The following is a 52,305-nucleotide window of genomic DNA, read 5'->3' as shown; positions in this document are numbered from 1 at the left end:
ACCCACCCACCCTTCTTGACCCTCCGGGTCCGGGCCCGGCTCCGCCGGGATGGATAGTTGCCGGGAAGCGTCCACCCACCCACGGGGTGAATGGCTCCCGATGGACTCCCACCCATTTCAACCCTTCGTTCGCTGACCCAGCTCCACCGGAAGAGCTGGCTGCCGTCCCCGCATATGAAGGATTGGTTGCCGGGGAACTCCCAACCACCCCTGCGGCCTTCTGTCGGACCCGGCTCCCGCCGGGGACGGTAGCCTGCCGCGCCGGTACACGTGAAGTTTGACTGCCGTGGTGCTCCCGTCCACCCTTCTATGGCCTTCCTTCTATGGCCTTCGACCGGAACCGGCTCCGCCGGCTTGGACGACTTCCTCACGTGGCCATCCAGGTCGGGCACCCGGGTCGGGAGTGGCCGCAACTGGCGGGTGTCCGGGGCGGTGCGGTCGGTCACATGACCCCGGCGATACCGAACACTCCACTGAGACGGTCTTCGGTGGGGTCGTTTAACCCACACCTCCACGAGAGAGGTAGCCATGTCAAAAACTGTTGGTGATTGTCGGAAGCGCACGCCCCACCCGGGTGGCAGAACGCGTGGTCCTAGGTCGCTTCGGGCGACCGAGCACAGGACGGATTCGAGGTCGAGTTCGATGCTGGACTTTAAGAGCACCGAGTTGGGGATGGAGTGAGTGAGCTCGCCTATCTCTGAATCGAGTTGACGAGCAGGACCCGCACCACGAGCGGGGACGGCAGCCAACTCTCCCGGTGGAGCTGGATCTGCGAACGAAGAGTCGAAATGGGTGTACACACTCGCACCCGCCAGAATTCACTCTCTTTCAATTACCACTCGATGCCTTTTTGGCCTTTTTGGCCGGTGTCCATGGGGTGTTTTAGTTTGATCATTTCGGTTACCAGGTCGGCTTGGGAGAGGAGGGCGGGGTGGGCGTTTCGGCCGGTTATTACTATGTGTTGGGTGCCGGGGCGGGTGGAGAGGGTGGTCAGGACGTCATCTATGGGGATCCAACCCCAGTTAATGGGGTAGGTGAATTCGTCCAGGATCAGGAGGCGGTAGGTTTGGGAAAGTAGGTCTCGTTTTATTTGGGACCAGCCTTCGAGGGCGTCGGCAGCGTGGTCGGATTCTGAGGTGGATTTTTTGATCCAAGACCAGCCTTCGCCCATTTTGTGCCAGGTGACTGGGGGGCCGAGTTCGCCGAGGGTCTGGAGGGCGCGTTCTTCGCCTATTCGCCATTTGGCGGATTTGACGAACTGGAAGACGCCGATGGGCCAGCCCTGGTTCCAGGCGCGGAGGGCTAGGCCGAAGGCGGCGGTTGATTTTCCTTTGCCGGGGCCGGTGTGGACGATAAGCAGGGGGCGGTTGCGGCGCTGGCGGGTGGTCAGGCCGTCGTCCGGGGTGTGCTCGGGTTTGCCCTGGGGCATGGTTCCTCTTTCCGGCCGGGACGGGGGTCAGTTCAAGCGGCCCTTCGGCTCGCGTCAGGCGGCGCTTCGGCTCGCGCGGACTACGTGGGCCAGGCCGACGTGGGCCAGTTCGTCCAGGTGGACAAGTGCGGCGTTCAGGTGGGCGGCCAGCGCGCCGGCCAGGCCCAGGCGGATGGGGCCGGTTTCGCAGTCGACGAGGACGGTGGCGGTTCCGGCCAGGCGGGCGGCGGCGAGGGGGATCTCGCCAAGGGTGCCGGAGGTGGCACGGCCGTCGGTTACGAGCACGAGGAGGGGCCGCCGGGCCAGGTCGCGGAGCTGTTCCACCCGGAGCACGTCCGCTGCCTTGAGCAGTCCTGCCGCGAGGGGGGTGCGGCCTCCTGTGCGCAGGTCCCGCATGCGAGCAGCCCCTGCCTCGACAGAGGAGGTCGGTGGAAGCACCAGCTCAGCCGTCTCCCCGCGGAACGTGATCAGTCCGACCTTGTCGCGCCGTTGGTAGGCGTCGAGCAGAAGACTGAGCACAGCCGCCTTCACGGCCCCCATTCGACGCCGAGCCGCCATCGATCCACTGGCATCCACGGCGAACAGCACCAGATTCCCTTCCCGCCCTTCACGCACGGCTTCGCGAAGGTCGGACCGCTCGATACGGATCCCACCCCTTCCGACCGCAGAACCAGCCCCTCCGACCCCGGAACCAACTCCTCCCACCAAAGAATCAGCGCCTTCAACTTCGGAACCGACCCCTCTCGCAAAGGAACCAGTCCCTCCGACCCCGGAACCGACCCCACCCACCAAGGAACCAGCCCCTTCAACTTCAGAACCGACCCCGCCCACCAAGGAACCGGCGCCTCCGACCCCTCTCGCAAAGGAACCAGCCCCTCCGACCCCGAAATCGGCCCCTCCCGTCGCGGAACCAGCTCCTTCGGCCGCAGGATCGGCCCCTCCGGCCGAGAACGCTTCACGTTGCCGCTGATGGGGTGCGGCGGCCCAGAGGGTTGCCATCAAGTGGATGGCGGTGACCCGTCCGCCGGAAGGCAACCGCGCCCCGACGGTACGACCGTGCGGGGTACGTGCCCGTGACCGGCGTCCAGGTGCTCCAGACCCGATTCCCGGCAGGGTGAAAAGCCGCGCCCGATAGGGCGGATCACTGGCGGGCGTCGTCTGCCCAGACGACGGCAGAGGCGCCTCCCCGTCCTGCCCGGACGGTGGCAGAGTCACGTATCCGTCCCGTCCGGACGGCGGCAGAGTCACGTTTCCGTCCCGCCCGGGCGCAGGGGGGAGCGCTTCCCCGTCCGGCTCGTGCGTGGAACCACCCCGATTGGGGTCGGCTCCGAAGCTGGGATCGTGCTCTGGAGAGCGGTCCAGTAGATCGACATCTGTCGACGCCCCACGGTGACCAGAAGGATCACCAACCCCGTCATCCGAGGCTTGACCAAGCGGTCCGGAATCACTCCCCGCCTCGTCAACAGGATCCGGGGAACCACCGGAACCTTCGGCGGAGAAGTCCGGCGGATGGCCGCCGCCGGGATCGGGAGGATCGTCGTCGGGGTCGTAGTCGCCGAAGCCGCTGAGCAGTTCGTCGAGTTTGGCCTCGTCCAGACCGGGAGCGTCGAACGGGTCGCGGCGGCGGCGATGTGGCAGGGCCAGGCGTGCCGCTTGGCGGACGTCGGTGGAGGTGACCCGGGAGCGGCCGTGCCAGGCCGCGTGGGCCAGCGCCGCGTGGGCGGTGACCAGGTCGGCGCGCATGCCGTCCACCTCGAAGCCGGCGCAGACGGTGGCGATCTGTTTGACGGCGGAGTCGGAGAGCACGACCCCGGGGAGCAGCGCCCGCGCCGAGGCGATGCGGTGGGCCAGGTCGGACTCGGCCGCCGACCAGCGGGCGGCGAAGCCGGCGGGATCCAGCTCGTAGGCCAGCCGCCGCCGGATCACCTCGGCCCGCTCGGCGGGGTCCCGGGAGGCGCGGGCCTCCACGGTCAGCCCGAACCGGTCCAGCAACTGGGGCCGCAGCTCCCCCTCCTCCGGGTTCATGGTCCCGGCGAGCAGGAAACGCGCGGCGTGCCGGACCGAGACGCCTTCGCGCTCGACGTAGCAGGTGCCCAGGGCGGCGGCGTCCAGGAGCAGGTCGACCAGGTGGTCGTGGAGCAGGTTGACCTCGTCCACGTACAGCACGCCGCGGTGGGCGGCGGCGAGCAGGCCGGGTTCGAAGGCCCTCACTCCCTCGGTGAGGGCGCGTTCCAGGTCGAGCGAGCCCGCCAGCCGGTCCTCGGAGGCGCCGACGGGTAGTTCGACCAGCCGGGCCGGCCGTACCGAACCGGAACCGGGGTGCGGCGCGTCGGGGCAGGCGGGGTCGGGGGCCGAGGGGTCGCAGGAGAAGCGGCAGCCGTCGGCCACCTCGACGGGCGGGAGCAGCGCGGCCAGCGCGCGGACGATCGTGGACTTGGCCGTGCCCTTCTCACCCCGCACCAGCACCCCGCCCACCCGGGGCGAGACCGCGTTGAGCACCAGCGCCAGCTTGAGATCGGCCAGCCCGACGACCGCGCTGAACGGATACGTCACCATGATCCTTTCAATGGAAGCCGGAGGTTCCACCGCCCGCCGAGACCGGTCAGTTCGGCCCGGCCGAGCGGTGGCACGTCCACCCGCCGGTACGCCCCCGCGGGGGCGCCCAGCGCGACGACCACGGCCGCCCGGACCAGGCCGGGATGGGTGACCGCCAGCCACCGCCCGGGCGTCAGCGTGGCCAGCCACTCCCCCACCCGGAGGAGCACCGCGCTGACCGGCTCACCGCCGTGGGGCGCCGAATCCGGATCCTCCAGCCATTGCCGGACGCCCTCCGGTTCCGCCGCCACCACCTCGGCCAGCGGGAGCCCCCGCCACCGCCCGTGATCGCAGTCACGCAGCCTCTCCTCGACCGTGGCGGCCTCCACCCCCAGCAAGCGAGCCGTCTCCCGGCACCGTTCCTCCGGTCCACGAACACCCTGCCATCCCGCACCGACAATTCCCGGAAGATCATCCTGCGGGAATCGCACCAGGTCATCGCCGGGAGACGGGAAGGCAGTCGCCTTGAGGGCATAAGTCGGGGCATGGGCGACCAGGGTCACCCGGGCGGCACGCACCGATCAGACCGGGATCGGCTGCGCGGCCCGGGCCGCCGCCCGGTAGGAGAGGTAGGCGAACAGGGCACCCAGCGCCCCCCAGAGCACCACCTGGGTGCCCAGCGAGGCCAGGCGGAAGTTCCACAGCAGGCTGGCGGGGAAGCCTTCGGCCACCTCGTCCACCGCCGGGAGCACCGCCCAGGAGACCGCCACCGGCACCAGGAACGCCAGCCCGCCGGCCAGCCAGGAGCGAGGACCGGCCCCGCCGGCCAACCGGTGGGCGACCGCCCCTGCGGCCACCGCGAGCAGCCCGATCGCCACGGCGACCAGGTAGAGCGTGGTGCGCTGCCCGATCGTGGCCGGATCCCCCACCGCAGGCGGGTTGGCCGGATATTTCACGAAAGGCACCAGCACTACCGCCGCGAACCCCGCCCCCGCGAGGGCGACGGCCAGCGCGGGGTCGGAGCGTGGGCCGGTCCGGCCCCGGGCGAAGGCGTAGGCGAGGGCGAACAGGCCGCCGAGGGCCAGGCCGTACAGGGCGGTGGCCAGGAACAGGCCGCCCTGCTGGCCGGCCCGGCTGACCAGTTCCTCGGCGTGGTGGCCGTCACCTGCGACGGCTTCTTCGAGCGCGATGGCGCTGTCGACGTACGGCTCACCGACCAGGAAGGCGAAGATTCCGGCGGCGAACCCGGCGAGCAGTCCGGCGAGCAGACCCCGGACCAGAAGGACGCGGACCATGGCGTCAGTGGCAGGGCACGCCGAGCAGGTGGCGCCCGTCGTGCATGAGTTCGTGCAGGTAGTTCCCCGCCTGGGAGATCGCCCCCTGGTCGAAGGTGACCAGGTAGGCCACCAGCAGGAGCACCGGCACGGCCAGCGTCCACCAGGCCAGGCGGCGAAGGGGAATGGGTTGCGTGTGCGGGGTCGTGATCTGGCTCACGCCACGGACCTCCTCTGGGATTTCGCGTCCCTGTAGTCGGTGCTGTGGCGGGTGGTGACCTGGCTCCCCTTGCTCGGGCAAGGGTTACAGTGGCGCGACCGCACCGGAGTTACACCGGATTTCCCTCACGCCGCCACAATTCACCGGGAACGTATCCCGAACGGACAAAACCGTCAAGCATGTGCCATGTCACGGCAAAGCTGATACCTTCGGCGTCGCCGTGCATCGCCGCGAACTGAGGAGGTGAGACCGATCAACGCTGTGACAGGTCGGGGCTCCCTCCCCCGCATGGTCTAGGGAGCGCCCGCAGAAGGCATCCCGAAAGGTGTGAAACGCTTTGCGGTTCACCTCCCAGACGTCGTCGGACGGCGTCACCGAACAACTGTTCACCCTCGGCGAGATCCCCGGTGTGCTGTGGACGCCGGAAGACGCCATCGGAACTCGTCCCCTGATCCTGAGGAGATCCCCGAGTTCGAGACCGGCAGCTCGGTGCGGTTCTTCACGCGGCACCTTGGTTAGGGCCGCTGCCGCGTAGTTCGCGACGCGCCGGCCGGGCCTACTCTCCCTGCCGGCGCGTGCCGGTCGTCACCCTTCGCCGGTGAGGGCCGCCACGAGGTCCGCCGCCGTGCGGCAGCGGTCCAGCAGGTCGCCCACGTGGGCCTTGGTGCCCCGCAGCGGCTCCAGGGTCGGCACCCGCTGGAGCGATTCGCGCCCGGGGATGTCGAAGATCACCGAGTCCCAGGAGGCCGCCGCCACCGACTCGCTGTACTGCCTCAGGCAGCGGCCCCGGAAGTAGGCCCGGGTGTCGGTGGGCGGGGTCTCGATGGCCCGCTCCACCTCCTCCTCGGTCACCAGGCGCTGCATGCGGCCACGGGCCACCAGGCGGTTGTACAGGCCCCGGTCGGGGCGGATGTCGGCGTACTGGAGGTCCACCAGCTGGAGCCGGGGGTGCGACCAGGGCAGCTTGTCGCGGGTCCGGTAGCCCTCCAGGAGCTCCAGCTTGGCCACCCAGTCCAGCTCCCGGGAGAGCTGCATCGGGTCCTCCGCCAGCCGGGTCAGCACCGACTCCCAGCGGTTCAGCACGTCCTTGGTCATGTCGTCCAGGCCGGCGCCGTACCGGTCCTCGACGTACTTGCGGGCCTGCTCCAGGTACTCCATCTGGAGCTGCACGGCGGTCATCTTCCGGCCGTTGCGCAGCGGGATCTCGTACTTGCAGGAGGGGTCGTGGGAGACGGCGCGCAGCGCGGCGACCGGGGACTCCACCGACAGGTCCGCGGTGAGAAAGCCGTCCTCGATCATCGCCAGCACCAGCGCGGTCGAGCCCAGCTTCAGGTACGTGGAGATCTCCGACATGTTCGCGTCGCCGATGATCACGTGCAGCCGGCGGTACTTCTCGGGGTCGGCGTGCGGCTCGTCCCGGGTGTTGATGATCGGGCGCTTCAGCGTGGTCTCCAGGCCCACCTCGACCTCGAAGAAGTCGGCACGCTGGCTGATCTGGAAGCCGTCGCCGCGGGAGTCCTGCCCGATGCCCACCTTGCCGGCCCCGCACACCACCTGCCGGGAGACGAAGAACGGGGTCAGGTGCCGGACGATGTCGGCGAACGGGGTGGCCCGCCGCATCAGGTAGTTCTCGTGGCAGCCGTAGGAGGCGCCCTTGCTGTCGGTGTTGTTCTTGTAGAGCTGGATGGGCGCGTTGCCGGGCATGCCGGAGGCGCGGAGCGCCGCGTCGTGCATGACCCGCTCGCCCGCCTTGTCCCAGATCACCGCCGCGCGCGGATTGGTGCACTCGGGGGTCGAGTACTCCGGATGGGCGTGGTCGACGTACAACCGTGCCCCGTTGGTGAGGATCACGTTGGCCAGGCCAAGGTCCTCGTCGGTGAGCTGGCTGGAGTCGGCCGCCTCCCGGGCCAGGTCGAAACCCCGGGCGTCGCGGAGCGGGTTCTCCTCCTCGAAGTCCCACCGGGCCCGCCGGGCGCGCGCGGCCGAGGCCGCCAGGTACGCGTTGACGACCTGCGAGGAGGTCACCATCGCGTTCGCTCCCGGCTGACCGGGCACGGCGATGCCGTACTCGGTCTCGATGCCCATCACCCGCCGTACCGTCATGCGCACCCCATGGCCGTCGTTCCGCCGTTTATATCCCGAGCCTAGCCCCTCTTCTCTACCCGGTTACCCGACAGTTACGGCACAGAGGCCGACTATTCGCCGCGCGCGGGCCGCCGGCCACCGAGAATCCGGCGCAGCAATCGCTGGCCCGGCCGGTCGACGAGCTTGAAAACAAGATACGCCAGCAGGATAGACGCACCCATGGTCAGGGCCGTTAAAAGCCACGGGTTGAATGTCTCCCGCAAACCGGGAATCAGCACCGCGGAGACGTTCTGGTGGAGCAGGTAGAGGGGGTAGGTGAGGGCGCCGACCGTGGTGAGCGGGGCCCACCTGATCCACCGCAGCCAGCCGAGCGCGACCGCTGCCATCAGCAGGAAGATGACCGTGATGGCGATGACGACGCCCGTGGGCGGGGCCGGGAAGCGCTTGATGCCGACCAGGTCCACCCGGCCCTGCACGCGCTCCAGCGCGGCGTAGACCGAGAAGGCATAGCCGACCAGTACGAAGCCCCAGCGGGTCACCGAGGGGCCGAACCGGTAGATCAGGTAGAAGGCCATGCCCGCGACGAAGTACGGCGCCTGCCGCGGCATGACGATCTCGGTGAGCAGATCGTTCTCCAGGTACTCCGCGACCACCACGAGCACCAGCCAGGCCCACATGAAGGCCATGGCCCTGCGCAGCGTGATACCGGCGAGCACCACGATGGCGATGAGGAAGTAGAACTTCAGCTCCACCCAGAGCGACCAGAACACCCCGCCCGCGTGCAGGACGCCGAACGCCTCCTGGAACATCGTGAGGTTCAGCAGGTAGTCGCCGAAGGTGAGGTTGAATTTGAAGCCCTGTACGTCGGTGTAGGTGTACAGCACGTACAAAGCGATGACGGTGAACCAATAGGCCGGGTAGAGGCGGGCTATTCTGGACGCCGCGAACTGGCCAATACTTCTGCCCCACGCGCTCATCAGGATGACGAAGCCACTGATCAGGAAGAAGAGTTCGACGCCCAGGATGCCGAGCGTGGTGACCCGGTTGACCTCGGCGAAGATCTCGGTCGGGAAGTCGCCCCAGATCGACTTGCTGGCGGCCATGTAGTGGAACGCCATGACCGCGAACGCGGCGACGAACCGTAAAAGGTCAAGCTCTATCAGCCGGGGCTGGCCGCCCGCCGCGGGCCGCTCCTGGGCCGGAGCCGGTACGGGGCGCGGGGGCGCCGGCGGAGGGGTGGGCCGTCGGCGGCGGCGCCGGGCCGGCGTGGTGGCGGTCACCAGAGATCACCTTGAGGGCACACGCCTGCTTCGACGCTCGCTGAGTTCACTGGGTTCCCGTGACATCTCCCCAACCACACTCGACCCATGATGTCCCACTAAATCCCCCCAAGCCACCGATACCGAAACTTGGGCGGTAAACGCCGAAACGGCGCGCACCCCGGGGGGGTACGCGCCGCTTCGAGAGTCGCTCTACAGGTACTGACCCGTGTTGGCCACGGTGTCGATCGAGCGGCCCGCCTCGGTGCCCTGCTTGCCCTGCACCAGAGTGCGGATGTAGACGATGCGCTCGCCCTTCTTGCCGGAGATGCGAGCCCAGTCGTCGGGGTTGGTGGTGTTGGGGAGATCCTCGTTCTCGCGGAACTCGTCCACGCAGGCGGCCATCAGGTGCTGGATGCGCAGGCCCTTCTGGCCCGTCTCCAGGAACTGCTTGATGGCCATCTTCTTGCCCCGGTCCACGATGTTCTGGATCATGGCGCCGGAGTTGAAGTCCTTGAAGTACAGGACTTCCTTGTCGCCGTTGGCGTAGGTCACCTCGAGGAAGCGGTTCTCCTCGATCTCGGTGTACATCCGCTCGACGACCCGCTGGATCATCTCCGCGATGGTGCCTTCCCGGCTGCCACCGTGCTCGGCCAGGTCGTCGCCGTGCAGCGGCAGGTCGGAGATGAGGTACTTGGAGAAGATGTCCTTGGCCGCCTCGGCGTCCGGACGCTCGATCTTGATCTTGACGTCCAGCCGGCCCGGCCGCAGGATCGCCGGGTCGATCATGTCCTCCCGGTTGGAGGCGCCGATGACGATGACGTTCTCCAGGCCCTCGACACCGTCGATCTCCGACAGCAGCTGGGGCACGATGGTGTTCTCGACGTCGGAGGAGACACCCGAGCCACGGGTCCGGAAGATCGAGTCCATCTCGTCGAAGAACACGATCACCGGGGTGCCCTCGGAGGCCTTCTCCCTGGCCCGCTGGAAGACCAGGCGGATGTGCCGCTCGGTCTCGCCGACGTACTTGTTCAGCAGCTCCGGGCCCTTGATGTTGAGGAAGAAGCTCTTGCCGGACTGGCCGGTCTTCTCCGCGACCTGCTTGGCCAGGGAGTTGGCGACCGCCTTGGCGATGAGCGTCTTGCCGCAGCCGGGCGGGCCGTACAGCAGCACGCCCTTGGGGGGCCTGAGCTTGTGCTCGCGGAACAGGTCGGCGTGCAGGTAGGGCAGCTCGATGGCGTCCCTGATCTGCTCGATCTGGCCGCGGAGGCCGCCGATCTCGTCGTAGGAGATGTCCGGCACCTCCTCCAGGACCAGTTCCTCGACCTCGGACTTGGGGATGCGCTCGTACACGTACCCCGAGCGGGGTTCGAGCAGGAGCGAGTCGCCGGACCTGATCGGCTGCTCGAGCAGCGACTCGGCCAGCTTGACCACGCGCTCCTCGTCGGCGTGCGAGATGACCAGGGCGCGCTGCCCGTCCTCAAGGAGCTCCTTGAGCATGACGATCTCGCCCACGTCCTCGAAGCCGAGGGCCTCGACCACGTTGAGCGCCTCGTTGAGCATGACTTCCTGGCCACGCCGGAGCGAGGCGATGTCCACCGCCGGGCTGACGTTCACCCGGAGCTTGCGGCCGCCGGTGAACACCTCGATCGTGCCGTCCTCGCGTGCCTCCAGGAACACGCCGAAGCCGGACGGTGGCTGGGCCAGCCGGTCGACCTCCTCCTTGAGGGCGACGATCTGGTCCCTGGCTTCCTTGAGGGTGGCGACCAACCGTTCGTTCTGACTGGTGAGGGCGACCACCTGAGCCTGTACGTCGTGGAGACGCTCTTCGAGGACCCTTGCCTGCCGGGGGGATTCGGCGAGCTTCCGACGCAGCGCGGTGATCTCCTCCTGAAGGAAGGAGACCTGAGTTGTGAGGTCCGTGACCTCCCGTTCGCGCTGCGCGGCCCGAGCCTCTGCGTCATCGCGAGCTGCCACGCCCGTCACCTCCTTCCATTCGAGGAAAGACTACTCAAGTCACTACCAATCTGACGGCCGCAAAAAACGTGGCCGACCGGTGTTCGTCTAGTTACGTGCTGTGCTTGGCGATAAGTACCTTTTGCCCGTTTATTCGGTTGAGCACATGGAACACGGTGTTTGTTCCCCGTGTCACGGCTCTTTGCCGGTTCGCCGCTAAATCGTCACTAGCCTTCGGTTCCCTCCCCGTACGCACCCTTGGCCGGGCGCCTGCGACGCGGTGGTGGCGTGACGCCGTCCGCCATGCGGCGGGCGGTGACGAGGAACCCGGTGTGGCCGACCATCCGATGGTCCGGCCGGACCGCGAGCCCCTCGACATGCCAGTCGCGAACCAAGGTCTCCCACGCGTGGGGCTCGGTGAAACTCCCGTGCTCCCTGAGTGTCTCCACGGTTCTGGACAACTGGGTCGTTGTGGCGACATAACAGCAGATAACGCCGCCGGGGGTGAGGGCTCTGGCGGCGGCGTCCACGCACTCCCAGGGGGCCAGCATGTCCAGGATGACGCGGTCCACGTCGGTCTCGTCCAGGGACTCGACGAAGTCGCCGACCACCAGGCGCCACTGCTTCAGCTCGCCACCGAAGAACTTCTCCACGTTCTTGGTGGCGATCTCGGCGAAGTCGGAGCGACGCTCGTAGGAGGTGAGGGAGCCCTCCGTGCCGATCGCGCGGAGCAGGAAGCAGGTGAGGGCGCCCGAGCCGACGCCGGCCTCGACGACCTTCGCGCCGGGGAAGATGTCGGCCATCGCGACGATCTGGCCGCAGTCCTTGGGGTAGATCACGGCGGCGCCGCGGGGCATGGAGAGGGTGTAATCCTGGAGCAGGTGGCGGAAGGCCAGGAACTGGATGCCGCCCGAGGAGCGGACCACGGAGCCCTCAGGCTGGCCGATCAGGTCGCTGTGCGGGATCCATCCCTTGTGCGTGTGGAAGACCCCGTCCTCCTTCAGCGTCAGCGTGTGGCGCTTGTTCTTGGGGTCGGTGAGCTGTACCTGATCCCCGGCCTGGAACGGGCCGTGCCTGCGAAAACCCATGGGCGCAAGGCTATCGGCGTTCCGGAGGTGCGGGTCCCGTGCGACCTGCGGGCCGTTCGACGCGTGTGCGCTCGGTGAATCGGGCGAAACGGTCTTGACACGGGCTAAATAGGCTCGCTCCGGGGGGCCTTCGCCTGGTAGCAAGGGGGCATGCTCCCCCGTGTGACGATTGCCGCCGGTCCGGTCGAGTTGCGTCCGCCGCAGGAGGCGGACGTGGAGGCGTTGGCTCGTGCCTGCGCTGATCCGGAGATTGCCCGCTTCATTCCGTTGATTCCCGATCATTACACCCGGGAAGACGCGGTGACCTGGGTACATGTGTTTGCCGAGGAGTCCTGGCGGGCGGGCGGTGCCGACTTCGTGATGGCCGATCCCGCGACCGGGGAGGTTCAGGGGGTGGTCGGGGTCAAGCCCGCTGACCGGTTCGGGAACGCCGAGGTCGGGTATTGGGTCGCGCCCTGGGCGCGGGGCAAGGGGGTGGCCACGGCCGCCGTCCGGGCCATCAGTGAGTGGCGTTTCCAGCAGGGGGCGCCGCGGATCGATCTGCTGACCGATGTGGAGAATCTGGGGTCTCAGCGGGTCGCGATGGGGGCCGGGTACACGCGTGAGGGCATTCGGCGGGGTGCCGGCATGCGGCGGGACGGGTCACGATCCGATCTGGTCGCCTTCGCCCGGCTGGCGACCGACTCCGGGGACGCCAAACGTGCCTTCCTGCCGGATTTTCCGCACGGGGAGCTGACCGATGGCGTGGTACGGCTGACGCGGCTCGCTCCCGATGATGCCGCCGACTACCACCGGGTGATGGAGGTGCCGGATGTGATGGCCTCCCGGGTTCCTCCTGGCCCGCCGGACTTCGCGGACAGCCTCCGGCGTTGCCGTACGGCCGGGATGCGGTGGCTGTCCGGTGAACAGGCCGAAATCGCGATCAGGGACGCGGCCACCGGGGCCTACGCCGGGGACATCCAACTCTCCAACATCATCCCCCCACTGGCCCAAGCCATGGTCGGCTACAGCCTGCACCCCGACTTCCGCGGGCGCGGCTTCGTCACCCGCTCCGTGAACCTCCTGGTCTCCTGGGCCTTCGAACACACCTCCATCCTCCGCGTGGTGGCCGGCACCAACCCCACCAACACTCCTTCCCACGAAGTACTCAAACGCGCAGGCTTCACCATGGAATGCCTCGTCAAAAACCTCCTCCCCGGCCCCAACGGCACCCGCATCGACAACATCCAGTGGTCCCGCTCCCGCTGAGCGCATCAGGGACGGTTCAACCGCACGGTGATGGACAAGCCGCCTTCCGGGCGTGCGCTGGTGGTGAGGGTGGCGTGGTGAGCTTGCGTGACGGCATTGACGATGGCGAGGCCTAGGCCGTAGCCGTCGCGGCTGCCGTGACGATCGGGCCCCAGTTTCTGGAAGGCTTGGAAGAGACGCTGAATCTGGTCGTCGGGGATGACCGGCCCGCTGTTGGTGACCGTAAGGGCCACCTGTGTGCCGGAGGTCCGCGTGGTGACCTCTACGTGCCCGTCTTCGTGGTTGTGGCGGATGGCGTTGTCGATGAGGTTGGCGACGAGGCTTTCGATCAGTCTCTGGTCTCCGGTCGTCACCGCTGGCGTCAGGTGTTCGGTTAGGTCGATGCGTCTGTCTGCTGCCTGGTCCCGGCGGGAGGCGAGCACTCCTTCGACGACGTGGGCGAGGTCGAGGGTGTCCCAGCGGGTGACGCCGCGCTCGCTGGTGGCCAGCGCGAGCAGTGCCCGGACGAGCCGCTCCTGGTGTTCGCCGAGAGCGAGGGCCTCCTGGCAGGCCGAGCGCAGGGTGTCGGTGTCGGCATCCCGGTCGGCGAGAGCGACTTCAAGAAGGGTGCGCAGGCCGGCGAGCGGGGTGCGCAACTCGTGGGAGGCGTTGGCGACGAAGTGGCGCTGGGCGTCGAAGGACGCCTGCAGGCGGGCGAACAGGTCGTCGAGCGTGTGGCCGAGCTCGGTCAGCTCGTCCGTGGGCTCGCCGAGATCAAGGCGCCGGTGGAGGTCACCGGCGGAGATGATCTGGGCGGTGGCGGTGATGGCGCGCAGCGGGCGCAGGAACCGGCCGGCGACGAACCAGCCCAGAGCCAGGGCGACGGGAATCAGCAGGACCAGGGCGACGGCGGATCCGGCGAGGAGTTGGGGCAGGCCGATCCCGGGCCCGGTTTCAGTGATCACGCTCGATGAGGAGTGGCCATTGGGGGTGGCCGCCTGGATGCTGGCGAGCGGGACGGCGACGAAGACGACCACGAAGACACCGGCGGCGTAGATGCCCGCCGCGTAGGCGAGCGCGAGCCGCGTCTGCAGGGACCTTCTGGCGAGCTTCTGGGGGGTCATGCCGGTCCGATGCGGTAGCCGCCTTCGCGGATGGTCTCGATCACGGGCGGATCGCCGAGCTTGGCCCGCAACCGGTGCATGGTGTGCTTGACAGCGCTGCTGAAGGGGTCGGCGGCCTCGTCCCAGACGCGTTCGAGCAGTTCCTCGGCGGAGATGACCAGGCCGGGTACGGCGAGCAGGCATTCGAGCAGGGCGAATTCCCTGGGGCTCAGCTCAAGGCGCCGGCCGGCCCGGACCGCGATACGGCGGGCCGGATCGAGGGTGATGTCCCCGCATGCCAGGGTGGGCGGTAGCGGCGGGGTGGCGCGCCGGGCCAGGGCACGGACGCGGGCGACCAGTTCGGCGAACGCGAACGGCTTGGGCAGGTAGTCGTCGGCACCGAGGCTGAGCCCGTCGACGCGGTCCTCGATCGTGCCGGAGGCGGTGAGCATCATTACGCGGGTCGCACAGCGGCCGTGGGCCAGTCGCCGGCAGATCTCGTCCCCGTGGACGCCGGGCAGGTCGCGGTCGAGGATCACCACGTCGTAGCGGGTGGCGGCCAGGCGGTCGAGGGCGGCGGTTCCATCCAGGACGACGTCGACGGCCATGCCCTCGCGGCGCAGCCCGGTTCCGAGGGAGCGGGCGAGGACCTCGAAGTCCTCGACGACGAGGACCCTCACCGCCACTCACCGCCGGTCGTCGTGCGGACGGGGCGGCCGAACCGGCCGCCGGGTCGAGGTGCCATGCCTTTCACGATGCCAGATCCCCGGTTCCAGCCAGGTCGCAGCCGCTGCGACCCGGCTGGAACCGGGTGCCGCGTACAACCGTCGGCATGAGTTCATTCACGCCGCACCGATCCAGCCGACGGGCCGGGCGGGACCGTTTCCCTCACTTGCTCCGCGCGGAGTGGGCCAAGTTCCGCTCCGCGCGGGGCTGGGTGCTCGCCATGGCGGCCTCCGTGCTGGTCACCGTCTCGCTCGGACTGCTGGTCGCCGGGGGCGCCCGCAGCACCTGCGTGACCTGGCAGGGCGAGGGTCCCTGCCCCGCGCCTTTGGTGGGTCCGGATGGCACGGCGGTGAGGGACAAGTACTACTTCGTGCACCAGCCGCTCAAGAGGAACGGCAGCATCGCCGCCCGCGTGTCGGACATGACCGGGCAGATGCGGCTGCCGGACGCCGTGCCCGGGGTGCGCAACGTCAAGGAGGGGGTGGTGCCCTGGGCGAAGGCCGGGCTCCTGGTCAGGCAGAGCCTCACGCAGGGCACGCCTTACGCCGCCGTCATGATCACCGGCAGCCACGGCGTGCGGATGCAGCACAACTTCACCCACGACGTGGCCGGCGGTCCGGTGCAGGGGCCCCGGTGGCTGCGGCTGACCAGGTCGGGCGACACTGTCACCGGCTACGAGTCAGGCGACGGCAAGACGTGGAGGGAGGTCAGCACGGTCGAGTTGACCGAGCTGCCGGAGACCGTCGAGATCGGGCTGTTCGCCACCTCGCCAGGCGTCCTGTGGGAGATGGCGAAAGCCTTCGCCCAGACCACCGCCACCTTCGACCAGATCACGCTGCAGGGCGCGAACGGTTCGTGGCAGCGGGACGACGTCGGCGTCTCCTTGGGGCCCGACGGCAAGACCCTGCATCACCCGGGCGGGGTCGTCGAGTCCGGCGACAAGCTCCTGGTGACCGGGGTCGGGGACATCGGGCCCGCCACGGTGGAGGGCGGTCTGCGCGCTGACCTCATGCTGATCGGCGGGGGTGTCGGGCTGATCCTGGTGCTCGTGGCGGCGGTCACGTTCTACACGGCGGAACACCGGCGGGGGCTGATCGGGACCCCTCTGCCGGCCGAGCCGCGTCCAGCGCGGCTGCTGGCGGCCAAGGCCGTGGTGGTCGGCGCGGTCGCGTTCGTGGCGGGGCTGGGGACCTCGGGGGTCGTGGTCCCTGTCGGCCTGGCGATGTTGCGTGCCAACCAGAACCTGATTCAGCCGATCACTTTGGGTACCGAGCTGCGGGTGATCGTCGGCTACGCGGCGCTGACCGCGGCCGCCGCCGTGCTGGCTTTGGGCCTGGCCGCGCTGGTCAAGCGGGCGATCGTCGCCATCGGGCTGGCCATCGCGCTGGTCGTCGTGCCCTACCTGCTGGCGATCGCGGGCCTGGCGCCATGGCTGCTGATGATCACCCCTGCCGCCGGGTTCGCGATCACGCAGAGCGTCCCCACATTCGCGCATGTGGACGTGGATCCGTCGCTGATCGGGGGCTATTACCCGCTTCCGCCATGGGCTGGTTTGACCGTGACCTGCGGATATGCCGCCCTCGCCCTTGGGGTGGCGACAGCCGTACACCGCAGGAAGGTGTTCCGCTCGCCTAGAGGTGCGGAAACCTGACCGAATGTTCGCGGTTGTCTGTTCATCTGGCTTTTGTGTCAGAGGTGACACTTGGCTGTCGTGACTGGTCATAATCGTGGTGAGCGAGTCGCCGAGTTCGGGGTTGCCGAGCGCTTCCTGGGGGGCGTGACCGGCGCGGCCCGAACCGGTGAGATCGACCGCCGTGCCCACGGCGGCCCCGGTGGCTGTGGTCTGGACTTGTTCCACCAGATTCGTGTGCTGATCTGCCGGAATGGATTCATCGGGCTGCGAGTACGTCCACGTGGCGGATGCCCACGGTGACATCGTCACCCGGGGATAGTAGACGGGCGTCCGGCTGAAACGTCCACCGAGATCGGGGAACAGTGCCGAAGATCGTGAATCACGAGGAGCGCCGCCAGGAAGTCGTCGCGGCCGCGCGCCGGATCATCCTGCGGGACGGCATCGAGGCGGCCACCACCCGGGCCATCGCCAAGGAGGCCGGCTACTCCAACGGGGTACTGACGCACTACTTCAGCGACAAGGACGACATCCTGCTGTCCGCCCTCCGGGCATCCCACCGGCGCATCACCGCCCGGCTGGTCGCCAAGCTGGACGGCAGGACCGGCCTGGACGCCCTCCGCGAGGCCCTCCTGGACAACCTGCCGCTGGACGACGAACGGATCCAGGAGACCGGCCTGGAGATCGGCTTCTGGGCGCGCAGCCTCTCCTGCCCCGCGCTCCTCCAGGTCCAGCGCGAGGAGGCGTCCGGCCTCCGCCGCCTGGTCCGCACCCTGCTCCAGACCGCCTACGAGGCCGGGGAGATCCGCACCAGGGAGAACCTCGACGACGTGACCGAGCGCCTGCTCGCCCTGGTGGACGGCCTCAGCGTCCACCGACTGCTCTACCCGGACGACGGCGACCGCATAGAACGCGTGATGCACTCCGAGATCGACCGCCTCGCCGGCGGATAGCCCCACAAGGCGCTTCAAGTCGGACAACCGGCTCGATAACCCCGCCGGGACAGCCTGGGCGCCGCGGACGACGTGCAGCGGCGACCAGGTTGGACATCCGCCCCTGACCGTCAGCCGTCGCAGGACCCCAAGCCGAACCCGGAGTCCTGCCAGCCCTGTGCGGTGTCGTAGCCGTCGTCAGGCGTCGCGGTGGCCGTCGTAGCGCATCGTCCGGGACACGCCGATACGTACGGTGGTGCCCGGCACGATGGGGACCGCCTCGTTCGGTGGGATGTCGTAGAAGTTGGGGTCGCCAGGGGGCTGGATCTGGGTGCCGTTCACCGAACCGAGGTCGACGAGCGTCACGTCCCACCCGTCCAGGGCCACCCGCAGGTGACGACGGGACACCGAACCGTCCGGGCTGGTGACCCTGGCCGGACGGGCCTGACCGGCCTGGACCTCGTTGGCCCGCTCCGGATCCCGCCCGAGCACGTAGTCCGAGTCCAGCCGCAGCGCCATCCCATCGTCCAGCAGCAGGACCCCGAGCGCGGGACGGGTCCCCTTGTACGGCACCAGCGTGCTCTGCACCAACGGCACCCCGCACACCGCGCAGTACGGCACTCGCGGATCGTTGAAGTGGTCGTTCTTACAGTCCACCCCGTGCACCATGGGCCCCGACTCGCGATCGGGGGTGGCGTCCAGCTGGGTGCTGTCGCTCACGTCCCCGGTCTGGGTGACCGACTGCGCGCCGACCTGGAGCGGGTCCGGCCCGACCACCGGCATCGGCTCCACCGGAGTGGGCGCCGGCCCGAGGGGCGGCGGAGGCTGCGGCGTGGGCATCGGCAACGGCCCCGAGGGATGGCCCAGCGGCCCCGACGGCGGGTTGGAGGGCGGACCGGAGGGCGATCCAGGGGGCGGACCGGTAAGCGGGCCAGGGGGCGGTCCTACGGGCGGCCCCGGGGGCATCGGCGGCGGGCCGGGCGGCATCGGGGGCGGCCCCGGCGGCATGGGCGGCGGCATCGGCGGGCCACCCGCCGGCGGCCCGTACGGCGGCACCGCGGGCTCACGCGGCGCGATCGGCTCCGGCGACGGCAGGATCGACTGCGCGGGACCCTGCTGCGGGGACGCGTACGGGTGCCCGGGCATCATCGGCACCGGACGGTGCACGGTGTGCGACTGCGCGGTGAAGTCGATCTCCACCCCGGCCCCGGCCACCACACCGCCGTCCAGCCGCGCGTACGGGCTGGACGGGCCGGAGCCGGGCAGGCGCAGCTCGACCTTGGCCACGGGGCCGTTCACCAGACGGTCAGTCCAGGTCAGCGCGTCCCGCCCGGACAGGTGCAAATCACCGTCCGGGCCGCCGAACACGTGGGCCGTGGCCTCGCCACAGACCAGCACCGCCACCCCGCCCCCGGCCGGCCCTGCGACCGCGCACGGCAGCAGGTCGCCGTTCATGGACCGGGCCAGCACCTGGGCCGCGCGGCGGGCCAGCACCCGGCCGTCGCCGCCGGTGGCCGCGGTCTCCCGCAGCGCGTCGAGCAACTCCTCGACCACTTCACCGGCCGGGCCGCACACCAGCAGCAACCCGTTGAAGTGAGCGACGACGCCCTCACCCGGAAGCGGACGGACAACCCCCGCGACCTGATCCGTCACAGACCTCTCCCTCCCCGCGCACGCCACCCGCCCGGCGGCGCCGATATCACGTCGCGTCGACCAGTCCTCGTTGCGATCCTCGACCGCCCCGGAGGGCAACCGCCACCCGCTACTCGAAATGTGGCAAACAAGAACACTCCTGATCAGCTGACCAGAACATTAGTGGCGGAACGCCAGTTAGACGAGTGGGACAAATGGGCCTGACAGGTGATCGTGCCCACCCACGCCGTGCACCGCTTCATACGCCGGTGAAGACCTTGTTGACGTCGGCGGTGGCCAGCACGCCGTAGATCTCGCCGCCCCGCTCGACCAGCAGGTACTCCCCCGCCGGATGGCCGCGCATGGCGTCGATGAGGGACTCGCCCTCCAGGTCGGCGCCGAGCACCAGGGCCGGCTCCAGACTGCGGGCCAGCGTGCCCACGGCGACCCAGGGCCGCCGCTGCTCGGGGGTGGCGTTGACCGCCGCCTCGTTCACGATCGCGGTCGGGCGGCCCTCGTGGTCGACCACCACGATGGCCCCCGCGCCGCTCTCCCCGGCCCGGCGCAGCGCCTCGGCCAGCGGCACCTCCGAGGTCACCGGCAGCGCCCGGCGGGCCAGCGTGCGGGCCCGCACCTGGGGCAGCCGGGAGCGCACCTTGGCCACCCGGAGCGACTGGGTGGCGCCGATCCAGATGAAGGAGGCCAGCACCATCGACCAGAGCACCGCGGTGAAGTTCGGCTCCTGACCGGCCATCAGCGGCAGCAGGTTGTAGAGCACCAGGCCCACGGCCAGCACCCTGCCCACCCAGGCGGCGGCCACCGTGCCGGAGTGCGAGCTCCGGGTGGCCTTCCAGATGCCCGCCCTGAGCATCCGCCCGCCGTCCAGCGGCAGGCCGGGGAGCAGGTTGAAGATGCCCACGATGAGGTTGGAGAACCACAGCATCAGCACCAGCACGCCGGGCACCGTGCCGCCTTCGATGTACTGGTCGGCCACGAAGAAGATCCCGGCCAGGCCGAGGGAGACGGCCGGCCCGGCGAAGGAGATGAGGAACTCCTTGCCCGGGCTGTCGGGCTCCTTCTCGATCTCCGATACGCCGCCCAGCAGGTAGAGCGTGATGCGTTTCACCGGCAGCCCGTACGCCTTGGCGACCACGCAGTGGGCCAGCTCGTGCAGGAGCACCGACACGTAGAGCAGCACGGCGAACAACAGGGCGATGCCATACTGCACGGGGTCGGAGAAGTGTGGAAGCAGGTCGCCGATCTGCGGTTTGAAGCTGATCGTGATGAACGCGGCCACGATGAGCCACGTCGGCGAGACATACACCGGGATGCCGAAGGGCCGCCCCATCCGCAGCCCCGGAGATGGTGTGCTCATAGTGGTGGTGTTCCCCTTCCTTGGCGTCGATCCTACGCCGCGCCGGAACGGATGCGGCGCCGCGCGGGCGGCGGGACCGGTGCGCGGGGCGGGTTCCGCGGGTTCTGTCAGCCCGGTGGCCTACAGTCTGGGCATGACCCTGACCGAGGAGCGCGCGATCATCGGGGCGCTTTCCCCCTCTCGCGCCGGTGATTTCATGACCTGCCCGTTGCTCTACCGGTTCAGGGTGATCGACCAGCTGCCCGAGCGTCCCTCGGCGGCGGCTGTGCGGGGCACCCTGGTGCACGCCGTGCTGGAGCGCCTCTACGACCTGCCCGCCGCGGCGCGCACCGTGCCGGCCGCGCAGGAGCTGCTGGCCCCCCAGTGGCAGCGGTTACTGGAGGAGGAGCCGGAGTACGGGGGGCTGTTCGCCGACGACACCGAGCGGGACGGCTGGCTGGCGCAGGCGAGCGAGATGCTCGGGCGCTACTTCCAGCTGGAGGATCCGCGGCTGCTCGAACCGGCCGAGCGGGAGCTCTACGTGGAGGCGGTGCTGGACAGCGGGCTGATGCTGCGCGGCTACGTCGACCGGCTGGACGTGGCGCCGACCGGCGAGGTGCGGGTGGTCGACTACAAGACCGGCAGCGCGCCGGGGCCGGACTTCGAGGCCAAGGCGCTGTTCCAGATGAAGTTCTACGCGCTGGTGCTGTGGCGGCAGCGGGGCACCGTGCCGCGCATGCTGCAGCTGATGTACCTGGGCAACGGCGAGGTGCTCCGCTACCTGCCCGACGAGGCCGACCTGCGGGCCACCGAGCGCAAGGTCCAGGCCCTCTGGGAGGCCATCGACCGCGCCACCCGCACCCGGGAGTGGCGCCACCGCCCCTCCCGTCTCTGCGCCTGGTGCGACCACCAGTCCCTCTGCCCGGAGTTCGGCGGCACCCCGCCCCCGGTCCCCGACCACCGGCCCCGCCCGTCCCGCCGTCTCCCCCGCCGCGCCGCCACCGATGAGTTGTAAGGCTTGGCCGCCGATCCGGAGGCGCGGCCAATGTCACAGCTCATTCCAGGGGATGAGGTAGCGGGCTGGGGGCGCGTCCTAGATTTAGTGGGTGCGCAGATTCCGGGCCTCCCCGCTGACCGGGGACTCAGTTCTGGCCGGGGTGCTGACGCTCGGGTCGGTCGCGTTCATTCTGGGTGTCACCGACGACACGCTGGCGGGCTGGCGCGGCTTCCCGGCGTTGGACATGCGCGATCCGAACCCCGGCAGCCTGCTGCTGGCCGTGTCGATCACCCTGTCGGTGGCCTTCCGGCGGCGGTGGCCGTTCCTGCTCCTGGTGCTCACCCTGGTGCCGGAGCTGGTGCTGGACGTGTTCCACTTCAACCCGGGGCTGTCCGGGGTGGCCGACATGATCCTGCTGTACACGGTGGCCGCCTACCGGGGGCTGGCGCTGAGCGTGGTGGCGGCGCTGTTCTCGGCGGCCGCCTACCTGGCGACCGTGGCGCTGAGCTGGGACCGGTACACCTGGGCCGACCACGCGGTGGTGGCGGCGCTGATCGCGCTGTGCTGGGTGATCGGGCGCAGCGTGCGGCTGCGCCGGGCGTACCTGTCGGAGCTGGTGGACCGGGCGGACCGGCTGGAGCGGGCCAGGGAGGCCGACACCAGGGCGGCCCGGGCCGAGGAGCGGTCGCGGATCGCCCGGGAGCTGCACGACGTGGTGGCCCACCACGTCAGCGTGATGACCGTGCAGGCCGCCGCGGCCAGGAAGATGCTGGACAAGGACCTGAAGGTGGCCGAGGACGCGCTGACCGCCATCGAGCAGATGGGCAGGACCGCGATGTCCGAGATGCGGAACATCGTGGGCGTGCTGCGTACCGACGGCCCGGCCGAGCGCGCCCCGCAGCCGGGCATGCACGACCTGCCCTCGCTGGTGGAGCAGATGCGGGAGGCCGGGCTGCGCACCCAGCTCTGGCTGGAGGGCGAGCAGCAGCAGCTGCCGCCCGGCGTGGACCTGGCCGCCTACCGGCTGGTCCAGGAGGCCCTGACCAACAGCCTCCGGCACGCCGGACCGGCCGCCAGGGCCTGGGTCACGGTGCGGCAGGAGCCGGGCGAGCTGACCGTTCATGTGGAGGACGACGGCCGGGAAGGCGAGCCGAAGACTCCCGGCAGCACGGGCAATCCCGGCAAGGGTCATGGCCTGCTGGGCATCAGGGAGCGAGTTGCCCTTTATGGTGGAGTCCTGCGGATCGGCCCCCGTACCGGGGGTGGGTTCGAGGTCCGCGCCAAGTTCCCCCTCAAGGACAGGTTCCCCCTCAAGGACTGACAATGACGATCAGGGTGCTGCTGGTGGACGACCAGCCGCTGCTGCGCACGGGGTTCCGGTTCATCCTGGAGGCCGAGCGGGATGTGACCGTGGTCGGCGAGGCCGGGGACGGCTCCACCGCGATGGACCAGGCCCGCGCGCTACTGCCCGACGTGGTGCTGATGGACATCCGCATGCCCGGCATGGACGGCATCGAGGCCACCCGGCGCATCGTCAGGGACGCCGCGCCGGGCGCGCACGTGCCCCGGGTGCTGGTGCTGACCACCTTCGACCTGGACGAGTACATCGTGGAGGCGCTCCGCGCGGGCGCCAGCGGCTTCCTGCTGAAGGACGTGCCGCCGGACGAGCTGCTCCAGGCGATCCGGGTGGTGGCCGCCGGAGACGCGATCGTGGCGCCCAGCGTGACCCGGCGCCTGCTGGACCGGTTCGCCACCCGGCTGCCGACCACCCAGCAGCAGAGCACGCCCGCCCGGCTGGACCGGCTGACCGAGCGGGAGCTGGAGGTGCTCCGCCTGATCGCCCGTGGCCTGTCCAACGCGGAGATCGCCCGGGAGCTGGTGGTGAGCGAGACGACGGTGAAGACCCACGTGGGCAACGTGCTGACCAAGCTGGCCCTGCGCGACCGGGTCCAGGCCGTGGTCCTGGCGTACGAGACGGGTCTGATCACCCCGGGCGCGCTCTCCTGACCGCGGCCCCCCGACGGACCCCGGCCCCCCGCTGAACGTGGTCGCGGCCCCGACCGTGGTGGGATCGGGGCCGCGAGTCCAGCCGGGAGGCGTGTGAAGGATCAGACGGTGGCCTCCACGGCGGGGGCCGGGGCGTTCTCGGGGAAGTGGCAGGCGACCTGGTGGCCGCCGGCGTGGGTGGTGAGCACCGGTTCGACCGTCTTGCAGATCTCCTGGGCCTTCCAGCAGCGGGTGTGGAAGCGGCAGGCCGGGGGCGGGTTGAGCGGCGAGGGCACGTCGCCCTGGAGCCGGATGCGCTCCCGCCCGGAACGCCCCTTGGGGTCGGGGATCGGCACGGCCGACAGCAGGGCGTTGGTGTACGGGTGCATGGGCGACTCGTACAGCGACTTGCGGTCGGCGAGTTCGACGATCTTGCCGAGGTACATGACCGCGACCCGGTCGGAGATGTGCCGCACCACCGACAGGTCGTGCGCGATCACCACGTAGGTGAGGTCGAGCTCGCTCTGCAGGTCCTCCAGCAGGTTCACCACCTGGGCCTGGATGGACACGTCCAGCGCCGACACCGGCTCGTCCGCGATGATCAGCTTCGGTTTGAGGGCCAGCGTGCGGGCGATGCCGATGCGCTGCCGCTGCCCGCCGGAGAACTCGTGCGGGTACCGGTTGTAGTGCTCGGGGTTGAGCCCGACCAGCGCGAGGATGTCCTGGACGGCCTTCTTCACGCCCTGCTCGGTCCGCACCCCCTGGATCCGGAACGGCGCCCCGACGATCGCCCCGACGGTGTGCCGGGGGTTGAGCGAGCTGTACGGGTCCTGGAAGATCATCTGCACGTCCCGCCGGAGCGGCCGTATCTTCCCCTGGGACATGTGGGTGATGTCGTGCCCCTGGAAGACGATCTTCCCGCCGGTGGGCTCGACCAGCCGGGTGATCAGCCGCCCGGTGGTGGTCTTGCCGCACCCGGACTCGCCGACCAGACCGAGCGTCTCACCCGGGTACACCTCGAAGCTGATCCCGTCCACGGCCTTGACCGCGGCGACCTGGCGCTGGAGCATGCCCTTCTTGACCGGGAAGTGCTTCTCCAGCCCTTGGACGGACAGCAGAGACTCGGTCATGCGGACTCCAGGTTCGGCTTGATCTCGGTCGCCCAGACTTCCCGCCGCTGCTCCCTGGACAGGTGGCAGCGGACCAGGTGGCCGCCTTCCGTCTCCGCCAGCTCGGGCACCGCGGTGGTGGACAACCCCCCGGTACGGCCCGCGTACGCGCAGCGCGGATGGAAGGCGCAGCCGGGCGGGACGTTGATCAGCGAGGGCGGGGAGCCCTTGATCGGCAGCAGCCGCTCGGTGGGTTCCCGGTCCAGGCGCGGCATGGAGCCCAGCAGACCCCAGGTGTAGGGGTGCTCGGGGCGTTCGAAGATGTCCTCGGCGGCGCCGTACTCGATGGCCTTGCCGGCGTACATCACCAGGATGTCGTCGGAGAGCTCGGCGACCACGCCCAGGTCGTGGGTGATGATGATGAGCGCGGCGTTGAAGTCGCGCTGCAGGTCCCGCATCAGGTCGAGGATCTGGGCCTGCACGGTGACGTCCAGCGCGGTGGTGGGCTCGTCGGCGATGAGCAGCTCGGGGTCGCAGGAGAGCGCCATGGCGATCATCGCGCGCTGCCGCATGCCGCCGGAGAACTCGTGCGGGTAGCTGTCCACCCGCCGGTCCGGCTGCGGGATGCCGACCCGGCCGAGCATCTCGATGGCGTGCTTGCGGGCCACCTTCTTGGTGACCTTGTGATGGATCCGGTACGCCTCGATGATCTGGGCGCCCACCGTGTAGTACGGATGCATGGACGACAGCGGATCCTGGAAGATCATCGCCATCTTCTTGCCGCGCAGCCGCCGCACGTGCTCCGCGGAGGCGCCGACCAGCTCCTCCCCGTCCAGCCAGATCTCGCCGGAGACGCGGGCCCGGCCGCCCTTGTGCAGGCCGAGGATGCCGAGCGAGGTGACGCTCTTGCCGGAGCCGGACTCGCCCACGATGCCCAGCGTTTTGCCCCGCTCCAGCTGGAAGGAGAGCCCGTCGACGGACCTGACCAGGCCGTCGTCGGTGGGGAAGTGGATCTTCAGGTCCTTGACGTCAAGGAAGTGCTCGGTCACGTCAGCCTCACCCTCGGGTCGACCACGGCGTACAGCAGGTCCACCACCAGGTTGGCCAGCACGATGAAGAAGGCGGCCAACATGACGAATCCCATGATCTTCGGCAGGTCCTGGGCGGCGATCGCCGCGGTGGCGTACTTGCCGAGGCCCTGCAGGGAGAAGACGTTCTCGGTGAGCAGGGCGCCGCCGATCAGGATGCTGAAGTCCAGGCCGAAGATGGTGACGATCGGGGTGAGCGCGGCCCGCAGGCCGTGCTTGACGATCACCGTGGACTCCTTCAGGCCCTTGGCGCGGGCGGTGCGGATGTAGTCCTCGCCCATCGTCTCCAGCATGCCGGCCCGGGTGAGCCGGGCGTAGGCGGCGGCGTTCAGGAAGGCCAGGGTGATCCAGGGCAGGAGCAGGCTGTAGGCCCACTCGACCGGGTTCTCGGTGAACGGCACGTACGCGCCGCCGGGTGCGGTGATGCCCAGGCCGTAGCTGAAGACCACCAGGGCGACGATGCCGGTGAAGAAGATCGGCAGGGAGACGCCCGTCAACGCGACGATCATCGCGGCCCGGTCGAAGAAGGAGCCGCGTCTCAGCGCCGAGAGCACGCCGACCGAGACCCCGGCCAGCACCCAGATGACCGCGGCGCCGACGGCGAGCGAGAGGGTGACCGGGAACCGGTCCACCAGGTCGGGCCAGACGGGTTTCTTCGTGACGAAGGAGTAGCCGAAGCAGGGGGCGGGGCACTGCTCGACGCCCGTGCCGTAGTCGTACTCGGAGCCGACGAAGATGCCCTTCACCCAACGGCCGTACTGGACCACGACCGGGTCGGTGAGGCCGAGCTTCTTGGCCACCTGCGTGACGGTCTCCGCCGTGGCGGCGCGGCCGACGTAGCGGTTGGCCATGTCCTCGGAGGACACTCCGGCGAGCCGGGGCACCACGAAGAAGATCGAGAAGGTGGCCATGCTGACCACGGCCAGCATGAGCAAGGCGCCGATCAGGCGCCGCAAGATGTATGAGACCACTGTCCCCCCTCGGCCGCCGGGGGCCGGCCCGGACCCTGGGTTGTGGGCCGGGCCGGTCCCCGCGGTACCGCCTGCGGTTGTTGACTACTCGACGCCGAGCGCCAGGTAGTCGTACATGTCGAAGGCGCCGGTGATGAACTGGTTGGTCACGCCCTTGCCGCGGAGCAGCAGGCCCTTGGCGTACACGGCGGGCAGCACGTAGGCGCCCTCCATGACCTTCTTGTCGGCCTCGCCCCAGATGGCGTTGCGCTTGGCGGTGTCCAGCTCGGCGAAGGCCTGGTCGACCAGACCGTCGACGGCGGGGTCCTTGACGCTGAGGTTGTAGTTACCGGCCTCGCGGATCACGCGGCTGTCGATGATCTGGGAGAGGAAGCCGAAACCGTCGTTCCAGTCCGCGCCCCAGCCGTTGGTGGCCAGGCCGATGCCGTTGGCCTTGGTGTAGGCCGGCTTGCCGGCGTAGGCGGTGAAGTACTCCGAGGTCGGGAAGCCCTTCAGGGTCAGCTTGATGCCGATCTTGCCCAGCGACTGCTGGAGCGACTCGGCGGCCGCCTGCTCCTTGGGGCGGTCGGAGCGGTAGGTCATCGTGGTCTCGAAGCCGTTGGGCTGGCCGCAGGCGGTCAGCGCCTCCTTGGCCTTGGCCTCGTCCGGCGCGCCGGTCGGGTACAGGTCCAGCTTCTGCCAGCCGCCGATGCCCGGGGGCAACAGGCTGGTGGCGACGTCACCGGCCAACTGGCCGCCGTAGGCGTTCTGCAGGCTGACCCGGTCGGCCCCGTACAGGATGGCCTTGCGGCACTCGACGTTGTCCAGCGGGGGGTTGTCGTTCAGGATCGAGACGTACCAGGTGCGGGCCATGATCGGGTTGTCGGCGCGGGCCTTCAGCTCGGGGTCGGCCTGGATGCTGCCGATGGCGGCCGGCTGCACACCGCTGCCCGCCACGTCGATGTGCAGGTCGCCGGAGATGATCCGGTTGTCCAGGTCGTTGGCCTCGACGCCGAGCGAGATCTCGTAGCGGTCCGGGAGGGCCTTGCGGATCGGGTCGGTGGCCGGGTCCCACTGGTCGTTGCGGACCAGGGTGTACTGCTTGCCCTGCTCGACCGTCTCGAACTTGTACGGCCCGGAGGCGAGCACGTGGTCGCGGTACTTGATGCCGGTGTCCTTGGCCTGCGGGATCGGCACGGTGCCGGGCAGCGCGGCGAAGTTGTCGAAGCCGGCGTAGGCCCGCTTGAGGTGGAAGACGACGGTCTGGTCGTCCGGCGTCTCGATGGCCTGGTCGGTGTTGACGTCCGGGGTCTTGTAGACCGACACGAAGTCCTTCGGCATGTCCAGCCAGTCACCGAGGTAGGTCGGGCCGTTGACGAAGGTGGTCTTGTCCATCTGGCGGAGCACGGCGTACTTGACGTCCTGGGCCTTGATCGGGGTGCCGTCCTCGTACTTCAGGCCCGGGCGCAGCTTGTAGGTCCAGGTCTTGTTGCCGTCGCTGGCCACGCCCAGGCTCTCGGCCAGGTCGGGCACCAGCTCGAGGCCCTTCTTGCCGGGGGCCGGGTTGTAGGTCACCAGCGGCCGGGCGTAGATGCGCAGCAGGTTCCACGACATGCCGTAGTAGGTGTCACCGGGGTCCACGGAGTCCCAGTCCTCGGTGACGGCCATCTTGAGAGTGCCGCCCTTCTTGTCGGACGGGTTCGTCACGTTCTCCAGACCGGCGTTGAAACCCGTGGCGCCGGCCGCGGCGCTGGCCGGCGCGGACTCGGAGGGCGCCGACTCGGAGCCGCCACCGCCGCAGGCCGACAGGGCCAGCGCGAGGGCGGCCCCGGAGGCCGCGACGCTCAGTGCTTTCTTATTCATTTACGTAGACCCCTTGTTGGTAGGAGCGGGGGAACCGGGTGAAGGTCATCGGCTCGACTTCGGGTCGAGGGCGTCGCGCAGGCCGTCACCGAACAGGTTGAAGGCGAGCACGGTGATGAAGATCGCCATGCCGGGGAAGAACATGAAGTGCGGGACGGTGTAGTACTTGACCGCCGCCGACAGCATGCCGCCCCAGGTGGCGGTGGGGGGCTGGATGCCCACGCCGAGGAAGGAGAGCGCGGCCTCGAACAGCACGTTGGTGGGGATGAGCAGCGTCGCGTAGATCAGGATCGGCGCGATCAGGTTGGGCAGGATCTCCTTGAACAGGATGTACGGCGCCCGCGCGCCCAGGCTCCTGGCGGCGTCCACGAACTCGCGCTCACGCAGGGAGAGCGTCTGGCCGCGGATGATGCGGGCGATGTAGCCCCAGCTGAAGAAGCCGATCACGAAGATCAGCAGCAGGATGCGGAGGGTGTCGCCCTTGATCGCGAGTTGCGTCTCGAACTGGCCGAGCACGCCCACCAGGGCCAGCGAGAAGATCAGGATGGGGAAGGCCAGGAAGATGTCCATCAGGCGGCTGATGATCGCGTCGGCCCAGCCGCCGAAGTAACCGGCGATCACGCCCATCACCGTGCCGATGGTCACGGAGATCAGGGTGGCGAAGAAGGCGATCAGGAGCGAGATGCGGGCGCCGTACACGACCCGGCTGAACAGGTCACGGCCGTTGAGGGGCTCGACGCCGAAGAGGAACTCCGCGCTGATGCCGCTGCCGCCCTTGGGCGTCATCGTCATGGTGTCGATGAGTTCCTCGTGGAACTCGTTCGGGGGGTGACCGAACCAGCCGACGATGAGGGGGGCGAAGATCGCGACCACGATGAGGAAGATGATGACCCCGGCGCCGCCAAGTGCAATTTTGTCGCGTTTGAGGCGCATCCATGCGATTTGACCGAGTGACCGGCCCTGAATCGCCTTTGCGCCTCCCGCCCCGGTTAGGACGGCCTCCGGCGTCGCCTGTTGCTCCTGGCCGGAGACGTCAAGCGGTGCGGTCATGCGTTGGGCCCCCTGGGTTCCAGACGACGTTGTCCTGATGGGCTGCGCCCGTGGACGTCGCTCCCATGTCGTGCGGTTCCCGCGTTGTGCGCGGGTCCCGGAGGCAGAATCTATGGCCTGAACTGGGTAAACAAGACCCGGTAGGCGCTATGTGGCCCAACTGTGATTCACGCGAAATGGATTTGTATCGATCTTGTCAAGAATGTCAGGACGGCGTTCCGGTTCCGTCTCAGAACTGTGACATTGCACTGACGGAGTGGCTTACCTCCCATCATCCGAGATTTCATGAGCCGGACTCAGTTGATGCCGTGCTTCTTCAAGATGTCCTCAATATCTGAAAACTCATCAGATGAGGCTTTTGTCGGAGTAGGCGTGGCCGCCCGGGGCTGCTCGGTCCGGGGCTGCTGCGCGAGCTGTTGCGCGCCGCGCGCCGGCAGCGGCTTGGTCTCCCCGTCGCTCGGCGCCGTCCCCCCGGACGTGCGCGCCGCCCTGGCCCGCGACAGCGTGCGGCCCCGCAGGCCACCGCTGACGAAGAAGAGCAGCACCGAGATCCCAGCCAGCGCGATCCCGGCCCACACCTGGACCGAGAAGACCAGCCCGGTGGCGAACCCCACCAGCGCCGTGCCGACGTTCCAGAGGGTCTTCAACACCCCCGTCAGGTACGCGGCGAGCGGGAGCAGCGCCCACGCGGTGGCCCGCAGCCCGGCCGAGGCGCCGCGGCGGCGGAAGGCAAGATAGGCGAAGGCCACCCCGGCGGCGGTCAGACCGGCGCAGAGCGGCAGCCAGGCAATCTGGTCGAAAGTCATCTAGATCCCCTTCCCTTCCCCATCCTGTCACGTGCCTCCGAGATCCGCGCTCCTCCTGGAGGAGGGCTCTCCCCCTGGCAGCCCCTTAGGGGTAACCCTGCCCCTCTTGGGGGATCGCACGGATCCGCATCGCGCGCCGGATTCCTACCTTCGGACACAACGACAGTTTCGGAGGTGGATCATGTGGCCTTTCACGGGCCGTACGGGGGAACTGGACCAGGTCCGGGCCGCGGTGCAACACGGGGGCGGGATTCTGATCTTCGGTGCCGGCGGGTCCGGCCGCACCCGGCTGCTCGCCGAGGCGCTGGCGGCGTTCTCCGTTTCCGGGATCTCGGGCGCGCACGGGAGCGGCGCCCGGGTGCTCCAGGTGCGCGGCGCCGGACCCGACGTGCCGTTCGGCGCCTTCGCCCACCTGCTGGGCAGCCCCGAGTGCCCGGTCAACCCGGTCGGCTGGGCGGCCAGGGCGCTCGGCCCCGCCCCCGAGGTGCTCGCGGTGGACGACGCGCACCTGCTCGACCCGCGCTCGGCGGCCCTGGTCCACCACCTGGTCGCGCACGGCGGGGCCCGGCTCGCGGCCACCTTACGCATCGGTGCCCCGGTGCCCGCGCCGCTGCTGGCGCTCTGGCGGGAGGGCGTGCTGGCCCGGCAGGACCTGGCCCCGCTCAACCCGCGCGAGACCGGCCTGCTGCTGGCCGCCGCGCTGGGCGGCCCGGTGGAGGTGAGCACCGCGCGGCGCATGCACCACGCCAGCGGCGGCAACATCCTGCTTCTCACCGAGCTGGTGCCCGGGGCCGCCCTGACCCGCGCGGACGGCCAGTGGCGCTGGTCCGGCGACCTGACGATCACCGCACGGCTGCGCGGCCTGGTGGAGGCCGAGCTGGCCGAGCTGGACCCGGCCGAGACCGAGGCGGCGGCGCTGGTCGCGCTGGGCGAGCCGGTCGACCTGGACGTGCTGCTCGAACTGGCCGACTCCGGCGCGGTCACCCGCCTGGAGCAGCGCGGCCTGATCACCGTGGTCCGCGACTCCACTCCCCCGCGGGTACGGCTGGCCAACCCCGTGCACGCCCGCATCATCCGGGAACGCGCCACCCCGCGCGGCGGCCGGGAGAGGCTGGCCCGGCTGGTCCCCCCGACTTCCCCGGAGCACCGGGCCGACCGGTGGAGCGCCGAGCTGAGCGCCCGGGAGATCGAGGTGGCCCGGCTGGCCTCCTGGAACCTGACCAACCGGGAGATCGCCGACTGGCTGGTGCTCTCCCCGCGTACGGTCGCCAACCACCTGTGCCGGGTCTACACCAAGCTTGGCGTGCACAACCGCACGGACCTGGCCCCATTACTGGCCGAGCCGGCACAGGTGTGACTCAGAACAGCGCCCGCAGCCGGGGCAGGTCCACCTCCAGCAGCGAGCGCACCACCACCCGTCCGGGCGCCTCCGGGACCGGCACCACGCTGGGCACCGCGACCACCCGGCACCCGGCCGCCGTGGCCGCCCGCACCCCGTTCAGCGAGTCCTCCAGCACCACGCACGCCGCGGGCCGCACCCCCAGCAGCCCGGCGGCGGTCAGGTACGGCTCCGGGTCGGGCTTGCACTGGGTGACGTCGTCGGCGGTCACCACCACGTCGAACCGCTCCCGGCCGATCACCTCGAGCACCGCGTCGGCGATCACCCGGAGCGAGGAGGTGACCAGCCCGCGCGGGACCCCGGCGTCGGCCACCTCGGAGAGCAGCTCCAGCGCGCCGGGCATCACCACGATCTCCTCGCCGAGCCGCCGGATCATCCCGTCGGTCAGCCAGCCGGACACCTCGGCGTGCGGCACGTCGGCCCCGGTGAGGGCCAGCATGTAGTCGACGGTCCGCTCGAAGGAGCCGCCCACCAGCTGGTCGCCGTGCTCGGGGCTCCACACCCCGCCAAGGCGCTCCATCACCTCGGTCTCGACCTCGTACCAGACCTTCTCGGTGTCGACTAAAAGGCCGTCCATGTCAAACAGAACCGCGTCCACGTGCTGGGCTCTTTCCCGTCAGACGTTGAAGTACTTGGCTTCTGGGTGGTGGGCGACCAGGGCCGAGGTGGCCTGTTCGGGGTGGAGCTGGAACTCCTCCGACAGCTCGACGCCGATCCGGCCCGGGTCCAGCAGCTCGAACAGCTGGACCTGGTCCTCCAGGTTCGGGCAGGCCGGGTAGCCGAAGGAGTACCGGCAGCCGTTGATGTTGACCTTCAGCATGTCCTGCAGCGACTCGTCGCCGCCGATGCCCAGCTCGGCGCGGACCCGGGCGTGCCAGTACTCGGCCAGCGCCTCGGTCAGCTGCACCGAAAGGCCGTGCAGCTCCAGGTAGTCGCGGTAGGCGTTCTTGGCGAAGAGCTCGCCGGTGGCCTCGCTGATCTTGCGGCCCATGGTCACGACCTGCAGGGCCACCACGTCCACCTCGCCGGACTCCCGGGGGCGGAAGAAGTCCGACAGGCACAGGTGCCGGTCGCGGCGCTGGCGCGGGAAGGTGAACCGGGTGCGCTCGTTGCCCGCCTCGTCCAGGATGATCAGCGAGTCGCCTTCGCTGACGCACGGGAAGTACCCGTACACCACGGCGGCCTCCAGCAGGCCCTCGGTCTGCGCGCGCTCCAGCCACATGCGCAGCCGGGGGCGGCCCTCGGTGGCCACCAGCTCCTCGTAGGAGGGGCCGTCGCCGCCACGCGCGGCCTTCAGGCCCCACTGGCCCATGAAGGTGGCCCGCTCGTCCAGGAACGCCGCGTACTCGTGCAGCGCGATGCCCTTGACCACGCGGTCGCCGAAGAACGGCGCGACCGGAACCGGGTTGTTCGTGACCACGTCGGAACGGGCCGGGAGCTCGGCCACCGGGGTGCGCTCCAGCACGGCGCCGGTCTTGACCCGGCGCTCCCGCAGCGCGGGCAGCTCGGCGCCCGCCTCGCCGCGCTTGACCTTCATGAAGGCGTCCATCAGGCGCAGGCCCTCGAAGGCGTCGCGCGCGTAGCGCACCTCGCCCTCGAACAGCTCGGCCAGGTCCTGCTCCACGTACGCCCGGGTCAGGGCGGCGCCGCCGAGCAGCACCGGGTAGCGGTCGGCGATCTTCCTGGAGTTCATCTCCTCCAGGTTCTCCTTCATGACCACCGTGGACTTGACCAGCAGGCCGGACATGCCGATCACGTCGGCCCGCTTGTCCTCGGCGGCCTCCAGGATGGCCGAGACCGGCTGCTTGATGCCGAGGTTGATCACCTCGTAGCCGTTGTTGGACAGGATGATGTCGACCAGGTTCTTGCCGATGTCGTGCACGTCGCCCTTGACGGTGGCCAGCACGATCCGGCCCTTCCCCGCCCCCTCCACCTTCTCCATGTACGGCTCCAGGTAGGCCACCGCGAGCTTCATGACCTCGGCGGACTGGAGCACGAAGGGCAGCTGCATCTGGCCGGAGCCGAACAGCTCGCCCACCGTCTTCATGCCGTCGAGCAGCACGTCGTTGATGATCTCCAGGGCGGGCCGCTGGGTGAGCGCCTCGTCCAGGTCGGCCTCCAGGCCCTTGCGCTCGCCGTCCACGATGCGGCGCTTGAGCCGCTCCCAGAGCGGCAGGGCCAGCAGTTCGGCGGACTTGCCCGCCTTCAGGGCGGCGGCGTCCACGCCCTCGAACAGCTCCATGAAGCGCTGGAGCGGGTCGTAGCCGTCCCGGCGGCGGTCGTAGACCATGTCCAGGGCCACCTGGCGCTGCTCGTCGGGGATGCGGGCCATCGGCAGGATCTTGGAGGCGTGCGCGATGGCCGAGTCCAGGCCCGCGTTGACGCACTCGTTGAGGAAGACCGAGTTGAGCACCACCCGAGCGGCCGGGTTGAGGCCGAAGGAGATGTTGGACAGGCCCAGCGTGGTCTGCACCGTCGGGTAGCGGCGCTTCAGCTCGCGGATGGCCTCGATGGTCTCCACGCCGTCCCTGCGGGTCTCCTCCTGGCCGGTGGCGATGGGGAAGGTGAGGCAGTCGACGACGATGTCCTCCACCCGCATGCCCCAGTTGCCGGTCAGGTCCTCGATGGTCTCGGAGGCGATGCGCACCTTGTCGACGGCGGTGCGGGCCTGCCCGGCCTCCTCGATGCACATGACCACCACGGCGGCGCCGTGCTCGCGCACCGACGTCATGATCTTGTGGAACCGGGAGCCGGGGCCCCGGCCGTCCTCGTAGTTGACCGAGTTGACCACGGCCCGGCCGCCGATCATCTCCAGACCGGCCTCCAGCACGGCCGGCTCGGTGGAGTCGATCATGATGGGCAGGGTGGAGGCGGTGGCGAACCGGAACGCCAGCTCCTTCATGTCGGCCACGCCGTCCCGGCCCACGTAGTCCACGCACAGGTCGAGCATGTGCGCGCCGTCCCTGGCCTGGGCGCGGGCGATGTCCACGCACTCCTCCCAGTTCTGGGCCAGCATGGCCTCCCGGAACGCCTTGGAGCCGTTGGCGTTGGTGCGCTCGCCGATGGCCAGGTAGGAGGTGTCCTGCCGGAACGGCACGTGCTGGTAGAGCGAGGCGGCCCCGGCCTCGGGGCGGGGGCGGCGCTCGGCGCGGGCCCGGCCGCCCATGCGCTCGACCACGGCGCGCAGGTGCTCAGGGGTGGTGCCGCAGCAGCCGCCGACCAGGGCCAGCCCGTACTCCCTGGCGAAGGTGTCGTGCGCGTCGGCCAGCTCGGCGGCGCTCAGCGGGTAGTACGCGCCGTCGGAGGTGAGCTGGGGCAGGCCGGCGTTGGGCATGCAGGAGATCGGCAGCCGGGAGTGCTTGGCCAGGTAGCGCAGGTGCTCGCTCATCTCGGCGGGCCCGGTGGCGCAGTTGAGGCCGATCAGGTCCACCCCGAGCGGCGCGATGGCGGTGAGCGCGGCGCCGATCTCGGAGCCGAGCAGCATGGCGCCGTTGGTCTCGATGGTGACCTGGGCGATGATCGGGATGTCCAGTCCCGCGGCGGAGACGGCCCGCTTGGCGCCGATCACCGCGGCCTTGACCTGGAGCAGGTCCTGGCAGGTCTCGATGATCAGCGCGTCCGCGCCGCCGGCGATCAGGCCGGCCGCGTTGTCCCGGTAGGCGTCGCGGAGCGAGGCGTACGGCAGGTGGCCGAGGGTGGGCAGTTTGGTGCCCGGGCCCATCGAGCCGAGCACGAAGCGGGGGTGCTCCTCGGTGGACCAGCGGTCGGCCTGCTCGCGGGCCAGGCGGGCCCCGGCCTCGGAGTACTCGTAGACCCGGTCGGAGATCTCGTACTCGCCGAGGGCGCTCAGGTTGGCGCCGAAGGTGTTGGTCTCCACGCAGTCCACGCCCGCCTCGAAGTAGGCGTCGTGCACCGCGCGCACGATGTCGGGCCGGCTGACGTTGAGGACCTCGTTGCAGCCCTCGTGGCCCTGGAAGTCGTCAAGGGTGGGGTCCTGGGCTTGCAGCATCGTTCCCATCGCTCCGTCGGCGACGAGGACACGCTCGGACAGGGCGGCACGGAAAGACGGTCTGCTGGTCATGGACCAAGCTTAACTGGGCGACCGCCGCGCCCCACCGATCACCGGAATCTCCGCAATACCGGCGGGAAACCCTACCCGCTACCCACTCAGTCCCGCGCGAAGATAACGCTCCGGCCTTCACTCCGAATAGTCTTAGCCGTACGACTACGTGAGGAGGCGGCTTGATCGAGCTCGAAGGGCTCCCTGAGCTCGTCGATCCGGTGCTCATCGCCGCGTTCGAAGGGTGGAACGACGCGGGCGAGGCGTCCAGCGGAGTGCTCGCCCACCTGGAGACGGAGTGGAAGGCCACCCCGCTGGTCGAGCTCGACCCGGAGGACTACTACGACTTCCAGGTCACCCGGCCCATCGTCGAGCTGGGCGATGGCCTGTCCCGGTCCATCACCTGGCCGACCACCCGGCTGCTGGTGGCCCGGCCGCCGGGCGCCAAACGGGACGTGGTGCTGCTGCGCGGCATCGAGCCCAACATGCGCTGGCGGAGCTTCTGCGCCGAGATCGTGGGGCTCTGCCACGAGCTGGGGGTGGAGCTGGCGCTGCTGCTCGGCGCCCTGCTCAACGACTCTCCGCACACCCGTCCGGTGCCGATCGTGGGCGCGGTCAGCGACCCGGGCCTGGCCAAGGTGCTCAACCTGGAGCTGACCAAGTACGAGGGGCCCACCGGCATCGTCGGGGTGCTTCAGCACACGCTGGGCCACGCCGGGGTGCAGGCGGTCTCGCTCTGGGCGTCCATCCCGCACTACGTGGCCCAGCCGCCGAACCCGAAGGCCACCCTGGCGCTGCTCCGCCGGGTGGAGGACATGCTGGACATCCCCATGCCGTACGGGGACCTGGCCGAGGAGTCGCGGGCCTGGGAGACGGGGGTGGACGAGCTCGCCTCGCAGGACTCCGAGGTGGCCGAGTACGTGCGGGAGCTGGAGGAGCGCAAGGACGCCGCGGAGCTGCCGGAGGCGAGCGGGGACGCCATCGCCGCCGAATTCGAGCGGTACCTGCGCCGCCGCGACCGGGGCACCGACGGTTAATCCTCCGTAGATCACCCGCAACACAAGGTTAATCGCATTGAAACCGAAACCCCTGGTTTCTCGCATTTAACCTGGGTCTAAGGTAATAATTGGCGGTTACCACCGGTCTGTCTAATCACTGCCGCACCGCAGCGATTCGGACACCAGGAGAGAAACGAGTCCATAAACTCGCGACCGGTGAGTATCGCAACCACCTGACACCTGTGACTGCGCACCCGAGGGCGACCATGGTTACTGCCCAGCCCGACCCGCACTGGAGAGCACAGGAGACGCGGCAGCGCGTGCTGAAGATGGCCGTCCTGATGAAGAGCTCCGCCGACGGCGGGGCCGCCTCCTCGCAGCTGCGCGGCACCACCCCGGCCCAGTCGGTGGAGACCTTCCTGGCCCTGCTCCAGGACCGGCTGCCGATGTGGCTGCGGGTCCTGCACGACCTCATGCACCTGGCGGGCAAGGGCGACGTCAACGGCAACCTGCTGCCCGTCGCCAAGGCCGGCATCGAGTACTACGCCGAGGTGCAGACGGTCGCGATGCCCGCGTTCGTCTCCCCGTCACTGACCGTGCGGTTCCGGCAGGCGCTGCGGGACAGCGAGCTGGGCCCGGCGGCCGAGATCGAGCCGCTGGCCGCCTACCTGGCCGCCGAGCAGGCGCTCGGCCGGATAGCCCCGGAGGTGAACGCCGAGGCCAGCGCCCGGCTGCTGCTGGCCGGGTGCTTCCGGCACGCCTACTTCGAGGCGTTCACCGGGGACGACTCCGAGCCGTCCAGGGACGAGAGCGCCGAGAACATCATCCGGGAGCTCCGGCTCACCCGGTCCTGAACCCGCGTCCGGGCGAGTGCCTCGTCGTAGCGGTGCCAGACCAGCGCGGCCAGGTCGTCGTCCACGCCCAGCGGGGCCGAGACGAGGTCGGCTCCGCTCTCGGTCAGCCGGGTGTGGAAGAAGCCGGGGGCCAGCAGGTAGGAGGCCACCGCCACCCGAGTGATCCGGGGCCGGGCCAGCGCCTCGGCCACGCTGGGGCTGCCCGCCGAGGCGAAGGCGGCGGTGACCGGGCGCGCGAGCCGTACCGAGAGCAGGCGGGCGGCCGCCCGGACGTCGGCCAGCGCGGCCGGGTCGGAGGAGCCGGCCGCGCCGAGCACCACCGCGTCGCCGGGGCACAGCCCGGCGGCGGCCAGCCGCCGGGCCAGGACGCCGGTGAGCAGCGGGTGCGGGCCCAGCGGGCCGGCCACGACCGCGTCGGGGCGGACCTTGGAGATGACGGCGGGCAGGTCGATGTGCGCGTGGTAGCCGCCCGCGAGCAGCATCGGCACCACCACCACCGGGCCCCGGACCTCGGCCAGCACCTCGGCCAGCGGCGGCGCGCTGAGCTCCAGGAAGCCCAGCCGGACGGGGTGGCCCGGCCTGGTCCGGCGGACCCGGGCCGCCAGGCCGGACAGGACCGACTCCCAGTCGCCGCTGCGGGCCCCGTGCCCGGCCATGACCAGGGTGGGGGTCACGGCTGTTCGTCCCGCTCGCAGGCCAGCCGGTAGCCGCGCTTGACCACGGTCTCCACGATGCCGCTCGGCCCGAGGGCGCGGCGGAGCCGGGTGATCGCCATCTCCACCGCGTGCTCGGCCGAGTCGCGGGACGGGCCGCCGGGCAGCACCATGCGCAGGTCGGACCTGGCCACCACGTGGCCGGGCCGCTCGGCCAGCCGCTTGAGCACCGCCATCGGGGCCGGGGGCAGCGGCTTGAGCTCGCCGTCCACCGCCACCGCGTGGCCCCTGATCTCCAGCTGGTGGCCGCCCGCCACCAGCCGGGTCACGCTGTGCTCCGGCAGGTGCCTGGCGAGCGCGCGGGCCAGCGCGCCGAGCCGGGACCGCTCCGGCTGGAGCACCGGAACCCCCCGGGACACCAGCGGCTGCGCGGTGACCGGGCCCACGCAGGCCGCCACCACCGGCCCGCCGAAGGCGCCGAGCAGCGCGTCCTCAAGGCCGTCGGCGCGGGCCGCGTTGAGCATGGCCAGCACGGCGGGGGCGCTGGTGAAGGCCACCGCGTCCACCGCGCCGGAGACGGCCTGGCTGACCAGCCGGCGCAGCGGGGAGGTGTCCCGGTAGGGCAGCCAGCGGTAGACCGGCACCTCGGTGACGTGCGCCCCGGCCGCCCGCAGCGCGTCCACGAAGCCGGTGAGCGGCTCCCCGTGCAGCTGGACGGCGATGCGGCGGCCGCGCAGGTCCTGGGCGAGCAGGTACTGCTTGACCTCCTCGCAGGACTCGGTGGCCGGGGTCCAGTGGTCGGTGAGCCCGGCCGCGCGGACCGCGCCGCGCGCCTTGGGCCCCCGGGTCAGCAGCCGGGCCCCGGCCAGGTGGGCGGACAGGTCCACCGACAGGCCCCAGCCCTCGGCGGCGGCCATCCAGCCCCGGAAGCCGACGCCGGTGGTGACCACCACATCGTCGATGGGCCCGGCCAGGCACTCCCGGGTGGAGGCGAGCAGGTCGGCGTCCTCGGCCAGCGGGACCAGCCGGATGGCGGGGGCGCGGACCACCCTGGCCCCGCGCCGCTCCAGCAGGGCGGCGAACTCCTCCCGGCGGCGGGTGGCGGTGACCCCGATGGTGAACCCGGCCAGCGCGTCGGGTGCCGTCTCGGGGGTGGTCTCCGGGATGCTCTCGGACGCCTCGATCGGCGCCTCCAGCAGGGCGGTCACGCGATCACCCCGGCCGGTCGCACGTGCCCACGGATGTCAGTCACGGAACGCTCACCTCCACAGTCCCGCTGGTGATGCGAATTGGAAATGTCGGGATAACGGTTGTTGGATCGTCCAGGCACGCCCCGGTGACCAGGGAGAAGACCTGTTTGTGCATGGGGGAGGCCACGGTGGGCTCCCCGTTCCTGGTGCCGACGATGCCCCGGGAGAGCACGTAGGCGCCGCTGTAGGGGTCCCTGTTGCCAGTGGCGTACAGGTTGCCGTCGAAGGTACGGAAGACGGCGACCTGGTGCGTTCCGACCAGCGCGCAGGCCCCGCGTTCCGGAAGCAGATCGGTGTAGGCGCAGACGGGAGTCCAGCTCATGCCGGCACCTGCGTTTCAAGCGCGGGCTTGATCTGCTCGCGTTCGGTGGCGAACCTGATCGAGGGGTCGGGCACGTCGGGGGCGTTGACGAAGCTGACGAACCTGCGCAGCTTCTCCTCGTCCGCCAGGGTGGCCGCCCACTCGTCGGCGTACCCGGTCACGTGCCGGGCCAGCTGGGCGTCCAGGTCGGCGCAGATGCCCAGCACGTCGTCCACGATCACCCGGCGCAGGTGGTCCAGGCCGCCGTCCAGGCTCTCCAGCCAGGCGGAGGTGCGCTGGAGGCGGTCGGCGGTGCGGATGTAGAACATCAGGAAGCGGTCGATGGTGCGGATCAGGGTCTCGGTGTCCACGCCCGCCACCAGCAGGTCGGCGTGGCGGGGCTGGAAGCCGCCGTTGCCGCCGACGTACAGGTTCCAGCCGGAGTCGGTGGCGATCACGCCGAAGTCCTTGGAGCGGGCCTCGGCGCACTCCCTGGCGCAGCCGGAGACGGCCGACTTGAGCTTGTGCGGGGAGCGCAGGCCCCGGTAGCGCAGTTCCAGCTCGATGGCCAGGCCCACCGAGTCCTGCACGCCGTACCGGCACCAGGTGGCGCCGACGCAGGACTTCACGGTGCGCAGAGCCTTGCCGTACGCGTGCCCGGACTCGAAGCCGGCCTCCACCAGGCGGCGCCAGATCCGGGGCAGCTGCTCCACCCGGGCGCCGAACAGGTCGATGCGCTGGCCGCCGGTGATCTTGGTGTAGAGGCCGAAGTCGCGGGCCACCTCGCCGATCACGATCAGCTTCTCCGGGGTGATCTCCCCGCCGGGGATGCGCGGGACGACCGAGTAGGTGCCGTTCTTCTGGAGATTGGCCAGGAAGTGGTCGTTGGTGTCCTGGAGGGCGGCCTGCTCGCCGTCCAGGACGTGGCCCTGGTGCAGGGAGGCCAGGATGGAGGCGACGGCGGGCTTGCAGATGTCGCAGCCGCGGCCGGTGCCGTGCTCCTCGATCAGCTGGGTGAAGGTGGTGATGCCGCGGACCTGGACGATCTGGTAGAGCTCCGCCCTGCTGTGCGCGAAGTGCTCGCAGAGCGCCTTGCTCACCTCTACGCCGGATTTCACGAGGATCTGCTTGAGCAGCGGGACGCAGCTGCCGCAGCTGGTCCCCGCCCGGGTGCAGGACTTGATCCCGGCCACGTCGGTCAGGCCGTGCTCGCCGATGGCCGTACGGACCGCGCCCACGCCGATGTTGTTGCAGGAGCAGACCTGCGCGTCGTCCGGTAAATCCAGGGACGCTCCCCCGCCGGTGAACAGCAGGTCGGCGGGCAGAGCGGGCAGTGGCTTGCCGACGAAGGGCCGGAGGGTGTCGTACGGGGCGGCGTCGCCGACGCAGATGCCGCCGAGCAGGGTTGCGGCGTCGTCGCTGACGAAGAGTTTCTGGTAGACGCCGCCGACCGGGTCCAGGTAGGTGACGTCCAGCGCCCCGGACATGGCGCCGAACTGGGCGACGTCCACGCCGAGCAGCTTGAGCTTGGTGGACAGGTCGGCGCCGGTGAAGGCGGCCGTGCCGCCCAGGATGCGGTCGGCGGCGGTCTCGGCCATCGTGAAGCAGGGGCCGACCAGGCCGTACACCATGCCGCCGACCAGGGCGCACTCGCCGATGGCGTAGATGGCGGGGTCGCTGGTGCGCAGGCCCTCGTCCACGAGCACGCCGCCGCGCTCGCCGACGGCCAGGCCGCAGGCGCGGGCCAGCTCGTCGCGGGGGCGGATGCCGGCCGAGAAGACGACCAGCTGGGCGGGGATGGTCTCGCCGTCCGGTTTGACCAGGCCGGTGACCCGGCCGGGGCCGGTGATCTCCTTGACCCCCGCGCCGGTGTGCACGGTGAGGCCGAGGCGTTCCACCTGGGCGCGCAGGACGGCGCCGCCGCCCTCGTCGACCTGACGGGGCATCAGCCAGGGACTCATCTCGACCACGTGGGTCGCCAGGCCGAGGCCGCGCAGCGCGTCGGCGGCCTCCAGGCCGAGCAGCCCGCCGCCGACGACCACCCCGGCGGTCGCGGTGGCGGCGGCCGTCCGGATGGCGTCCAGGTCCTCGATGGTCCGGTAGACGAAGCAGCCGTCCAGGTCCCGTCCCGGCACCGGGGGGACGAAGGGGGCCGAGCCGGTGGCCAGCACCAGCACGTCGTAGGGCACGGTCTCCCCCGTCGCGGTGGTGACCGTACGGGCGGCCCGGTCGATGCCCGTCACCCGGGACCCCAGGCGGAGGTCCACGCCATCGGGCACCGGATAAGTCAGATCTTCGACTGATTTTTCCTGCAAATACGAGGTAAGTGCGACCCGATCGTAGGCCGGGCGGGGCTCCTCCCCCAGCACCGTGACCGCGCCGGGGAAACCTCTGGCCAGCAGACTCTCCACCAGCCGGTACGCCGAAGGCCCGTGACCCACCACGACAACGCGAGCCGGTATCACAGGCTGCGCAGGGGAAAGTGAGACGGGCATGGGTCCGATAGTCCTTTCAGGCGGTTTCACCACTGGGTCCCTCCTGTTACCGCTGTGCTACAAGGCGCTAACCGCGCTCACACCGGCACTCCCCGCACTGTGCGTCTGGGAGCCTGTGAGGCGTATGACCGGAAAGAAGCGGGCGCCGGTCGGCGCCCGCCGAGGTGCGTCGAGGCTCAGACCCGGGCTGCCGCGAGGCTGGGCACCGCGCCCATCCCCGCCTTCCGCAGGTAGCAGAACCAGGTCAGCACGAAGCAGATCGCGTAGAAGATCGCGAAGGCGGCGATGGCCGCGCCCGCCCCGCCGGTGGCCCCGATCGAGGTGCCGAAGCCGCGGTTGATGAAGAAGCCGCCGAAGGCGCCGATAGCCGAGATGAAGCCGATGGCCGCCGCCGCGTCCCGCCTGCCGATCCGCACCGCCGCGTCGTGGGCGTCCGTACCGGCCTCCAGTCCCGCCACGGCCTTGGCCCGGAAGATCGCCGGAATCATCCGGTACGTCGAGCCGTTGCCCACGCCCGCCGTACCGATCAGCAGCATGTACGCGGCGAAGAACAGCACGAAACTGTGCTGCGCCAGCCCCAGGTAGACCAGCAGCACCGAGCCCGCCATCGCGGCGAAGTTCCAGAGCGTCACCGTGGCCCCGCCCAGCCGGTCGGAGAGCCAGCCGCCCACCGGCCGGATCAGCGAGCCCACCAGCGGCCCGAGGAAGGCCAGCGTGACCAGCCCGGCGTGCTCGGGGAACTGGGACTTGATCAGCAGCGGGAAGGCGGTGGAGTAGCCGATGAACGACCCGAAGGTGCCGATGTAGAGCACCGACATCACCCAGGTCTGCGCCTTGCCCGCCGCCCTGGCCATCTCCCTGGGCTCGGCCCTGGCGCTGCTCAGGTTGTCCATGAAGAACCACGCGCCGAGCGCGCTGGCCAGGATGAACGGCACCCAGAAGAGCCCGGCGGCGGCCAGCCCGAAGGCCCCGATCACCAGCGGCATCACCAACTGCACCGAGGAGACCCCGATGTTCCCGCCGGCCGCGTTCAGCCCGAGCGCCGAGCCCTGCTTGGACTGCGGGTAGAAGTAGGTGATGTTGGCCATGCTGGAGGCGAAGTTGCCGCCGCCGAGCCCGGCGGTCGCCGCGATCACCAGGAACATCCAGTACGGCGTCGCCGGATCGCTCACCGCCACCGCCAGCAGCGCCGCGGGCACGAGCAGCAGCAGCGCGCTCACCACGGTGAAGTTCCGCCCGCCGAACCGCGCGGGCCCGAACGTGTACGGAATGCGCAGCGCCGACCCGACCAGGTTGGGCAGCGCCACGATCCAGAACAGCTGGTCGGTGGAGAACTTGTAGGCGCCCAGCTGGACCGAGACGATGCTCCACACGGTCCACAGGGTGAAGCCGAGGTGCTCGGCGAAAATGGAGAAGACCAGGTTCCGCCGGGCGACGCGCCGCCCCGTGCGGTCCCAGAACTCGGGATCGTCCGGGTGCCAGTCACCGATCCAGCCGCGCGTTCCGGCCGGGTGCGGGGTCACCGTGGTGGTGGCCATCGCATGTCCTCCTGCTTTCCAATCGGGGGGTGTCACCAGGAAAAGTAAGAGGCCGCCGTTATCGCACCTTGACGTTAAGTCACGGTGCAGAGTTACATGTAACGCACCACGGAAACACGCAACTCATACGTCGCACTCATGCAACATTTAATTAACCGGGATTAGCCGAGCGCCCGGCTGGGAATTCCTGCTCTCGTGTCGCCGTCGCCGCGGGGAGCGTGCATGACAGTCCGGCAGATCCGCCCGTTCGCCGATCCGGTGCTCCGCCAGGTGGCCGAGCCGGTCACCGTCTTCGACCGCGAGCTCCGTGACGTGGTGAAGGCCCTCACCCTGGCCATGCGGTCCGGGGCGGGCCGGGCCGGGCTCGCCGCCCCCCAGCTGGGCCTGCCGGTCCGGGTGCTCGCCTACGACTACGAGGGCAAGGCCGGACACCTGGTCAACCCGCGCCTGGAGCTCTCCGACCGGCGCATCGTGGCCGACGAGGCGTGCCTGTCGGCCCCCGGCCTGTGGTGGCCGCTGGAGCGTTCCTTCTCGGTGGTGGCCAGGGGCAGGGACATGTACGGCAAGCCGGTCACCATGCGCGCCCTCGGCGTGCTGGCCCGGGTGCTCCAGCATGAGGTGGACCACCTGGACGGCATCCTGTTCAGCGACCACCTGGCCCCCGAGGATCGCGAGCGTTTCCTGGCCCTCGTCTGATTATCGGGAAATGCCGGTTACTCAGAGTAACGTCTGGGGATATCCAGTTGCGCCCCCCGAGGATCCGCACTGACTCGGGAGATCGCACATGTCGCTGGCCGCGGCGGCCACACGCCGGACGTTCCTCACCCTGGGCGGTGGGCTGACCGGGGCGGTGCTGCTCGGGTCGTCCGCCACCGCGCTGGGCATGCCATCCATACCCAAGATCCACATGCGGCACGAGTGGGAGGCCCACCCGCCCCGGATCAGAGCCACCATCCTGGACGAGTTCCCGGACCGGCTGGTGGTCCACCACACCGCCTCCCCCAACCAGGAGGACACCAGCGTGGAGGCGGCCTACGCGCTGTCCCGCGCCATCCAGCGTCACCACATGCTCAGCAACGGCTGGGACGACATCGGCGAGCAGTTCACCATCAGCCGGGGCGGCCACGTCATGGAGGGCCGCAACCGCACCTGGCACGCCGTACGGTACGGCAGGCACGTGGTCGGCGCGCACGCCGCCAACCACAACCGGCACGCCCTGGGCATCGAGACCGAGGGCACCTACATGACCGAGCTGCCCCCGTCCGACCAGCTGGAGGCGCTGGTGTGCATGCTCGCCTGGCTCTGCTGGAACTACTACCTGCAGCCGCACGACGCGATCATCGGGCACCGGGACCTGAACGCCACCTCCTGTCCGGGCGACCGGTTCTACGCGTTCCTGCCGGAGCTGCGGGACCTGGTCTACCAGCGCATTCGCAAGGAGGAACGCCGGGTCTACCGGCGGGGCACCCCGAGCACCCAGCAGGTCTCGGTGCAGGGCGGCTTCCCGGGGCCGCGGCACGTGTTCGACCACGGCCCCGAGCACGGTCCGATGGACCTCGTCCGTTAGAGGGCCACGCCCAGCAGCGCGTCCACGGTGTCCTTCACCAGCGCGGGCGCCTGCGCGTCCGTGCCCTCGGCCGCCGCCCACTCGTCCACGGCGGCCAGGGCGCCGGGCGCGTCCAGGTCGGCGGCCAGGCGCTCGCGCACCCCGTCCAGCAAGGCGAGCCCGTCCGGTCCGGCCGGACGGGCCACCGCCGCGCGCCAGCGGGCCAGCCGTTCCTCGGCCCGGGTGAGCTCGGCCGGAGTCCACTCCCAGTCGGCGCGGTAGTGGTGGGCCAGCAGCGCCAGCCGTACCGCCATGACGTCGTGGCTCTCCCTCAGCCGGGACACGAACACCAGGTTCCCCCGGGACTTGGACATCTTCTCGCCGTCCAGGCCCACCATGCCGGCGTGCACGTACGCCTTGGCGAACGGCCACTCCCCGGTGGCCACATGCCCCTCGCAGGCGCCCATCTCGTGGTGCGGGAAGACCAGGTCGGAGCCGCCTCCGGTGACGTCGAAGCCGGGGCCCAGGTTGGCCAGGGCGATCGCGGTGCACTCGATGTGCCAGCCCGGGCGGCCGGGGCCCAGCGGGGACGGCCAGGACGGCTCGCCCGGGCGTTCGGCCCGCCAGAGCAGCCAGTCCAGCGGGTCACGCTTGCCCGGCCGCCCGGGGTCGCCGCCGCGCTCGGCGAACAGTTCCAGCATCTCCTCCTCGGAGTAGCCGGAGACGGCGCCGAACTTGGGCGCGGCGGAGCGGGCGAAGTAGACGTCCCCGTCCACCCGGTAGGCGGCCTCGCCGAGCTGCTCGATCAGCGCGGCCACCTGGTCGATGACCTCGGTGACGCCGACGTACTCGCGGGGCGGCAGGATGCGCAGGGCGGCCATGTCGGTGCGGAACAGCTCGATCTGGTCCTCGGCCAGGTCCCGCCAGTCCACCCCCGTCGCCTCGGCCCGCTCCAGCAGCGGGTCGTCCACGTCGGTGGCGTTCTGGGTGTAGTGCACGGGGTGGCCGGCGTCCCGCCAGGCTCGGTTGACCAGGTCGAAGGCCAGGTAGGTGTTGGCGTGGCCGAGGTGGGTGGCGTCGTAGGGGGTGATGCCGCAGACGTACATCCGGGCCTCGCCGGACGGGTCCGTGGCGCGGATCTCCCGGGCGGCGGTGTCGTACAGGTGCAGGGGACGCCCCGAACCGGGGAGGCGGGGAATGTTCGGTGCTGGCCACGATCGCATGACCTGAGCCTATCCGCGCCGCTCCGGGGACATGTCGACGGTGTGCCAGGTGCGGGGGTCCGCGGGAAAGGGCAGAAAGTCGTACCGTACGTCCGGTTCGGACAGGGCGATGAGGGTGACCGAGAGGCTGGCGAAGACCCGGCCGTCGGCGAGGGGGTGCCGGACCAGGAGCGAGCGGGGGTCGTCGGTGAGCAGGCCGTCGCCGCTCGCCAGCGGCAGCCACTCCCCCCAGTAGCGGGCGGGTTCGCCATCGGTCACCCGGCCGGGGCGGGGCGCGGCGGCGAACCGGGGCTTGAAGTGGCCGACCCGGGCGTTGGCGTCCTCGGCCGGGCGGCCCTCGTTGACGATCACGTGTACGCCTGGGGTGAGCTTCTCCTCGGCGACCCGCTCGCCGTCCCAGGTCCACAGCCTGACTCCATCAAGACCGGCCACCACCAGCAGAAAAGGGTCATACCTCGGCAGGTCCAGCGGGGGCAGCTCGCCCTCCTCGGCCGCCACCAGGGGCAGCCCGCCCCGGCTCAGGCGGCCGGTCTCCTCGGCCGGTTTCCCCCTGCCGTTGAGCAGCGCGGCCACCCGGCGACCGGCCGGGTCCAGCGCCAGCCAGGTGCCACCGGCCAGCAGGTCGCGCCCGCCGTACAGGCCGGGATGGTCCGGCCAGTACGCCGCGGGCGACATCCACGGCCGGGACACGAACTCGTCCCGCACGCCCACCAGGAGCACCGGCGCGGCCGCGTCCGGGTCCAGGCTCACGATCACCGTACACAATGCCCGTTCCCTCCACTATCGGTAGAGACTCATGCAGAGTGCCGGAAATAGTGGTCGCCGTCTAGATCGGTGGCCAGGGGATGGCCGGCCAATCATCCGACGGGTAAGGATGTACCCCGGTTTCCAGCAACTTACGGACGCGCATCCAGGTGGCTTCCACCTCGGCCACGGTCAGCAGTTCGCGAAGGCGGCGGCCCAGCCGGCCCCGCTCGATCTCCCGCTCCAGGGCGACCAGCACGGCCACGGCCTCCCGGGGCAGCGCCTTGCCCCGCCACTGCCAGAGCACGGTGCGGAGCTTGCCCTCCTCGGAGAAACAGACGCCGTGGTCCACCCCGTACACGTGCCCGTCCGGCAGCGGCAGCAGGTGGCCGCCCTTGCGGTCGGCGTTGTTGACGACGGCGTCGAAGACGGCCATCCGGCGCAGCCCGGGCAGGCGGCTGCGCACCAGCGCCATCAGGTCGGCCTCGGGATCGGTGTCGATCCAGAGCTGGACCATGCCGGGACCGAACGGGCCGTCCCGGTAGACGGTCGGCGGCACCAGGCGCCAGCCGGTGACGGCGGCCACCTCGTAGGCCGCCACCTCCCGGGCGGCCAGCGTGCCATCCGGAAAATCCCAGAGCGGGCGTTCCCCCCTGACCGGCTTGTAGACGCAGGCGGCGACGTGCTCACCATGGCTGATGGTGCAGTAGAGCGTCATGTTGGTGGCCTCGACCAGCCGGCCGGCCACCTCCAGCCTGCCCTCACGCAGCAGGCGTATGGCCGCGGCGTCGTCCAGACCCGGGCCTTCCTCGGCGCTCTCCGCTGTCATGCAGTCAAACCCCCGGGGTGGTGACCGTTCAGACGTACACAGATATGCCCCTCCGCGTCCAGCGGCTGGGCGCAGAGCGGGCAGGGCGGGCGGCCGGCGGCCACCACGTCCAGCGCCCGGCGGCTGAACGCGCGGGCCAGCGCGGGGCTGATGCGGACCCGGAGCACCATGGGGTCGGGCCGGTCGGCGGCGGGGAAGAGGGACTCGTCCTCCTCCTCGTCGTCGGCGGTGGCCTCCTGGGCCTCGATGATCACTTGGGAGGTTTCCGGGTCCCAGGCGAGGGCCATGGTGCCCACCCGGAACTCCTCGTCGATGGGCATCTCCAGGGGCGCCAGGTCGGCCAGTTCGGCCGAGGCGGCCGCCGGGACGGGGGCGCGCCCGCCACTACGGCGCAGCACCTCGTCGAGCAGCTCGTCCAGCCGGTCGGCCAAGACGGCCACCTGGAACTTCTCCAACGAGACCGTGGTGATCCTGCCCTGCCCCCGGGCCTGGAGAAAGAAGGTTCGCGCGCCCGGTTGCCCCACGGCACCGGCCACGAACCTGTCTGGCGGATCGTAGTCGAAGACCGGCATAACCCGACCCTACGTGGTCCCGGCTCCGCCGCCGACGGCGGCATCGCTCCCGGTCAAGTTTTCTCCCCCATCTTTGTCCGCCGAACCCTGTTGAGGTAGAGCGATATTTCCGGTCTCGTTAAGTTTGAGCAGGAAGGGGCGTATGGGGGTGTACTGGATGATTGTGAGGGACGCCGGATCGGCGGTCACCCGCTGAAACTGGTCCAGATGCAACCCCATCGCGTCCGCCACGATCGCCTTGATCACGTCCCCGTGGCTGCACACCAGATAGGTGGCCTTCTCCCCCAGCCTGGCGTTCCAGTCCCGTACGGCCCGCACCGCGCGGTGCTGCACCTCGGCCAGCGCCTCCCCACCCGGGAAGACGGCCGCGCTGGGATGGGCCTGCACGACCTGCCAGAGCGGCTCCTTGGCCAGCTCGGCCAGCGGGCGCCCGGTCCAGTCGCCGTACCCGCACTCGATGAACCGCTCATCGGTGACGACCTCCAGGGCCCGGCCCGCCGCCACCGGGGCCGCGGTCTCCTGGCAGCGCTCCAGCGGGCTGGAGACGATCGCGTCCAGCGGGATGTCGGCCAGCCGCTCGGCCACCCGCGCGGCCTGCGCCCGGCCGCGCTCGTCCAGGAACACCCCCGGCGCACGGCCCGCCAGCGCCGACCCGGTCAGCGTGGTCAGCCCGTGCCGGAGCAGCAGCAGCGTGGTCATGCCGAGATGACGCCGAGGGAGAGCAGCGTGAGCAGCAGCGTGCCGGCGAAGACGCGGTAGACGACGAAGATGTTGGTGGAGTGCTTGGCCACCCAGCTGAGCATCCAGGCGATCGAGGCGTACCCCACGATGAAGGACACCACCGTGCAGATGATGGTCGGCACCAGCGGCGGGCCGCCGCCGTCGCCCACGTGGCGCATCTCGTAGATGCCGGAGAGCACCACGGCCGGGAGGGAGAGCAGGAAGGAGTAGCGGGCCGCCGCCTCCCGGGTGTAGCCCAGGAACATCGCGCCGGTCAGCGTGGAGCCGGACCGGGAGGCCCCCGGGATCAGCGGCAACATCTGCCAGGCGCCGATGATCAGGCCGTCCTTGAGGTTGAGGTCCTCCAGCTGCTTGCGCTTGGACCCGAACTGCTCGGCCAGCAGCAGCACCAGACCGAACACGATCAGCATGCTCGCGTTGAGCCAGAGGTTGCGGGCCGGGCCCTCGATCAGGTCGGAGAAGAGCAGACCGGCCACCGAGATCGGGATCGTTCCCAGGATGATGTACCAGCCCATCCGGTAGTCCAGATCCTCGCGGAACTCCTTGTTCCGCAGGCCGCGAAACCAGGCGACGGTGATCCGCACGATGTCACGCCAGAAGAAGAGCAACACCGCCAGCATGGTGCCCAGCTGGATCACCGCGGTGAACGCGGCGCCCGGGTCGGGCCAGCCCAGCAGCTTGGGCACGATGAGCAGATGCGCGGAGCTGGAGATCGGCAGGAACTCGGTCAGGCCCTGCACGATCCCCAGAACGATGGCCTGGAGAACGTCCACGATCGGCCAGCTTAGAGCCTTCGACGCGATACCCTGACTCACAATGGATCAGCGATTTGTCGGGCGTAGCGGGCTCTCGGTGTCCCGGATCGGGCTGGGCACCATGACCTGGGCCCGTGACACCGGCGCCGAGGAGGCGACGGCACAGCTCACCGCGTTCGCCGACGCGGGCGGCACGCTGATCGACACCGCCGACGTGTACGCGGGCGGCGACGCAGAACGGCTGATCGGCCGCCTGATCAAGGATGTGGTTCCCCGGGCGTCCCTGGTGGTGGCCACCAAGGCGGTCCTCACCCCCAGCGGCAAGGACGGCTCCCGCCGCCACCTGATCCGCGCCCTCGACGCCTCCCTGGACCGGCTCGGCCTCGACGAGCTCGACCTCTGGCAGTTACACGCCTTCGACCCCGACGTCCCGCTGGAAGAGACCCTCGCCGCCGTCGACACCGCCGTCTCCTCCGGGCGTACGGCCTACGCCGGCGTCTGCAACTACACCGGCTGGCAGCTGGCGGCCGCGGGCGTCTGGCAGCGCTGCGGCACCGGCCGGGCCCCCTTGATCTCGACCCAGGTCGAGTACTCCCTCGTCGCCCGCGAGGCCGAGGACGAGCTCATCCCCGCCGCCGCCCACATCGGCGCCGGCGTGCTGGCCTGGTCGCCCCTGGGCCGCGGCGTCCTCACCGGCAAGTACCGCACCGGCATCCCCGCCGACTCCCGCGCCGCCACCCCCCACTTCGCCGACTTCGTCCAGCCCTACCTCGACGAGCGCTCCCGCCGCATCGTCGAATCCGTCACCACCGCCGCCGAGGGCCTCGGCGTCTCCCCCCTCGCCGTCGCCCTCTCCTGGATCCGCGACCGCCCGGGTGTGTCATCGGCCATCGTCGGCGCCCGCACCCACGCCCAACTCCTGGGCGTCCTCGCCTCCGAAAAACTCACCCTCCCCTGGGAAATCCGCGAAGCCTTGGACGACGTTTCATCCTGAGTCCGTTTTGCCGGAAATATCACACCACATTTTCACGCCGGAAGGTGACATACTCGTTCGCATCGATTGCGAGCGGGGGTGTGGGCGACGGGAAATGATCACCCACCTTATTTCTATCTCAGTTACGCTCGGACGGCGTCGGGCCCTCCCGAAGACGGCCTCGACAAGTTCTATCGCGATTTGTGCCAGGAAATCATGGCGCGGACCCGGCATCCGGCAGGAATTCCAGCAGGGTTCATGGATGTGGACATTCCCATCGGCACCGAGCGGTGGGAGCAACTCGCGGCCTGCCTGACCTTCGTTCCCCTCTATTCGCGCCGTTACTTCCGCAGCGAGGCATGCGGCAGAGAATGGGCCGCCTTCGACCTGCGCCGCCGACGTCACCTCGGGGAGCGGCAGGCGCCGCCCGAAGTGATCGTCCCCGCGTTCTGGACGCCCGTCCCCGACTACGAGCTTCCGGAACTCGGCCGCGCCGTTCAGTTCAAGCACCCCGCGCTGGGCGACCTTTATCAGGAGCGTGGCGTCCGGGGACTGATGACGATCAACCGGTATCGGGATCATTATCGATCAGCGGTGGAGGCACTGGCCATCCAGATCATCCACGTCGCCGAGCAGGTCAGATTGCCCGCGGCTGAGCCGCGTGACCTCTTCGCCGTCAAGAGCGCGTTCTCTCGCGACGGGAGCCGCAGATTCCAGGTGACCATCGTGGCGCACGCGGCGGGATCCCTGACCCGTGACCGAGATCCGCGTTTCTACGGGCCGACCGCGGCGGAGTGGAATCCTTTCCACCCGTCCAGCACCCGCTCATTGGCCGACCACGCCGCCGACGTCGTCCGCGAACTCGGATTCGATCCGGAAATCGGCACGGTGGCCGATCACCATACCGAACTGTTCTCCAATGACCCGCCGTCCTGCCCCGGGGTGGTCCCAGGGCCCCGGCGTATCGATGATCTGAGCTGATCTGAGGGATTTGCTCATAGCGAGAACAGCACCAGCATTCGGTGTGGGACGTAGGCGTGGCGGCGACGGGCATGAGCGATGTTGGCGATGCCTT

At 70.0% G+C, this 52,305-nt stretch carries 45 protein-coding genes and 1 riboswitch; of the genes, 13 read left to right on the top strand and 32 right to left on the bottom strand.

From position 1 onward, the window contains the following. Positions 1-832: 832 nt before the first annotated feature. The 9 genes from cobO to KIP79_RS39035 all read right to left on the bottom strand — a co-directional run bounded on the left by cobO (position 833) and on the right by KIP79_RS39035 (position 11,846). Positions 833-1,429 carry a cob(I)yrinic acid a,c-diamide adenosyltransferase gene (cobO, locus tag KIP79_RS39075; protein ID WP_214110055.1) on the bottom strand — a complete coding sequence of 199 codons (597 nt, stop codon included), beginning with the start codon at positions 1,427-1,429 and terminating at the stop codon, positions 833-835. A gap of 54 nt (positions 1,430-1,483) precedes the next feature. Next, complete coding sequence (locus KIP79_RS39070) at positions 1,484-3,985, bottom strand: VWA domain-containing protein (protein WP_214110054.1); 2,502 nt, start codon at positions 3,983-3,985, stop codon at positions 1,484-1,486. Next, a complete protein-coding gene (locus tag KIP79_RS39065; RefSeq protein WP_308170117.1) occupies positions 3,979-4,455 on the bottom strand; it encodes a histidine phosphatase family protein in 477 nt (158 codons plus the stop codon). Before KIP79_RS39065 ends, KIP79_RS39070 begins: the two co-directional genes overlap by 7 nt. A gap of 90 nt (positions 4,456-4,545) precedes the next feature. Then, positions 4,546-5,259 carry a CbtA family protein gene (locus tag KIP79_RS39060; protein WP_214110052.1) on the bottom strand — a complete coding sequence of 238 codons (714 nt, stop codon included), beginning with the start codon at positions 5,257-5,259 and terminating at the stop codon, positions 4,546-4,548. Positions 5,260-5,263: 4 nt separating this feature from the next. Beyond that, positions 5,264-5,458: a CbtB domain-containing protein gene (locus KIP79_RS39055; protein WP_214110051.1), complete on the bottom strand. Its 195-nt coding sequence runs from the start codon at positions 5,456-5,458 to the stop codon at positions 5,264-5,266. Between the two features lie 32 nt (positions 5,459-5,490). After that, positions 5,491-5,608, bottom strand: a riboswitch (cobalamin riboswitch). A 435-nt stretch (positions 5,609-6,043) separates the two neighbouring features. Further along, positions 6,044-7,561 (bottom strand): depupylase/deamidase Dop, encoded by a 1,518-nt coding sequence (dop, locus tag KIP79_RS39050; protein WP_214110050.1) that lies wholly within the window; start codon positions 7,559-7,561, stop codon positions 6,044-6,046. Positions 7,562-7,653: 92 nt separating this feature from the next. Beyond that, complete coding sequence (locus KIP79_RS39045) at positions 7,654-8,823, bottom strand: acyltransferase family protein (RefSeq protein WP_308170116.1); 1,170 nt, start codon at positions 8,821-8,823, stop codon at positions 7,654-7,656. A 192-nt stretch (positions 8,824-9,015) separates the two neighbouring features. After that, on the bottom strand, positions 9,016-10,788 hold the full coding sequence (arc, locus tag KIP79_RS39040) for a proteasome ATPase (RefSeq protein ID WP_214110049.1): 1,773 nt from the start codon (positions 10,786-10,788) through the stop codon (positions 9,016-9,018). 197 nt (positions 10,789-10,985) lie between these two features. Beyond that, positions 10,986-11,846, bottom strand: a complete 861-nt coding sequence (locus KIP79_RS39035; protein ID WP_214110048.1) for a tRNA (adenine-N1)-methyltransferase — start codon at positions 11,844-11,846, stop codon at positions 10,986-10,988. Positions 11,847-11,996: 150 nt separating this feature from the next. Here KIP79_RS39035 and KIP79_RS39030 point away from each other — a divergent pair, with 150 nt between their 5' ends. Continuing rightward, positions 11,997-13,094 (top strand): GNAT family N-acetyltransferase, encoded by a 1,098-nt coding sequence (locus KIP79_RS39030; RefSeq protein ID WP_214110047.1) that lies wholly within the window; start codon positions 11,997-11,999, stop codon positions 13,092-13,094. 5 nt (positions 13,095-13,099) lie between these two features. Here KIP79_RS39030 and KIP79_RS39025 read toward each other — a convergent pair whose 3' ends face one another. Together KIP79_RS39025 and KIP79_RS39020 are read right to left on the bottom strand one after the other, a co-directional pair. Continuing rightward, positions 13,100-14,197: a sensor histidine kinase gene (locus KIP79_RS39025; protein WP_214110046.1), complete on the bottom strand. Its 1,098-nt coding sequence runs from the start codon at positions 14,195-14,197 to the stop codon at positions 13,100-13,102. Beyond that, complete coding sequence (locus KIP79_RS39020; RefSeq protein ID WP_214110045.1) at positions 14,194-14,856, bottom strand: response regulator transcription factor; 663 nt, start codon at positions 14,854-14,856, stop codon at positions 14,194-14,196. The genes KIP79_RS39025 and KIP79_RS39020 overlap by 4 nt, the downstream gene beginning before the upstream one ends. A gap of 152 nt (positions 14,857-15,008) precedes the next feature. On the opposite strand from KIP79_RS39020, the gene KIP79_RS39015 reads away from it, so the two are divergent. Both KIP79_RS39015 and KIP79_RS49855 read left to right on the top strand, forming a co-directional pair. Then, positions 15,009-16,553, top strand: a complete 1,545-nt coding sequence (locus KIP79_RS39015) for a DUF1349 domain-containing protein (RefSeq protein ID WP_214110044.1) — start codon at positions 15,009-15,011, stop codon at positions 16,551-16,553. 356 nt (positions 16,554-16,909) lie between these two features. After that, on the top strand, positions 16,910-17,485 hold the full coding sequence (locus KIP79_RS49855; protein ID WP_308170115.1) for a TetR/AcrR family transcriptional regulator: 576 nt from the start codon (positions 16,910-16,912) through the stop codon (positions 17,483-17,485). Between the two features lie 177 nt (positions 17,486-17,662). Here the strand turns inward: KIP79_RS49855 and KIP79_RS49850 are convergent, their stop codons facing one another. Together KIP79_RS49850 and KIP79_RS39000 are read right to left on the bottom strand one after the other, a co-directional pair. Beyond that, on the bottom strand, positions 17,663-19,117 hold the full coding sequence (locus KIP79_RS49850) for an FHA domain-containing protein (RefSeq protein ID WP_214110042.1): 1,455 nt from the start codon (positions 19,115-19,117) through the stop codon (positions 17,663-17,665). A 238-nt stretch (positions 19,118-19,355) separates the two neighbouring features. Next, positions 19,356-20,471, bottom strand: coding sequence for a site-2 protease family protein (locus KIP79_RS39000; protein ID WP_250214561.1), 1,116 nt, complete (start codon positions 20,469-20,471; stop codon positions 19,356-19,358). A 133-nt stretch (positions 20,472-20,604) separates the two neighbouring features. Between KIP79_RS39000 and KIP79_RS38995 the strand changes: the two genes are divergently transcribed. The 3 genes from KIP79_RS38995 (at position 20,605) to KIP79_RS38985 (ending at position 23,454) form a co-directional block, all read left to right on the top strand. Further along, on the top strand, positions 20,605-21,465 hold the full coding sequence (locus KIP79_RS38995; protein ID WP_214110041.1) for a RecB family exonuclease: 861 nt from the start codon (positions 20,605-20,607) through the stop codon (positions 21,463-21,465). Positions 21,466-21,556: 91 nt separating this feature from the next. Further along, the gene (locus KIP79_RS38990) at positions 21,557-22,768 is read left to right on the top strand and encodes a sensor histidine kinase (RefSeq protein WP_214110040.1); all 1,212 of its coding nucleotides are present in this window, start codon (positions 21,557-21,559) and stop codon (positions 22,766-22,768) included. A 2-nt stretch (positions 22,769-22,770) separates the two neighbouring features. Continuing rightward, positions 22,771-23,454 (top strand): response regulator, encoded by a 684-nt coding sequence (locus KIP79_RS38985; RefSeq protein ID WP_214110039.1) that lies wholly within the window; start codon positions 22,771-22,773, stop codon positions 23,452-23,454. A gap of 101 nt (positions 23,455-23,555) precedes the next feature. On the opposite strand, the gene KIP79_RS38980 is transcribed toward KIP79_RS38985, so the two are convergent. From KIP79_RS38980 to KIP79_RS38955, 6 genes are all read right to left on the bottom strand, one after another. After that, positions 23,556-24,563: an ABC transporter ATP-binding protein gene (locus KIP79_RS38980; RefSeq protein WP_214110038.1), complete on the bottom strand. Its 1,008-nt coding sequence runs from the start codon at positions 24,561-24,563 to the stop codon at positions 23,556-23,558. Further along, entirely contained in the window at positions 24,560-25,591 is a 1,032-nt protein-coding gene (locus KIP79_RS38975) for an ABC transporter ATP-binding protein (RefSeq protein ID WP_214110037.1), read from the bottom strand. Before KIP79_RS38975 ends, KIP79_RS38980 begins: the two co-directional genes overlap by 4 nt. Beyond that, on the bottom strand, positions 25,588-26,601 hold the full coding sequence (locus KIP79_RS38970; protein ID WP_214110036.1) for an ABC transporter permease: 1,014 nt from the start codon (positions 26,599-26,601) through the stop codon (positions 25,588-25,590). The genes KIP79_RS38975 and KIP79_RS38970 overlap by 4 nt, the downstream gene beginning before the upstream one ends. Positions 26,602-26,685: 84 nt before the next feature. Continuing rightward, positions 26,686-28,443 (bottom strand): ABC transporter substrate-binding protein, encoded by a 1,758-nt coding sequence (locus tag KIP79_RS38965; protein ID WP_214110035.1) that lies wholly within the window; start codon positions 28,441-28,443, stop codon positions 26,686-26,688. Between the two features lie 45 nt (positions 28,444-28,488). Further along, a complete protein-coding gene (locus tag KIP79_RS38960; protein WP_214110034.1) occupies positions 28,489-29,493 on the bottom strand; it encodes an ABC transporter permease in 1,005 nt (334 codons plus the stop codon). A gap of 296 nt (positions 29,494-29,789) precedes the next feature. Then, positions 29,790-30,299, bottom strand: coding sequence for a cellulose synthase (locus tag KIP79_RS38955; RefSeq protein WP_214110033.1), 510 nt, complete (start codon positions 30,297-30,299; stop codon positions 29,790-29,792). Between the two features lie 181 nt (positions 30,300-30,480). Here KIP79_RS38955 and KIP79_RS38950 point away from each other — a divergent pair, with 181 nt between their 5' ends. Continuing rightward, the gene (locus KIP79_RS38950) at positions 30,481-31,656 is read left to right on the top strand and encodes a helix-turn-helix transcriptional regulator (RefSeq protein WP_214110032.1); all 1,176 of its coding nucleotides are present in this window, start codon (positions 30,481-30,483) and stop codon (positions 31,654-31,656) included. Between the two features lies 1 nt (position 31,657). Here KIP79_RS38950 and KIP79_RS38945 read toward each other — a convergent pair whose 3' ends face one another. Then, complete coding sequence (locus KIP79_RS38945) at positions 31,658-32,296, bottom strand: HAD family hydrolase (protein ID WP_214110031.1); 639 nt, start codon at positions 32,294-32,296, stop codon at positions 31,658-31,660. Between the two features lie 18 nt (positions 32,297-32,314). Then, positions 32,315-35,779 (bottom strand): methionine synthase, encoded by a 3,465-nt coding sequence (metH, locus tag KIP79_RS38940; RefSeq protein WP_214110030.1) that lies wholly within the window; start codon positions 35,777-35,779, stop codon positions 32,315-32,317. 161 nt (positions 35,780-35,940) lie between these two features. Between metH and KIP79_RS38935 the strand changes: the two genes are divergently transcribed. After that, positions 35,941-36,795, top strand: coding sequence for a PAC2 family protein (locus tag KIP79_RS38935; RefSeq protein WP_214110029.1), 855 nt, complete (start codon positions 35,941-35,943; stop codon positions 36,793-36,795). Positions 36,796-37,022: 227 nt separating this feature from the next. Next, positions 37,023-37,610 (top strand): hypothetical protein, encoded by a 588-nt coding sequence (locus KIP79_RS38930; RefSeq protein WP_214110028.1) that lies wholly within the window; start codon positions 37,023-37,025, stop codon positions 37,608-37,610. Here the strand turns inward: KIP79_RS38930 and KIP79_RS38925 are convergent. The 5 genes from KIP79_RS38925 to KIP79_RS38905 all read right to left on the bottom strand — a co-directional run bounded on the left by KIP79_RS38925 (position 37,517) and on the right by KIP79_RS38905 (position 43,847). Beyond that, a complete protein-coding gene (locus KIP79_RS38925) occupies positions 37,517-38,284 on the bottom strand; it encodes a sirohydrochlorin chelatase (RefSeq protein WP_308170113.1) in 768 nt (255 codons plus the stop codon). The two genes, KIP79_RS38930 and KIP79_RS38925, sit on opposite strands and share 94 nt — an antisense overlap. Continuing rightward, a complete protein-coding gene (locus KIP79_RS38920; protein ID WP_308170112.1) occupies positions 38,281-39,471 on the bottom strand; it encodes a uroporphyrinogen-III synthase in 1,191 nt (396 codons plus the stop codon). Before KIP79_RS38920 ends, KIP79_RS38925 begins: the two co-directional genes overlap by 4 nt. Positions 39,472-39,511: 40 nt before the next feature. Beyond that, positions 39,512-39,835 carry a nitrite reductase small subunit NirD gene (gene nirD / locus KIP79_RS38915; RefSeq protein ID WP_214110027.1) on the bottom strand — a complete coding sequence of 108 codons (324 nt, stop codon included), beginning with the start codon at positions 39,833-39,835 and terminating at the stop codon, positions 39,512-39,514. Beyond that, complete coding sequence (gene nirB / locus KIP79_RS38910) at positions 39,832-42,309, bottom strand: nitrite reductase large subunit NirB (protein ID WP_250214560.1); 2,478 nt, start codon at positions 42,307-42,309, stop codon at positions 39,832-39,834. The genes nirD and nirB overlap by 4 nt, the downstream gene beginning before the upstream one ends. Before the next feature lie 176 nt (positions 42,310-42,485). Beyond that, a complete protein-coding gene (locus KIP79_RS38905) occupies positions 42,486-43,847 on the bottom strand; it encodes an MFS transporter (RefSeq protein ID WP_214110026.1) in 1,362 nt (453 codons plus the stop codon). Between the two features lie 222 nt (positions 43,848-44,069). Here KIP79_RS38905 and KIP79_RS38900 point away from each other — a divergent pair, with 222 nt between their 5' ends. Beyond that, positions 44,070-44,543: a peptide deformylase gene (locus tag KIP79_RS38900; protein ID WP_214110025.1), complete on the top strand. Its 474-nt coding sequence runs from the start codon at positions 44,070-44,072 to the stop codon at positions 44,541-44,543. Positions 44,544-44,631: 88 nt separating this feature from the next. After that, a complete protein-coding gene (locus KIP79_RS38895; protein ID WP_214110024.1) occupies positions 44,632-45,414 on the top strand; it encodes a peptidoglycan recognition protein family protein in 783 nt (260 codons plus the stop codon). Here the strand turns inward: KIP79_RS38895 and mshC are convergent. From mshC to KIP79_RS38865, 6 genes are all read right to left on the bottom strand, one after another. Then, positions 45,411-46,616, bottom strand: a complete 1,206-nt coding sequence (gene mshC, locus KIP79_RS38890; protein ID WP_214110023.1) for a cysteine--1-D-myo-inosityl 2-amino-2-deoxy-alpha-D-glucopyranoside ligase — start codon at positions 46,614-46,616, stop codon at positions 45,411-45,413. The two genes, KIP79_RS38895 and mshC, sit on opposite strands and share 4 nt — an antisense overlap. A 9-nt stretch (positions 46,617-46,625) precedes the next feature. Continuing rightward, on the bottom strand, positions 46,626-47,366 hold the full coding sequence (locus KIP79_RS38885; RefSeq protein ID WP_308170111.1) for an NRDE family protein: 741 nt from the start codon (positions 47,364-47,366) through the stop codon (positions 46,626-46,628). A 76-nt stretch (positions 47,367-47,442) separates the two neighbouring features. Further along, positions 47,443-48,189: an SCO1664 family protein gene (locus KIP79_RS38880; protein WP_214110021.1), complete on the bottom strand. Its 747-nt coding sequence runs from the start codon at positions 48,187-48,189 to the stop codon at positions 47,443-47,445. Next, positions 48,186-48,761, bottom strand: coding sequence for a DUF3090 domain-containing protein (locus tag KIP79_RS38875; protein WP_214110020.1), 576 nt, complete (start codon positions 48,759-48,761; stop codon positions 48,186-48,188). The genes KIP79_RS38880 and KIP79_RS38875 overlap by 4 nt, the downstream gene beginning before the upstream one ends. 9 nt (positions 48,762-48,770) lie before the next feature. Next, complete coding sequence (locus KIP79_RS38870) at positions 48,771-49,460, bottom strand: histidine phosphatase family protein (protein WP_214110019.1); 690 nt, start codon at positions 49,458-49,460, stop codon at positions 48,771-48,773. Beyond that, the gene (locus tag KIP79_RS38865) at positions 49,457-50,275 is read right to left on the bottom strand and encodes an undecaprenyl-diphosphate phosphatase (RefSeq protein ID WP_214110018.1); all 819 of its coding nucleotides are present in this window, start codon (positions 50,273-50,275) and stop codon (positions 49,457-49,459) included. The genes KIP79_RS38870 and KIP79_RS38865 overlap by 4 nt, the downstream gene beginning before the upstream one ends. A gap of 43 nt (positions 50,276-50,318) precedes the next feature. On the opposite strand from KIP79_RS38865, the gene KIP79_RS38860 reads away from it, so the two are divergent. Beyond that, positions 50,319-51,251, top strand: a complete 933-nt coding sequence (locus tag KIP79_RS38860; RefSeq protein WP_214110017.1) for an aldo/keto reductase — start codon at positions 50,319-50,321, stop codon at positions 51,249-51,251. A 78-nt stretch (positions 51,252-51,329) separates the two neighbouring features. Beyond that, positions 51,330-52,211, top strand: coding sequence for a TIR-like protein FxsC (locus tag KIP79_RS38855; RefSeq protein WP_214110016.1), 882 nt, complete (start codon positions 51,330-51,332; stop codon positions 52,209-52,211). Positions 52,212-52,305: the final 94 nt, after the last annotated feature.

Origin of the sequence: Acrocarpospora catenulata (assembly GCF_018476525.1) — a bacterium.
Classification (GTDB): domain Bacteria; phylum Actinomycetota; class Actinomycetes; order Streptosporangiales; family Streptosporangiaceae; genus Acrocarpospora; species Acrocarpospora catenulata.
The sequence above is the reverse complement of the archived record's forward strand: the minus strand, read 5'-3'. Positions and strand labels throughout refer to the sequence as shown.

Coding starts and splice junctions, on each gene's coding strand:
- KIP79_RS39035 (WP_214110048.1), bottom strand. CDS start 11,846: ATGGGTTTTCGCAGGCACGGCCCGTTCCAGGCCGGGGATCAGGTACAG.
- KIP79_RS38950 (WP_214110032.1), top strand. CDS start 30,481: ATGTGGCCTTTCACGGGCCGTACGGGGGAACTGGACCAGGTCCGGGCC.
- KIP79_RS38900 (WP_214110025.1), top strand. CDS start 44,070: ATGACAGTCCGGCAGATCCGCCCGTTCGCCGATCCGGTGCTCCGCCAG.
- KIP79_RS38995 (WP_214110041.1), top strand. CDS start 20,605: ATGACCCTGACCGAGGAGCGCGCGATCATCGGGGCGCTTTCCCCCTCT.
- KIP79_RS39015 (WP_214110044.1), top strand. CDS start 15,009: ATGAGTTCATTCACGCCGCACCGATCCAGCCGACGGGCCGGGCGGGAC.
- KIP79_RS39060 (WP_214110052.1), bottom strand. CDS start 5,259: ATGGTCCGCGTCCTTCTGGTCCGGGGTCTGCTCGCCGGACTGCTCGCC.
- KIP79_RS39030 (WP_214110047.1), top strand. CDS start 11,997: ATGCTCCCCCGTGTGACGATTGCCGCCGGTCCGGTCGAGTTGCGTCCG.
- KIP79_RS38955 (WP_214110033.1), bottom strand. CDS start 30,299: ATGACTTTCGACCAGATTGCCTGGCTGCCGCTCTGCGCCGGTCTGACC.
- KIP79_RS38960 (WP_214110034.1), bottom strand. CDS start 29,493: ATGACCGCACCGCTTGACGTCTCCGGCCAGGAGCAACAGGCGACGCCG.
- nirD (WP_214110027.1), bottom strand. CDS start 39,835: ATGAGCTGGACTCCCGTCTGCGCCTACACCGATCTGCTTCCGGAACGC.
- KIP79_RS39025 (WP_214110046.1), bottom strand. CDS start 14,197: ATGACCCCCCAGAAGCTCGCCAGAAGGTCCCTGCAGACGCGGCTCGCG.
- KIP79_RS38985 (WP_214110039.1), top strand. CDS start 22,771: ATGACGATCAGGGTGCTGCTGGTGGACGACCAGCCGCTGCTGCGCACG.
- cobO (WP_214110055.1), bottom strand. CDS start 1,429: ATGCCCCAGGGCAAACCCGAGCACACCCCGGACGACGGCCTGACCACC.
- KIP79_RS38880 (WP_214110021.1), bottom strand. CDS start 48,189: ATGACAGCGGAGAGCGCCGAGGAAGGCCCGGGTCTGGACGACGCCGCG.
- KIP79_RS38875 (WP_214110020.1), bottom strand. CDS start 48,761: ATGCCGGTCTTCGACTACGATCCGCCAGACAGGTTCGTGGCCGGTGCC.
- KIP79_RS39070 (WP_214110054.1), bottom strand. CDS start 3,985: ATGGTGACGTATCCGTTCAGCGCGGTCGTCGGGCTGGCCGATCTCAAG.
- KIP79_RS38860 (WP_214110017.1), top strand. CDS start 50,319: ATGGATCAGCGATTTGTCGGGCGTAGCGGGCTCTCGGTGTCCCGGATC.
- nirB (WP_250214560.1), bottom strand. CDS start 42,309: ATGCCCGTCTCACTTTCCCCTGCGCAGCCTGTGATACCGGCTCGCGTT.
- KIP79_RS38980 (WP_214110038.1), bottom strand. CDS start 24,563: ATGACCGAGTCTCTGCTGTCCGTCCAAGGGCTGGAGAAGCACTTCCCG.
- KIP79_RS39000 (WP_250214561.1), bottom strand. CDS start 20,471: ATGAGCACACCATCTCCGGGGCTGCGGATGGGGCGGCCCTTCGGCATC.
- mshC (WP_214110023.1), bottom strand. CDS start 46,616: ATGCGATCGTGGCCAGCACCGAACATTCCCCGCCTCCCCGGTTCGGGG.
- KIP79_RS38905 (WP_214110026.1), bottom strand. CDS start 43,847: ATGGCCACCACCACGGTGACCCCGCACCCGGCCGGAACGCGCGGCTGG.
- KIP79_RS38870 (WP_214110019.1), bottom strand. CDS start 49,460: ATGACCACGCTGCTGCTGCTCCGGCACGGGCTGACCACGCTGACCGGG.
- KIP79_RS38930 (WP_214110028.1), top strand. CDS start 37,023: ATGGTTACTGCCCAGCCCGACCCGCACTGGAGAGCACAGGAGACGCGG.
- metH (WP_214110030.1), bottom strand. CDS start 35,779: ATGACCAGCAGACCGTCTTTCCGTGCCGCCCTGTCCGAGCGTGTCCTC.
- dop (WP_214110050.1), bottom strand. CDS start 7,561: ATGACGGTACGGCGGGTGATGGGCATCGAGACCGAGTACGGCATCGCC.
- KIP79_RS38895 (WP_214110024.1), top strand. CDS start 44,632: ATGTCGCTGGCCGCGGCGGCCACACGCCGGACGTTCCTCACCCTGGGC.
- KIP79_RS38965 (WP_214110035.1), bottom strand. CDS start 28,443: ATGAATAAGAAAGCACTGAGCGTCGCGGCCTCCGGGGCCGCCCTCGCG.